Here is a 44,404-nt window from a genome sequence, read left to right on the forward strand (position 1 = left end):
TGCGCTGGAGTCGGTCTTGGGGCCGCCGGGCTGACTAAATCTTTTATCTCGAACTTAAACAGGTACCGAATTTTCGGGGAGAGTATTGCGGCATGGTCCATCAACATGAGTCTTTCCTTAAAAGCAGCGAAAACTTTACCGTCCTTGCTCAACCATTGTGCACTATGATTCCGACACCAAGATCGAAACATTGTTACAACATTATTTACATCTTAAACAAACAGACTTCGCATGATTTACAGTTTTCCGTAGGAAACATCTGAATACCGCGCGCGAAATGGACTACATCCTTATTCAAGCCAGACTTTCTTGAAAACTTCGAGTTCTGAGAAACAAGATTATAAAACATGAGTTACGACCTCGGAAAAGTGCCACCGATCAGCCAAACCCGAGAAATAGACACCGTATATTTACAGACACTCGCGCCCGCGGCAACAGACGGACTCAGGCCTCGTATTCGAGCCATCTTGCGCAGACTAATAAATTGATACTTCTCGACTTTGAACACGGTGCAACATCACCGGCGAGCTGCACTAGTTTTTCAGGTCGCTGCAACCAAGAACATTCGCATGCAAAAAATCAACTGGCAATTATTTAATTCTGATTCACCAGGATATATCTGTAGGCCGATTCCCAACAGCACTCTAAAACGCGCCTTGCGAGCAAGTTTGTGTCTTGCTGAGGATCTAAATCAATGCCAAGCCCACTAGCACAGCAACCTCCAGTAGTTCCAACAAAGCTCCGGCCGTATCGCCCGTGGTCCCGCCCAGACGTCGTAGCATGACCCTCCGTAGCCAGGCGAACACTACCAGCGCCAGCACCACCGACAACACACCACTCAGGCCGCCGAGCAAGACACACACCAACGCACCGAGGGCCAACACCTGCTTGCCCGCCCTTCGCGGAAGATGATCGGCCAGCGCCTGCCCCAGGCCACCGGCGCGCACGTACGGGGTGGTCAGGAACAAGCCGAGCAATGCGCTGCGCCCTATCAACGGCACGATGATCAAGGCGAGCGAATGCGGGTGCTCGATCAACGCCAGCAGCGCGCTGAATTTGAGCAACAACACCAGCACCAGCGTCACCACGGCGATCGGCCCGCTGCGCGGGTCTTTCATGATGCTCAGCGTACGCTCACGGTCGCCAAAACCACCAAGCCAGGCGTCGGCGCTGTCGGCCAGGCCGTCCAGATGCAACCCGCCACTGAGCAAGACCCAAACGCTCAGCAGCAACGCCGCGTGCAGCATCGCCGGCGTGCCGAGCAGCAGCCAGTTCACGGCCCACAGAATCGCGCCAAAGAGCAATCCCACCAGCGGATAAAACAGCAGCGACCGCCCCAGCTCCCGAGGTTCGGGCATGCCGGGAAGGCGAATCGGCAGGCTGCTGAGAAATTGCAGGGCGATCCAGAACGGCAGCATGGTCAGAGCACTTCCTTCAACACGCCAGCGGACTCCAGCGTCAGCGAAAACACCGCGCCGTGTCCGACCTCGACGTTAAGCAGTTGTTCTCGCGGCAACCCGCGGGCCTGCGCCAGCAACAGTCGCATCACACCACCGTGGCTGATCAGCAAAATGCGCTCACCGGGAAAGCTCGCGTACAAACGCCCGAGCGCTGCCAGCACCCGTGCCGAAAAGTCTGCAACCGGTTCACCTTGCGGTGGCGTGAACGAATAGGGATCGGCCCAGAACAAGCCCAGCGCCTGGGCGTCGGTTTCCATCAACGCCGCTGCGCTCTGCCCTTCCCAGGCGCCGAAATGCAACTCTTGCAGGTCACTGTCCAATTGCACCGGTACAGCCAATTGCGCACCGAGCTCTTCGGCAAACCGCGCACAACGCTGCAACGGCGAACTGACCAGCCGATCCCATGGGCCTCGACCGACCACGGCGGCTCGCATCTGCGCCCAGCCCGTGTCGGTCAATGCATCATCGATACTGCCGCGCAGCCCGCCGCCGAGTTCGGTTTCACCATGACGCAACAGATCCAGGCGCAAGGTCATGCCGGACGATCTGCGACGGCGGCCTCGGCGAAGGTCGCCATTTGCCCGTGCAGGTCGCAAGCCAGACGCAGCAGCGGCACGGCCAATGCCGCGCCACTGCCTTCGCCAAGCCGCAGGCCGAGATCGAGCAACGGTTGCGCATTCAGGGTTTCCAGCACATGACGATGGCCCGGCTCGGCGCCGCGATGACCGAACAACAGCCACTGACGGCATTCAGGGTTCAAGCGCACCGCAACCAGCGCCGCGACACTGCAGATGAAACCGTCCACCAGCGCCGCGACACCCTCCTGCGCACAGGCAAGATAGGCACCGACCAACGCGGCGATCTCGAAACCGCCGAGGTTGAACAGGGTCTGCAAGGCATCGTCACGCTGCGCGCCATGCAGTGTCAGGGCGCGCTCGATCACCTGGGCCTTGTGGCTGACACCTTCGGCGTTGAGCCCGGTACCTGGCCCGGTCAAATGGCCCACCGGGCAATCGAGCAAGGCACACGCCAGCGCACTGGCGGCAGTGGTGTTACCAATGCCCATTTCGCCACCGATAAACAACTGCGCACCGCTGGCCATTGCCCGTTGCACGCTGTCACGACCGGCCTGCAAGGCGAGTTGCCCTTGCGCCCCGGTCATGGCCGGTCCCTGTGCAAAATTCGCCGTGCCCGGGCCGACGTTCAGGTGACGCACACCCGGCAGGTTCAGCGACGGCATTACCGTGCCCAGGTCCACCACTTCAAGGGAAGCGCCCAGTTGCCGCGCCAGTACGCTGATCGCCGCACCGCCGTTGACGAAGTTGTGCAGCATCTGCCCGGTGACTTCCTGGGGAAACGCCGACACGCCCTCGGCGACGACGCCATGGTCGCCGGCAAAAATCGCGATCCACACCTGCTCCAGGCTCGGCTTGACCCGCCCCTGCAAACCCGCCAGTTGCACCGCCACCGATTCCAGCTGGCCAAGAGAGCCGGCCGGTTTGGTCAGTTGCTGTTGCCGCGCCTGTGCCTGTTCGACCACGTGGGTATCGACCGGCTTGCTCGGGTTCAGCCACCAGGATTGAGTCATAACGCAGTTCCTTTCAGAGTCAGGGGCAGGCCGGCGACGGTCAGGACGACACGCTGACAGCGCTCAGCCAGAGCTTGATGCAGCCAACCGGCCTCATCGACATAACGGCGAGTCAATTCGCCCAGTGGCACGACACCCATTCCGGTCTCGTTGCTGACAAAAATGACTTCACCCGGCAGCGACGCCAGGCAGTCCAGCAAGGCATCACGTTCGGCCGCCAGGCGCTCGGCATCGTCGAGCATCAGCAGGTTGGTCAGCCACAGAGTCAGGCAATCCACCAACAGGCAGCGGTCGATACGAGCAGATTCGCGCAGCACCCGGGCCAGCTCCACAGGCTCTTCGATCAATGCCCATTCGGCAGGACGGCGGGCACGGTGATGGGCCACCCGCTCGCTCATTTCTCCATCGAGTGGCTGGCTGGTGGCGATGTAGGTCACGGCCAGAGCGTTGTCGATGGCGAGTTTTTCAGCCAGGCGGCTCTTGCCGGAGCGGGCGCCGCCGAGGATCAGTTGCAGCATGGTTGTTTCCTTTAATTCTTCGGTGAGGCGACTTAAGTCATCGCGAGCAGGCTCGCTCCTACAGGGAAACGCGGACAACTGTGGGAGCGGGCTTGCCCGCGATGAGGCCATGGCAGACGCTTCAAATCCCGCAGAGCTGACACAACAGCCCGGTATCCAGATGCTTCTCCACCAGATCCGCCAGCCGCTCGATATCGCGCTCGCGCAAGGCGTGGTAATCCACGGCCTGCACCTCCTGCAAACCGGCCCAGCGCAGCAGCGCACTGCATGCCTCTGGCGATTCGAACAACCCATGCAGATAGGTGCCGAAAATCTGCCCATCCGCACTTTGCGCACCATCACAGCGGCCGTCATCCAGTTGCACGGCGGCATTTTCCAGCGCCGGCCCGGTGGTCACGCCAGCATGAATTTCATAACCCGCTACCGGCGCATCTTCCAGCGCCAGACGCCCACGCACATTGCGCAACTGCTTCTCTTGTTCAAGTTGAGTCTGCAACGCCAGCAGCCCCAAACCGGCACTGGAACCCGGCGCCCCTTCGAGCCCCAGCGGGTCGTGCACTTGCTCGCCAAGCATCTGCAGGCCGCCACAAATGCCCAGCAACTTTCCGCCGTAACGCAGGTGCCGGGCGATGGCGGTTTCCCAACCACTGGCCCGCAGATATGCCAGGTCACTGCGCACGCTTTTCGAGCCAGGAAGAATGATCAGGTCGGCCGGCGGAATCGCCTGGCCGGGGCCGATGAATTGCAGGTCCACTTGCGGATGCAGCCGCAGCGGATCGAAATCGGTGTGATTGCTGATGCGCGGCAACACCGGCACTATCACTTTCAGTACTTGCTCAGCCTTGTCGGTCTGGCGTTGATCGATGCCGTCCTCGGCTTCCAGATGCAAATCCATCACGTAGGGCAGCACGCCGATCACCGGTTTGCCGGTGCGTTCTTCAAGCCAGTCGAGACCGGGTTGCAGCAGTGCGATATCGCCGCGAAACCGGTTGATGATGAAGCCTTTGACCCGCGCCTGCTCGCTCGGCGACAGCAGTTCAAGCGTCCCCACCAGGTGGGCGAAAACCCCGCCGCGATTGATATCGGCGATCAGCACCACCGGGCAATCCACCGCTTCGGCAAAACCCATGTTGGCGATGTCGCCAGCCCGCAGATTGATTTCCGCCGGCGAGCCCGCGCCTTCGACCATCACCAGTGGATACGCCGCGCTCAAACGCTCGTGGGAGGCCAGTACCGCTTGCATGGCGATGGTTTTGTAGTCGTGATAGGCAACGGCGTTCATGGTCGTGACGGCGCAGCCATGGATGATCACCTGGGCACCGGTATCGCTGTTGGGCTTGAGCAGAACCGGGTTCATGTCGGTGTGCGGTTCAAGGTTGGCGGCTTGGGCCTGTACCGCCTGGGCGCGACCGATCTCACCACCGTCAGCGGTCACCGCACTGTTGAGCGCCATGTTCTGCGGCTTGAACGGCACCACCCTGGTGCCCTGGCGCGTGGCCCAACGGCACAGCGCGGTCACCAGCGTGCTTTTACCGGCATCCGATGTGGTGCCCTGCACCATTAGCGTGGTCATTGGTTTTCCTTGGCGAATTCTTCGAATGCCTGAGCCAGTCGCACCCAGGCGGCTTCGTCACCGGGCAAGCCGAATCGCAGGCTGCTGTTGTGCGTGAACAGGCGCAGGAGAATGCCGCGCCGGGCCATGAATTCATGCAGCTCTTCGGCGCGCTCGGTGATCAGCCACTGGAACAGCGCGCAACCGCCCTGCGGCGCAAACCCGTGATGCCCCAGCAAGGACACAAGGCGCTCGCTGGCGTCATCCGCGCGCACCCGCTGCCGCGTCTGCTCTTCGGTATTGCGTAGGCAGGCCTGGCCCACCACCCGGGTCGGCCCGCTGACGGCCCATGGCCCCACCTGTTCAGCCAGCAGTTTGAGCAACTTGCGCTCGGCCAGCACAAAGCCCAGGCGCACTCCGGCCAGACCGAAAAACTTGCCGAAAGAGCGCAAGACGATCAACCCGACCTGATGGGCAAACGGTGCCAGGCTCAGTTGCGGCGTGTTATCCATGAACGCTTCGTCCACCACCAGCCAGCCACCACGCTGGGCCAGGCGCGCGTGCCAATCGAGCAGGCGGCTGGGCGTCAGGCTCAAGCCGGTGGGGTTATTCGGATTGACCACCACCAGCACGTCGAGGCTGTCGATAAAGAAGTCGACTTCCTGCTCCAGCACTTCCCGCACGATGTAGCCGTTGCGACGCCACGCTTCGGCGTGCTCGGCATAACAGGGCGAGAGCACGCCGACCTTGCCCGCCCGACGCAATCGCGGCAGCAGTTGAATCGCCATTTGCGAGCCGGCCACCGGCAGCGCCTGCAGGGTGCCGTAGTAATCACAGGCGGCCTGCTCCAGCCCGTCGTCCGCTTCCGGCAATCGGGCCCAGGCGCGCAACGGAATGTCCGGCACCGGGAACGGCCAGGGTGCAAGGCCCGTGGACAGGTCCAGCCAGTCGGCTTCATCGATGCCGTACTCGAGCGCTGCCTTGCGCAATCGCCCACCGTGCTCAAGCATAAAACTCAGCCCCCATGCAGAGAATCAGCAGCCATAACCATACCCCGCGCTGGACCAGTTGCCAGCCCCGGTCAATGGAGTCGGCATCCGCCGGCACACCTTCGCCCAACTGAGGACGCTGATGCAATTCGCCGTGATAAATCGCCGCCCCACCCAATTCGACGCCCAGGGCACCCGCCCCCGCCGCCATCACCGGCCCGGCGTTCGGGCTGTCCCAGGTCGGGCCCTGGGTGCGCCAGCATTTCAACGCCAGCCGGGTTTTGCCCAACAGTGCGTAAGTCAGTGCCACCAGACGCGCCGGTATGTAATTGAGCACGTCGTCGATCTTCGCCGCCGCCCAGCCGAACCGTTCGAAGCGCTCGTTGCGATAGCCCCACATCGCATCCAGCGTATTGCTCAGGCGGTAGAGCACCACGCCCGGCGCACCCGCCACGGCAAACCAGAACAACGCCGCGAACACCGCATCACTGCCGTTTTCCAACACTGACTCGGTAGCGGCCCGGGCGACTTCGGTTTCATCCAGATCACTGGTTTTACGGCTGACCAGATAGCTCACACGTTTGCGGGCTTCATCAAGATCACCGCCGCGCAAGGCCTTGGCCACAGGCTCGACGTGCTCGCCGAGGCTGCGCATGCCGAGGGCGCAATAGAGCGCGAGAATCTCTACGATCCAGCCGACATAAGGCGCCCAGGAGAGTGCCGTGGCCAGCAACGTCAGCGGCAACACGGCGATCACCCACGCGGTGACGCCATGGCTGCGCCAGCCGCGACCGCCACCGTTGAAACGTTGCTCGATGCGCTCGGCAAAACGGCCGAACGCCACCAGCGGATGCCAGCGTTTGGGTTCACCCAGCAGCGCATCCAGCGCAACCGCGGCGACACTCAACAACGCCACACTCATTGACTCACTCCCCAATAATTTTCGTACAGCAATTCATGTAGCGGACGCGCCTGCGCCCAGCCTTCGAGCACCAGCATCGGCGCTGGGTAGAATTCCTTGACCGGTCCCAGGCACAGCACGGCCAGTGGTTTGGCGCCCGGCGGCAGCTGCAACAGGTCGGCCAGTGCCTGGGGTTCGAACAGCGACACCCAGCCCATGCCCAGCCCTTCGGCGCGTGACGCCAGCCACAGGTTCTGGATGGCACAGGACAATGAGGCCATGTCCATTTCCGGCAAGGTGCGGCGGCCGAAGATATGCGGCTCGCGGTCGTCCATCAGTGCGGCCACCAGTACCTCGGCGCAATCGATGATGCCTTCGACCTTGAGCTTCATGAACTCATCGCTGCGCTCGCCGAGGGCTTCGGCGGTGCGGATGCGTTCTTCTTCCACCAGCGCCTGGATTTGCCCGCGCAAGGCGCGATCGCTGATGCGGATGAAGCGCCAGGGCTGCATGAGGCCGACACTCGGTGCCTGGTGCGCGGCCTCGAGCAGGCGCCGGAGCAATTCAGGCTCGACGGTGCCGCCGCTGAAGTGGCGCATGTCACGGCGTTCGGCAATGGCGCGATAGACCGCTGCGCGCTCGGCTTCGGAAAATGCGTTATCCGTCATGGCCTCTTCGCGGGCAAGCCCGCTCCCACAGGGTTTTGGTCAGGCGCAAACAGCGCGGCAATCGCCGACGGATTGGATGGAAAATAGAAATGCACATAAGAGGCGGTCATCCGCCCCTCACGATAAACCGCTTCCGCCCCTCGTCCGCCATTAGGGCTCAAGCCACGGGCAATCGGTGTCAATTCAGTGGTGGTCAGCGAATGGTGATAGGTGTGCCCGCGCAGCGAACCTTCCGGCAGGTCCACCGCTTGCAACGCCAGCGCCGCCAGACGCTTTTGCATCACCGCATCACCGGCCAGCAAACCAACCAGTTCGGCGCGAGTGCCCTCGACATCGGTCAGGGAATCGAGCAGATAAAGCATGCCGCCGCACTCGGCGAGCAACGGTTTGCCTGCCTGGTGGTGGGCGCGGATCGCATCGAGCATCGCAGTGTTTTGCGCCAGCGCAACATGGTGCAGCTCCGGGTAACCACCCGGCAGATACAGGCTGTCGGCCTCTGGCAACGCTCGGTCGCGGATCGGTGAGAAGAACGATAACTCGGCGCCCATCGCCCGCAGCAAGTCCAGGCTCGCGCCGTAGGTGAATGCAAAGGCTTCATCCCGGGCGACGGCAATGCGCACACCGGCCAGCAGCGGTTCGGCGGCAATGGCATCCGGTGCGGCGAACTCGACTGCCGGTGGCAGCGCGACCTCGCAACTGCTGGCCAGGGCATCGGCGGCCGCATCGAGACGCAGGTCGAGATCGTTCAGCTCACTGGCTTGAACCAGCCCCAGATGCCGGCTCGGCAATTCGATTCCGGTTTCCCGGGACAGCGCGCCGTACCAGCGCAACCCCTCAGTCAGGCTGCCTTCGAGCAGCTGTGCATGGCGCAGCGTGCCGACGCGGTTGGCCAGCACGCCGGCGAACGGCAAGTCCGGCTGATAGCGCGCCAGCCCCAGGGCCAACGCGCCGAAGGTCTGGGCCATGGCGGTGCCATCGATCACACCGAGCACCGGCACACCAAAATGCCGCGCCAGATCGGCGCTCGACGGCGTACCGTCGAACAGCCCCATGACCCCTTCGATCAGAATCAGGTCGGCTTCGGCCGCGGCTTCCCAGAGTAACCGGCGACTCTCCTGTTCGCCGACCATCCACATGTCCAGTTGATACACCCGCGCACCACTGGCGCGCTCGAGGATCATCGGATCGAGAAAGTCGGGGCCGCACTTGAACACGCGGACCTTGCGCCCCTGATTGCGGTGCAATCGGGCCAGCGCCGCGGTGACGGTGGTCTTGCCCTGGCCGGAAGCTGGCGCGGCAATCAGTACCGCCGGGCATTGACGAGGGCTATTCATAAAGTGCGACTCACAGCTCGACGCCTTTCTGCGCTTTGATCCCGGCCTGGAAGGCATGCTTGATCACGCCCATTTCGGTGACGGTGTCAGCCATCTCGATCATTTCCGGTTTGGCGGCACGACCGGTGACCACCACGTGCTGCATCGGTGGCCGGGACTGCAAGTCACTGAGCACCTGATCGAGGTCGAGGTAGCCATGCTTGAGGGCGATGTTCAGCTCGTCCAGCACCACCAGCCCGATAGACGGGTCGCGCAGCAGTTGCTGCGACACCGCCCAGGCGGCTTCGGCAGCAGCGATGTCGCGCTGACGGTCCTGGGTTTCCCAGGTGAAACCTTCGCCCATCACATGAAAACGCACCTGCTCGGGAAAGCGTCGGAAAAACAACTCTTCGCCCGTGCTGTTGCGGCCCTTGATGAACTGCACCACGCCGCATTGCATGCCATGCCCCAGAGCGCGGGCGAGCATGCCAAAGGCCGAACTGCTCTTGCCTTTCCCGTTACCGGTCAGCACCAGCAACAGGCCGCACTCGTTCGGGGAATTGGCGATGCGCTCGTCGATCACGGCTTTCTTGCGCTGCATGCGCGCCAGGTGGCGTTCATCACGATCGGGGGTATCAGTCATGGGGGAGCTCTCCGTTGAGGCAGGAATAACGGCGGGCAGGCACAGCAAAAGAAGGCAACAAGCCTGGCATCGCCCACCGTGATGCCGCTGGATGAATCAGGCCGGTCTCCGGGCTCATGAGTGGCCGCGGGGCCGGACTGTGCGCCTTCCCGCATCGAATCGACACAGTGGCATCACACACAGTTTTCACTCATTTACCGTTGCGGGGGCAGCGCCGGAATTGCAGGCCTTCGACTAACGGAAGGACTCACTCACCGGCTTCCCTGTTTCACTCTGTCGACCCAAGCCACAGAGCACCTGAAACAAGCCGCGAAGGTTAGAGGGTTGGGGGTGGAGCGTCAATTAAAGCCGGGCGGCCACCTGCCGAATAACTGCCGACGATCAATAAACTGACGTCAATCTTGTGCCACGCTCGCAGCAGTGATATCAAAGAGCCACAACCCCACAACACAATAACAAGGGTGAGCCCATGCAAGGCATGATCATCAGCAATCCAAACCTGGAATTCCTGCGCCCGGTGCTCGAGCGCTGGTTCGAATGCATCGACCGCTATAACGCCATCCGCGGCGATGGCGACACACCGTACTGGCACGACGAAAAAGCCAACCTCGGACTGCTGTCTGCCGCGGCCTGGATGGCCGAGATGGTCACGCTGCAACAGACGACCACCCGCAAACAGACCGAAGAAGGCGACCGCAACGGCCGTGCCGACCTGTTCCTCGCCTCGCCCGAAACCCGCGCCTACATCCAGGTCAGCCAGCGCTGGCCCCGGGTCAACAGCCTGAACCTGACCCAGGCCTTGCTCGAGGTCGCCAGCGATGCGAAGCGAGTGAGCCATGCCAGCGACCTGAAACTCGGCTGCCTGTTCGTCGCCCCGCAAAAAGCCCAGCAAGGCGCAACGCCGGAAGAACTCCAGGACATGGTCGACGACCTGCAAAAGGAACACACCTGCGCGGTGGCCTGGTATTTCCCTTATGCCTACCGCAAGTTGCGCAACGAAGCCGGCAACTATCACCCCGGCATTGCGGTGCTGTTCAAGGAAGCACGCGGCTAAGGGTTGAACCATCGCAGCGCAATACTTCTCTATGAATAGAACAAGGCATTCATAGGGAAGACCAGCATGCGCACGCCCCCGCTCGTTCTCGTTATCGCGCTTTGCGGAGGGCTCGCCGCTTGTGGCGAGACCTCTCGCCTGCAAGTCTCCGACGGCACCGGTCCTTCGCCCCGCCTGCCGGAGCCGGACAAAACCCTGATCCCCACCGTGAACATCGCCCCGGCCATTGGCTGGCCACAGGGTGCGAAACCCGTCGCCGCCACGGGCACTCAAGTGAGCGCTTTTGCCGAAGACCTGGATCACCCGCGCTGGCTTTATGTGCTGCCCAATGGCGATGTGCTGGTGGCGGAAACCGCCGCACCACCCAAACCCGAAGACGGTAAAGGCATCCGCGGCTGGGTCATGAAGAAAGTCATGGGGCGTGCCGGGTCTACCGTGCCCAGCCCGAACCGCATCACGTTACTGCGGGACAAGGATCACGATGGCATCGCGGAAACCCGCACGGTGTTTGTGCAAAACCTCAATTCACCCTTCGGCATGACGCTGGTCGGCAATGACCTGTACGTGGCCGACACTGATCGCCTTCTGCGCTTTCACTATGAAAGTGGCGATACGCAGATCCAGTCACCGCCGATCAAGGTGATCGACCTGCCGGGCGGCCCGCTGAACCACCACTGGACCAAAAACGTCATCGCCAGCAAGGACGGCAGCAAGCTCTACGTCACCGTGGGTTCCAACAGCAATGTTGCGGAAAACGGCATGGACAAGGAAGAAGGCCGTGCGGCGATCTGGGAAGTGGATCGCGCCACCGGCCAGCACCGGATCTTCGCCTCCGGCCTGCGCAACCCCAACGGCATGGCCTGGGAACCGCGCAGTGGCGCGCTGTGGACAGCCGTCAACGAGCGAGATGAAATCGGCAGTGATCTGGTACCGGACTACATCACCTCGGTGAAGGACGGCGCGTTCTACGGCTGGCCGTTCAGTTACTACGGCCAGCATGTCGATATCCGCGTCGAGCCGCAAAACCCTGACCTGGTGGCCAGGGCTATTGCCCCGGACTATGCGGTCGGCCCGCATACGGCGTCACTGGGCCTGACGTTTGCCGAAGGCAACAAGTTGCCGGCGCAATTCAAGGAAGGCGCCTTCATCGGCCAGCACGGCTCCTGGAACCGCAAGCCGCACAGCGGCTACAAGGTGATTTTCGTGCCGTTCAGCGCCGGCAAGCCGGTCGGGAACCCGGTTGATGTGCTCAGCGGGTTTCTCAACGACAAGGAACAAGCCATGGGCCGGCCGGTAGGCGTGGTGATTGACCGGCAGGGCGATCTGTTGGTGGCCGATGATGTGGGGAACAAGGTGTGGCGGGTGTCGGCAGCAAAGTAAGTCACTGAACCTGTGGGAGCGGGCTTGCTCGCGAATGCGGTGTATCAGCCAACACATCAGTCGACTGACAGCCTGCATTCGCGAGCAAGCCCGCTCCCACGGGGTTCAGCGTTTGCGGCAGAGTGTGAGCCCGTCACCCAGCGGCAACAACGACAGGTCTACCCGCGCATCGTCTTTCAAGGCCCGGTTGAGCGCCTGGATCGCCCGGGTATCTTCACTCTCTGGATTGGCCTCAAGCACGCGCCCGCTCCACAGGGTGTTATCGAACACCGCCAGCCCACCGACCCGCAGCAATCGCAGGGCGTGTTCCAGATAACCCGGATAGTTGGCCTTGTCGGCATCGATGAAAATCAGATCGAACTGGCCTGGCTGGTCCAGCTTGCCGAGGGTTTCCAGCGCAGGCGCCAGACGCAGATCGATGCGTCCGGCCAGCCCGGCTTCCTGCCAGTAGCGCAGGGCCGTGGCGTTGTAGTCGCCAGGGATGTCACAGCAAATCAGCGAACCGTCAGCGGGCAATGCCGCCGCCATGCACAGGGCGCTGTAACCGGTAAAGGTGCCGACTTCGAGCAAGCGCCTGGCCCCCGTCAGCTTCACCAGCAAAGCGAGAAACTGCCCTTGCTCCGGCGCCACCTGCCAGCGAGCCATGGGCAGCGCCTGGGTTTCATCGCGCAAGCGCTTGAGTAGCGGGGTTTCCCGCAGGGAGACGTCGAGCAGGTACTGATACAGCGAATCGTCGAGATTGAGCGTGCGGGCAGTCATGACAACCAGCTCCGGAAGTTACGGGTTGCGCGCCAGATGTTCAGGCTGCAGAACACGCTTGGCGCTCAGATAAGCCTTTTGCCAATACGTCTTGGACAAGCTGTCGAGCTTCACGGTGCCGCCGGTGGCCGGCGCGTGGACGAAACGCCCTTCTCCCACATAGATACCGGCATGACTGACCTGGGAACCGCCATTGGTGGCGAAGAAGATCAGGTCACCGGTTTGCAGGCCTTCCTTGCCCACATTCGCCGCTTGCATGGAGATCATCTCGCGAGTGGTGCGCGGCAAGGAAATGCCGGCGACATCGCGGTACACGTAAGCGATCAGGCCGCTGCAATCAAATCCGGAATCCGGCGTATTGCCACCCCAGCGATAAGGCGTGCCCACCAGGCCGAGCGCGCGAAACAGCACGTCTTCCGCCTCGGGCGAGAAAGCCTGTGAGGAGCCGAATACGATGGGGGCGCGAACCACCGGCGCGGGTGGCGGTGTACGGCTGGCACAAGCGCTGAGCAGCGCTGCGAAGAACATGATTGCGAGGCGGGCCGACGTCGTCATAAGCAGAGCATCCTGATCTGGCTGCGGCGTTTTCTGCCGGGAGTGCAGAAAAGAAAACCGCCTGCGCAGGGCGCAGGCGGTTTGCCATCATTCATACATCAGGATTCTAGCGGTTATATGGCAAACTTCAAGTAAGACTTTAAGTTTGCCTTACAAACTGTGCGCTTATTTGCGGGCAGTGACGATGGGCGACGCGTTAGGTGCCATTGCCAGGGCGCGCTTGGCTTCGATGAAGGTCTTGCTCCAGTAGCTGTCACCCAGGCTATCGATCCGCACACCACCGCTGCGGCGGCTGCTGGAGTGGATGAACTGGTTGTCCCCCAGGTAGATCCCGGCGTGACTGACGCGACCGCGACGGCCGTTGGTGGCGAAGAACAGCAGGTCGCCTGGCTCAAGCTTGCTGCGCGAGACCAGCGGAGCGTCCACGTTGATCATTTCGCGGGTGGAACGCGGCAGGTTCATGCCCGCTTCTTCGCGGAACAGGTAACCGATGAAGCCACTGCAATCGAAACCGGCTTCAGAGGTACCGCCGAAACGGTAACGGGTACCGATCAGGGACATGCCACGTTCGAGGATGCTGTCGGCCAGGACCGGAAGCTGGTAGGACTTGCCACCGGCGAAGTCTGCGAGCTCTTTTTCGGTAGCCAGCTCTTCCTGGAAAAGAGAAGAAGACTGGGCAGTAACGGAGTTTTGAACCTGCTGTTGCGGCACTTGCTGGGACACCGGAGTGTGGGCAGCGCAACCGAACAACAGGGTAACGAGTGCGAGAGGCACGAGGGGTGCGAAGCGATTTAGCATGGGCACGACCGTGGCTGAAGTTGTAAAGAAGTCGAGACTATGCCCGCTATCAACCTCATTTGCAAATTCAATCGAAGTTTTTGTGACTTATCGGTTTCTCGTTTACATCTAAGCGCTTAAGCCCATTTTAAACGTACACGCAGCCTGCAACCGTGCAGGAAAGCGGGTTTTCTGGCGCCTGAAATATGCCGAAACCCGCTGAAAGCCCCGGTTTAAGCGGGTCTACCAGCCGAGAGTTTCTTTCAAAAACGGGATGGTCAGCTTGCGCTGAGCCTGGAGGGAGGCCTGATCGAGACGTTCGAGCAGCTCGAACAGCGCACTCATGCTGCGGGTACCGCGAGTCAGGATGAAATGCCCGACTTCATCGGTCAGATGCAGCCCGCGACGGGATGCGCGCAATTGCAGGGCACGCAATTTGTCCTCATCGGACAGCGGGCGCATCTGGAAGATCAAGGCCAGGGTCAGGCGGGACTTGAGATCCGCCAGCTTCACCGGCAACTCGCGCGGGGATGTCGATGCGGCAATCAGCAAGCGCCGGCCACTGTCGCGCAAGCGATTGAACAGATGGAACAGCGCCTCTTCCCAGTCGGCCTTGCCGGCAACCGCCTGCAGGTCATCGAGACAGACCAGTTCGTACTGTTCAAGGTTGTCGAGAATCTCGATGCCGCGATCGAGCAGTTCGGCCAGCGGCAGATACACCGCGGGCTCCCCCAATTGCTCGAAGCGCAGGCAGGCGGCCTGCAACAGGTGCGTACGCCCTACCCCATCCTTGCCCCAAAGGTAGATCAGGCTTTCGGTCCAGCCGGCGTCGGCTTCGCATAGCCGCTCGACATAGCCGAGTGCAGCGGCATTGGCGCCTGGGTAGTAGTTGATAAAGGTGGCGTCGTCACGCAGACGCACACCTAGGGGCAGCTGAATCGGTTTCATGCTGACTGAACAGTTCCAAAGGAACCGTTAGTGGCCTCTGTGTAAAGTTTGCGAAGTTTATACCCGTGAGGCGGGCCGCACAATGCGACAGACCACAAGCAAAATCAAAGGTTTGCGTTAATGCACCGGTTTTATGACAGATTCTTTGGCGCTGCATGCGACAGTCACCCGATACAAGCAGGCTGACCCGGCACGAACCCGGGCAGCCCGCCATCACCCATCGACGGCCGTTATAGCTCCGGCTCGTCGACGCCTGAGTAGATTTCAGAATCCTTATACAAATCATGCACATGCCGCAGCAGCACCATGATCACAGCAGCGACCGGCAATGCCAGTAGCACACCGGTAAAGCCAAACAGTTCACCACCGGCCAGGATCGAGAAAATCACCGCCACCGGGTGCAGGCCAATCCGGTCACCGACCAGCAACGGCGTCAGCACCATACCCTCCAGTGCCTGGCCGACCATGAACACCGCGACAATGCCGAGCATCGGGTAGAGGTCACCACCGAACTGGAACAGCCCCGCAATCAGCGCCGCGCCAATACCGATGATAAACCCCATGTACGGCACGATCGCCGCCAGACCGGCAATCAGGCCAATCAACAAGCCCAGCTCAAGCCCGACCAGCATCAGGCCTGCCGCGTAGATCACACCCAGGGCCACCATCACCAGCAACTGCCCGCGAACGAACGCTCCGAGCACTTCATGGCATTCACCGGCCAGCGACACCGCGCGCTCCTCACGCTCACGGGGCAGCAGGCTGCGGATCCTGGCCATCATCAGGTCCCAGTCGCGCAACAGGTAGAAGCTCACCACCGGAATCAACACCAGATTCGCCAGCCAGCCAATCAACGCCAGCCCCGAGGCCGTGGCATGACTGAGCACCACGCCAACAACATCGGTGGTCTGGCCCATATGCTCGCTGATGGCCGCCTTCAGCTTGTCGAATTTCCAGAAACCGTCCGACAGGCCGAACTTCGATTGCGCCCAAGGCAACGCGGTGTGCTGAACCCAGTCGAGCATCTGCGGGGCCAGCTCATACAGACGAAACAACTGCCTGGCGAGCAGCGGCACCAACACCAACAGCAACGCGGTGAGGATCAATGTAAACAGCGCAAACACCGCCACGACACCCCAGGTCCGGGACAGGCCCGCCCTCTCCAGTCGATCCACCAGCGGATCGAACAGGTAGGCCAACAGCAGCGCCACCAGGAACGGCGTGAGGATCGGGTGCAACAACCAGACAAAGGCGCAAAGCAGGACCACCCCACCGAGCCAGAACCAACGCCGCGTATCGGCCATGAACCACTCCATTGCTTCTATATAAAGAAAGAAAAACTACCAGCGAAAACGCAGTTGCGGTGTCGGCGCAGGCGCAGGCGCAGGCACTGCACCACCGGCGGTAGGCTGAACCGGCACTGCCGGAGTCGGGGCCGGACTCGCCGGCGCTTCCTGCAGCCGCGCCAGCGACAGTTGTGCACGCAACTGATCGGCGCTGCCATTGACCCGGTACACGATCCGGTCGCCTTCGACGCTTTGAACGCGCCCGCCAAATGGCTCCAGCAAGCGCCCAAGGGACGCGTAGTGCTCAAGGTTCATGCCCTGCACTTCCAGCAATTGCGCCCCCGAAGCGCCAGGTTTGGCGACAAACCGCGGCGCCAGGCGCTCATTGACTGCCAGCATTACCGCATCAGCCACGGCGGCCTGATCAGCGCCCTGCACGGTGCCAGCCTCTTTCTGATCGCCCAGCCACAGACGCCACTTGGCTTGCCACTGCCCACCCTCCTCCTGGGCGTGTACCGCGAGCAAGGCATCGGCGTTGTAGCGTTCCGATACCGCATGCAGAGGCGCGGGATCCGCAGCTTCCAGATTCGGCGCGGTCGCGACGATCTGCTCGTTCAAATCCGCCAATGGCAGGCGCAATGGCAAGCCTCGGTGCTGTGCGGCCCGACGCAGCGGCGCCGCGCTGGCCTGACCGTCGCCGACCAGGCTTGAGCCTTCGGCGGATTCATTCAGCCACCAGCCGAGGATCGACGGCCGACTGGCCCCCCACACGGCCAGCCCGGCGCGGCGCAAGGCCTGCTCGGTGGTGCCGGGATCGAAATCGACTTTCAGGACTTCCGGCGGCCCGGCATCAAAGCCGTATTGACTGATGATCTGTTGCGGGTCCTTGCGAACGGCTGCCAGCCCCGGACTTTGAGCGGCCTTGGGGTCGCCGGTCAGGCGTAGCACCAAGGTGTCCAACGCTCGTTGAGTGGCCTGCTCGCGCTCCTCGGGCGACTGGCCATTCACCGGCTCGCGCACCTGGTAAAGACCTTTGACGGTTTCGGCATGACTGACCAGGCTGACCAACGACAAACAGCCTGCAAACAAGAATTTACAAAAACGCATGGGAGATTCCTGGCGACAAGAGCGGCTGGAACAGACCGCGTGAAGACAATCGAGCAAGGCTGTGACCATCGCCCGATGCAAAACATTCACACGTCCGGGGTAAGTTTTCGCACTGTCATAACGATAGACGGTTAATCGCGCTACCTTATACAGCCATGCAGGATGCCACCGACACCGCGCTGCAACGGTTTTTTTTGAACGGATATGGCCCTGCTGTCGGCCTGAGGATGGCCGCTGCGGCTCAAGCCTGATAAAATCGCGCGCCTTCGCAGACCGGCAACAGCCGGGCACCCTGAAATTCGCGTTTGGCCCTCGCCTTCGCCTGTTTGAGCGGTCCCGATGGACTCGGTCGTTACCCAGAAATCCCCCCCCTAAAGGCCTGGATCATGAGCAAGCAACCCTCCCTGAGCTACAAGGACGCCGGTGTAGACATCGACGCCGGTGAAGCATTGGTCGAACGCATCAAGAGCGTCGCCAAGCGCACTGCGCGCCCGGAAGTCATGGGCGGCCTGGGCGGTTTTGGCGCCCTCTGCGAAATCCCGGCCGGCTACAAGCAGCCTGTGCTGGTTTCCGGTACTGACGGCGTCGGCACCAAGCTGCGCCTGGCTCTGAACCTGAACAAGCACGACAGCATCGGCATCGACCTGGTGGCCATGTGCGTCAACGACCTGGTGGTGTGTGGCGCCGAGCCGCTGTTCTTCCTCGACTACTACGCTACCGGCAAACTGAACGTCGATACCGCTGCCCAGGTCGTGACCGGCATCGGTGCTGGCTGCGAACTGTCGGGTTGCTCGCTGGTTGGCGGCGAAACCGCTGAAATGCCGGGCATGTACGAAGGCGAAGACTACGACCTGGCCGGCTTCTGCGTCGGCGTCGTGGAAAAATCCGAAATCATCGACGGCTCCAAGGTTGCCGCTGGCGATGCCCTGCTCGCCCTGCCGTCTTCCGGCCCGCACTCCAACGGCTACTCGCTGATCCGCAAGATCATCGAAGTGTCCGGCGCCGACATCGAGAACACCCAGCTCGACGGCAAGCCGCTGACCGACCTGCTGATGGCCCCGACCCGCATCTACGTGAAGCCGCTGCTCAAGCTGATCAAGGAAACCGGCGCCGTCAAAGCCATGGCCCACATCACCGGTGGCGGCCTGCTGGACAACATCCCGCGCGTACTGCCAAAAGGCGCACAAGCGGTGGTTGACGTAGCAAGCTGGAACCGCCCGGCCGTGTTCGACTGGCTGCAAGAGAAAGGCAACGTCGACGAGAACGAAATGCACCGCGTGCTGAACTGCGGCGTGGGCATGGTCATCTGCGTGGCTCAAGAGCACGTTGAAACCGCCCTGAACGTCCTGCGCGAAGCGGGCGAGCAGCCTTGGGTCATCGGCCAGATCTCCACCGCTGCCGAAGGCGCGGCTCAGGTTGAACTGAAGAACCTCAAGGCTCACTGATGCCTAAGACCTGTGATGTCGTGGTGCTGCTCTCCGGCACCGGCAGTAACTTGCAGGCCCTGATCGACAGCACGCGGACCGGCGACAGCCCGGTCCGCATCGCTGCGGTGATTTCCAACCGCGCCGACGCCTACGGCCTGCAACGCGCCAGGGACGCGGGTATCGACACCCGCACCCTGGATCACAAGGCTTTCGAAGGCCGCGAGGCCTTCGATGCCGCGCTGATCGAACTGATCGACGCCTTCAACCCAAAACTCGTGGTACTGGCCGGATTCATGCGCATTCTCAGCGCGGGTTTCGTGCGCCACTATCAGGGTCGCCTGCTCAATATCCATCCCTCGCTGCTACCCAAATACAAAGGGTTACACACGCATCAGCGCGCGCTGGAGGCTGGCGACGCCGAGCACGGCTGCTCCGTGCATTTCGTCACCGAGGAACTCGATGGCGGACCACTGGTCGTACAGGCTGTAATACCGGTAGAGTTACAGGATTCGCCGCAGAGTCTGGCGCAGCGGGTCCATGTTCAGGAACACCTGATCTACCCGATGGCCGTACGCTGGTTTGCCGAAGGCCGTCTGGCCCTCGGTGAGCAAGGTGCTTTACTGGATGGAACGTTACTCGCGGCCAGCGGCCACTTGATTCGAAACTAGGAGATTTTATGCGTCGCGCCCTGCTCTTCGCTTGCGCTCTGCTCGCCTTGCCCTTCGCCCAGGCGGCAGACCTTCAACCCTTCTCCGCCAGCTACACCGCCGACTGGAAACAGCTGCCCATGAGCGGCACTGCCGAGCGCAGCCTGACCAAGGAAGCCAACGGCGCCTGGAAGCTCAGCTTCAAGGCTTCGATGATGATCGCCAGCCTGACCGAAGAAAGCACCCTGACCCCGGACAAGGACACCCTGCTACCGCAGTCGTACCACTTCGAACGCGGCGGTTTGGGCAAGGCCAAGAAATCGGATCTGGATTTCGACTGGAACACCAAAGTGATCACCGGCACCGATCGCGGCGATGCGGTCAAGGTAACGCTGAACCGCGGCATGCTCGACAAATCCACCTACCAGCTGGCCTTGCAGCAAGACGTTGCCGCAGGCAAGAAAAGCATGAGCTATCAGGTGGTCGACGGTAATGAAGTCGATACCTATGACTTCCGCGTGCTGGGCGCTGAAAAGGTCGACACCAAGGCCGGCAAGATCGATGCGATCAAGGTTGAACGAGTACGCGACCCGACACAAAACAAACGCATCACCGTGATGTGGTTCGCCAAGGACTGGGATTACCTGCTGGTGCGCCTGCAACAGGTCGAGACCGACGGCAAGGAGTACAACATCATGCTCCTGGACGGCACGGTCAACGGCAAGGCTGTCAAAGGCAGCTGATCCGGACCGAAACGAAAAGCCCCGCAAACGCGGGGCTTTTTTTCGCCTGTCATTCAGACCGAAAACCGCGCCACCAGCGTATTCAGGTCTACCGCCAACCGCGACAACTCCTGACTCGCCGCGCTGGTCTGGTTCGCTCCAGCCGAACTCTGTTGCGCCAGGTCGCGGATATTCATCAAATTGCGGTCCACTTCCCGCGCCACCGCCGCCTGCTCTTCCGAGGCACTGGCAATCACGATGTTGCGCTCATTGATCACCGTGAATGCCGAGGCAATATCTTCCAGGGCAACGCCCGCCGCTTTCGCTGCCTCCAGCGTCGAGCGCGCCCGGGTGTTGCTCTGCTGCATGGAGCTGACAGCCAGATCGGTGCCCTGCTGGATACCGGTAATCATCTGCTCGATTTCCCGGGTCGATTGCTGGGTGCGATGCGCCAGGGCCCGCACCTCATCGGCCACTACCGCAAACCCGCGCCCGGCTTCCCCGGCTCGCGCGGCTTCGATCGCCGCATTCAAGGCCAGCAGATTGGTCTGCTCGGCAATCGCGCGAATCACGTCCAGCACTGTAGTGATGCCATACACCTTCTGCGCCAGGTCTTCGACCTGAGTGACGTTGGTGGTGACATCTTCAGCCAGCGACTCGATCGACAGCACTGTCTGGTGCACTTGTTCACGACCATGCTGCGCAATGCGGTCGGACTCGCGCGAGGCCTGCGACGTCGCGGCAGCATTGCTCGCCACCTCCTCCACGGCGGCGGTCATCTGGTTGACCGCCGTGGCCGCCTGCTCGATCTCCAGGCTCTGTTGATGCAGGCCGCGGGTGGCGTCTTCCGTAACGCTACTGAGCTCCTCCGAAGCCGAGGCCAATTGACTGGATGAATCGGATATACGCTGGATGGTTTCACGCAAACTCTGCTGCATGCTCTTGAGCGCGTGCAGCAACCGCGCAGGCTCATCCTTGCCGGTAATGCTGATTGCGGCAGTCAGATCGCCGCCGGCGACCACCTCGGCCACTTTCAACGACTGTGACAGCGGCAACACGATACTGCGTGTCAACAGCAATGCCATGCCAATGGTGATCAGCGCGGTCACACCAATCATCCCCCCGACCCAGACCCGCGACTGGTTGAACACCTGGCGTCCCGCTTCGGTCGCCAGATTGGCGTTGTGCTTGTTGAGTTCGACCAGCTCCCTGAGTGCGACCGTGATCTCATCGGCCAGCGGATTCATCTCGCCATTGAGAATGGCCGCCGCCTCTTCCACCCGTCCCTGGGTAGCGTCGGCCATTACCTGGCTCTGAAACTGCAGGTATTTGCCTTCGGCAGCCTTGAAGCGATCGAACAACACGCGCTCTTGCGGCAGCGTGATCAACTGGTCATAACGTTGCTTGGCCCCGTCGAGAACACTTTTGAGATCGTTGATTTTGCTGACGTTCTGCGCCTGCGCCTGCGGCTCGCGATTGATCAGCAAACGCATGGTCAGCGCCCGCAGCCGCAACATGTCCTGACTCATATCACCAACCGCCATCACACTGGGCAGCCAGTTGTCATCGACCTGATCGGACTGCGCCCGCATATTCGACATTTGCAGCAGAGCGAACGCCCCCAAGCCAAAAACCATCAACGCCAACAGGCCAAAACCGAGACTCGCGCGTGGCGCAATATTGAGACTTCTGATACTCATTCCCCTGGTTCCTTCCAAAAGCGCTGCATCGGGCAGCTGGTTCTTTAGACGGTATCGGACTGTTGAAAATTTGCGTAAGACGAAAAAGTGATATCAAAACACCATTACTGCTACGGTAACGATTCAGCGAAAAAGCCCCTCCTGTACAAGAAAACCGGAACGCACATCCGGCACCATGCTCTATACCTTCAAGGTCTTTTTGATCGAATAAATGTCCTGTCGCTTGCGAGGTTTCCCATGACTGTTACTGTCAACACCGTTTCTGCCGAAGGTTTTCGCCACAGTGTACAAATCGATGACCATGAACTCTTCGCCGACGTACCCGTCACGGCGGGAGGTGAAGGCTCGGCACCGGAACCGCACGATTATTTCGATGCCGCACTGGGCACCTGCAAAGCCCTGACCCTGAAGCTGTATGCGAAGAAGAAAGGCATTCCGTTGACCGGGGTCGGCGTCGAGGTCAAGCGCGACAACAGCCTGGAACAGAAAGGCAAGTACGCGCTGCACGTCAAACTGACCCTCAAGGGCGTGCTCACCGACGACCAGCGCGAAGAACTGCACCGCGTGGCCGATCGCTGCCCGATCCACAAACTGATGACCACGACTGAAGTCAGCATCGAAACGCATTTGTCCGAAGGTGCGTTCAGCCAATAGCGGCAAGGGCTGCGCAAGCGGGTTATGCTCGACCGCATCACCCGCCCAGCCTGGAAAGCACCATGAACACTCCGCTCGTGATTCGCCCCCGCACCGAAGATGTCGAAGGCCAGCCGATTCTCCGCCCGCTGCCATCCGCCAAGTGCCGCAGCGTCGGGCCATTCGTGTTTTTTGATCACATGCTGGAAACCCGTTATCCGCCGGGCAAAGGCATGAACATTCGCCAGCATCCGCACATTGGCCTGTCCACCCTCACCTACTTGTTCCAGGGGCAGATCCAGCACAAGGACAGCCTCGGTTCCGATCAGGTTGTCGATGCCGGCGATGTCAGCTGGATGACCGCCGGCAGCGCCATCGCCCACGTGGAACGCACGCCCGAGGCCTTGAAAGAAAGCGGCTTCACGATGCACGGCTTGCAGATCTGGCTGGCTTCGCCCAAAGACAAGGAACAGGGCCCCGGGCATTACAGCCACCATCCTGCGTCCACATTGCCGGTCAGCGAAAACCTGGGGGTGAAGATTCGCATGATCGCCGGGTCAGGCTTTTGCCTGGAATCACCGGTGCCGGTGCTTTCTCCTACGCTGTACGCGGAACTGCACCTGCAAACGGCGACAACGCTGCTGATCCCCACCGAGCATGAAGAACGTGCGCTGTATGTGTTGAGCGGCGAGGTGCAACTGGAGGGCGAACTGCTGGAGCCCTACACGCTAGTGGTGCTGCCGGCCGGGGAAGAGATGACCCTGTTCGCCGGGAGCGACTGTCATGCCGTACTGTTTGGTGGAGCGCCACTGGACGGACCGCGACGGATCAACTGGAATTTTGTCGCGAGCGATCCGGCGGCGATCGATGAAGCGCGCCGGCGCTGGGCGGCTGGGGACTGGCCGACGGTGCCTGGGGAAGTTGAGCGGATCGAACTGCCTTAGAGTTTTCGCTGCCCGTGATGCCGCTTTCGCGAGCAAGCCCGCTCCCACAGAGGAACCGCATTCCAATGTGGGAGCGGGCTTGCTCGCGAAGAGGCCGGCACTCACACCGACCAAATCATGATCAGCCCTTGAACACTTCATCCAGCAGGTTATGCATCGACGTGAACGCCCGCGCGGCGATCTTCGCGTCATACATCATCATGCCCGGCACCTTGGCGTGCGGGTCGGTGAATGAGTGGAACGCACCACCGTAGCTCAGCAATTGCCAGTCCACACCAGCCGCATTCATTTCATCTTCGAACGCAGGCAACTGCTCCTTCGGCACCAGTGGATCGGAGGCACCGTGCAGCACCAGGACCTTGCCCTTGATGTTTTTCGCATCGTTGACGTCCGGAGTATCGAGGGTGCCGTGGAACGACACAGCCGCCTTCACCGGCGCGCCAGTACGGGCGAACTCCAGGGCGCAGCAGCCGCCGAAGCAGAAACCATAGGTCGCCAGTTTCGACGTATCGACCGCCGCCTCGCCCTGCTTTTGCAGCTGCTCGAACGCCACCTGCATACGCTTGCGCAGCAATGCGCGGTCGTTCTTCAACGGCATCATCGCCGCGCCCGCCTCATCGTTGTTCGCTGGACGAACCGACTGGCCGTAAAGGTCCGCAATCAGCACCACGTAGCCCTTGGCGGCCACCGACTTGGCGATCTCTTCGGCACCGGCACTGACACCCATCCAGTTCGGCGCCATCAACAAGCCCGGGCGCGGGCCTTTGTGGTCGGCATCAAAGGCCAGGCGGCTTTCGTAGGATTGGCCATCGATCTGATAGGCAACGGAACGTACAGTGATTTGGCTCATTTCTGACTCCTAATGTTTTAGCACCGGAATGAAAAAACCCGCCGAAGCGGGTTTTTATACAACGCAGTTAAGCCGATAGCTCGACCAACAGCTTGTTCAGGCGACGCACATAAGCCGCCGGGTCTTTCAAGCTGTCACCGGCCGCCAGGGCCGCCTGATCGAAGAGGATGTGCGACAGGTCGCCGAAGCGCTCGTCGCTCTGCTCGTTGTCGAGCTTCTCGATCAGCGGGTGAGCCGGGTTGAATTCGAAAATAGGCTTCGAATCCGGAACCTTCTGGCCGCTGGCCTCGAGGATTTGACGCATCTGCAGGCCCAGGTCCTGCTCGCCGATGGCCAGGATCGCCGGGGAGTCGGTCAGGCGGTGGGAAACCCGCACTTCGGCAACGGACTCGCCCAATGCAGCCTTCAAACGCTCGACCAGACCTTCTTTGGACTTGGCGACTTCTTCCGCGGCCTTCTTGTCCTCTTCGGAGTCCAGGTTGCCCAGGTCCAGGTCACCGCGTGCCACGTCGACGAAGCTCTTGCCGTCGAAGTCGCTGAGGTAGCTCATCAGCCACTCGTCGATGCGGTCGGTCAACAGCAGCACTTCGATGCCTTTCTTGCGGAAGACTTCCAGGTGCGGGCTGTTCTTGACCTGCGCGTAGGTTTCGCCGGTCAGGTAGTAAATCTTGTCCTGACCTTCCTTGGCGCGCGCCAGGTACTCGGCCAGGCCGACAACCTGTTCGCCATCGTCGCCACTGGTCGATGCGAAACGCAGCAGACCGGCGATTTTTTCCTTGTTGGCGAAATCTTCTGCCGGGCCTTCTTTCATGACCTGACCGAAGTTTTTCCAGAAGCCCTTGTATTGCTCAGGCTCGTTCTTCGCCAGTTTTTCCAGCATGTCCAGAACACGCTTGGTCAGCGCCGACTTCATCGAATCGATGATCGGGTCTTTCTGCAGGATTTCCCGCGACACGTTCAGCGACAGGTCGTTGGAATCGACCACGCCTTTGATGAAGCGCAGGTACAGCGGCAGGAAGGACTCGGCCTGATCCATGACGAACACGCGCTGCACGTACAGTTTCAGGCCCTTCGGCGCTTCACGCTGGTACAGGTCAAACGGTGCACGGCTCGGCACGTACAGCAACGAGCTGTACTCCAGCTTGCCTTCGACCTTGTTGTGGCTCCAGCTCAGCGGGTTTTCGAAATCGTGGGCGATGTGCTTGTAGAACTCCTGGTATTCCTCGTCCTTGATCTCGGTACGCGGACGGGTCCACAGGGCGCTGGCACGGTTGACGGTTTCCCACTCGACGGCCGGTTTCTCTTCACCTTCGGCAGCGGCCACTTCTTTCGGCAGCTCGATCGGCAAGGCGATGTGGTCGGAGTACTTCTTGATGATGTTGCGCAGGCGCCAGCCATCGGCGAACTCGTCTTCACCGGACTTCAGGTGCAGGACGATGCGAGTGCCGCGCTCAGCCTTGTCGATGGTCGCGACTTCAAAGTCACCTTCGCCCTTGGACGACCAGTGCACGCCTTCGCTGGCGGCGCTGCCGGCACGACGGCTGAACACATCGACTTTGTCGGCGACGATGAATGCGGAGTAGAAACCGACACCGAACTGGCCGATCAGGTGCGAATCTTTCTTCTGGTCGCCGGTCAGGTGCTTCATGAAATCGGCGGTGCCGGACTTGGCGATGGTACCCAGGTGGGTGATCGCGTCTTCGCGGCTCATGCCAATGCCATTGTCTTCGAGGGTGACGGTTTTAGCGTCCTTGTCGAAGCTCACGCGGATTTTCAGTTCGGCGCCACCTTCCAGCAGCTCTGGCTTGGCCAGGGCTTCGAAACGTAATTTGTCGACAGCGTCAGAGGCGTTCGAGATCAATTCGCGAAGGAAAATTTCCTTGTTGGAATACAGCGAATGGATCATGAGGTGCAGCAGCTGCTTTACCTCGGTCTGGAAGCCCAGGGTTTCCTTTTGAGTTTCCACACTCATGGTCATCAAACTCCAATCAGATGGCATAAGCCGCGACCTTGAGGGTCGGCGGCGGGTTGTCCTCAGAGTTGGGGGCTGAGTTCAGGATTTCAAGGGCTCCTCGAGTTTGAAATGTGCGCGGGCCGTGGCAATGGGTTCAGCCTCGGTGCTTTGCCAGGCGGTAATCGCCACGTTGGCAACCCGGCGACCCTGGCGGCAAACCTGGCATCGGGCCCAGGTATCGCGAAATTGCCCGGCACGCAGGTAATCCAGGGAGAAGTCGATGATCTTCGGCACCCCGGGCGTGCCGGTAAACACCAGCAGGTGCAGCGCCGCGGCCAGCTCCATGAAACCGGCGATCACACCGCCATGAATTGCCGGCAACAAAGGGTTACCAATGTTGTCCTTGTTCGCTGGCAGCTTGAACAGCAACTCATCGCCCACCCTTGAGCATTCGACGCCAATCAGCCGCGCATAAGGAATCAGATCCAGCAGCGAGGCGTAATCGCCCTGCTCGTGGGCCTTTTGCAATCGGTCCTTCAGAGACTCGCTCATTGCGCACCTCCGGCAACCACGCCACCAAAGCCCTTGGTACCCTTGATGCCCTTGCCCATGCGCATGAAAGTGCCTACCACATGGGCAATGGGTTGCCCGGGGTCATCCTGATAGGCGAAACCACGGGCAAAAATCACGTCGGTGGTCACCCGATAACACTGGGCAAAGCCGTAGACATCCTTATGCGGCTCGGCGGCGTGCATGTAGTCGATGCGCAGGTCGAGGGTCGGGCAGACTTCGAACTCCGGGAGCACGCAGAGTGTCGCCATGCCACAGGCCGTGTCCATCAGCGAAGTCAGCGCCCCGCCATGAATCACGCCGGTTTCGGGATTGCCGACGATCTGCGGGCTATATGGCAGCACTATCGTCAGTCCTTCGCTGCTGGCGCTGTGCACGCTTAGTCCAAGTACCTGACAATGTCGCAGCGCCGACAGAAAGCGCGTCGCACGCTCAAAAACGGGGTTTTCAGCCATTTTATAAAAACTCTTGTTGATGTTCGTACTGAACGGTGGAGGTTCGGCTAAAAGTTCCGCACTAGAACAAACTTATATATCTGAAAGAATTAAGGAACTTAACCCTGATGCGTGGGTTCTTAAGGCCAGTAGATGCTTTTCATCAGGAGAAACACCCCATGCGTAAGACTTTAGCTATTGCCTTGATGTTGACCGCTTCCCTCGGTCTCGCTGCCTGCGATAAAAAATCCGAGGACAAAGCTCAAGATGCTAATCAACATGCTGAGCAAGCCCAGCAAAAAATGAACGAAGCTCAGGATAAAGTGAACGACGCGGCGAAAGAAAACGCCGAAGCCGCCAAAGATCAGGCTCAATCGAACGCCGAAGCGGCAAAAGAGGCTGCTCCAGCCACTCCGGCTGCTCCGGAAGCGCCTAAGAACTAATCCGGTTTTTAGCGCGATAAAAGAAAACCCGCCAAGTGCGGGTTTTCTTTTGTCTTCAAAAAAGCGGTTAGAGTAAAAGCGTTCGAAAAGTCGGACTAATCATCAACAACAGCGAACAGATTAATCCCACCAGCCAAACCATACTGCGCTGCCAGGCCAGGTCCTTCCAGTAACACACCAGGTAAATAACCCGCGAGGCCACAAAGATGATCGCCAGACAGTCGATCAGCCATCCCGCCGTCTGCGTGGTATGCGCCATCAACACACCCACCGCGAACAACATGAAGGCTTCGAAACTATTCTGATGCGCGGCTACTGCCCGGGCGCCCAGGCCTGTGAGTTGCATCTGTTGTTGGCGCGGCAAGTGGTTATCGTAGCCGCCCTGCTCTTTCATGGCGCTGGTAACGGGGATTCGCGCCAGGTAAATCAACACCGCACTGATAAACACGCACCACAATGGAATACTCATCAAGCAGCCTCTTTGATCACCTCCGGCAATGGCGCCTCTGTAGGGGTATAGACCATCACGTCAAGAACGTCGGAATGAAACTCGCGGCGGTACAACACAAACACGACGCCGGCACTCATCAACATGAATAACCATGGGCTGACAAACCAGGCCAGCATGGTCATGCCGAAGTAGTAGGAACGCAGCCCGAAGTTGAACTGGTTGGCGGCCATGGAGATGACGCGGGCCGAGCGGGAAGCGAATGCCTTGCGCTCTTGCTCCGACACATGGCGCTCGCCGACCATCGGCGCCGAACCCACCAGTACCGCCGCAAAGTTGTATTGGCGCATGCACCAGCTGAACGTGAAGAACGCATAGACAAACACCAGCGCCAGGCACAGCAACTTGATTTCCGACATGCCCTGGGACGCCTGTTGCACCATCGGGATATCCGCCAGCAAGGATACCGCGCGCTCCGAAGCCCCCAACACGGTGAGAATGCCGGCCAGGATAATCAGCGTACTGGAGGCGAAGAACGACGCATTGCGCTCCAGATTGCCGATCACGCTGGCATCGGCGATGCGGTTGTCACGCAACAGCATGCGGCGCATCCAGTCTTCACGGTACAGGTGCAGCACGCTGGCCAGGCACGCGGTGTCACGGCCTTTCCAGGTGGCATAGCGGGTGTACCCGCCCCAACAGGTAACGAACCAGACGGCGGCAAGAATGTGGATCAGGTTGGCTTGGATGAACGACATGCGGGTCCTTGTGATGTTATGGCCGGAACACCGAACCTTGTGGGAGCGAGCCGGCTCGCTTCCACATCAGGTCTTGGCAGTCTTTCGACGTTAACTCAATGAAAAAGGCACCGCATCCCCGGATAAAAAAATGCCCCGTATCGATTGATACGGGGCATTTCCGTTGCTGCTCAAGACCCGCTTGTGGCGGGCCGTGAAGCGACTTAAGCCAAGGCCTCGGCGCGCTTGCCCAGCAGGCGATCGCAAACCACGGCGACCACCAGAGTCATTACCGACGGCACCAGCCACGCCAGCCCCTGCTCGCTCAGCGGCAAGTGGGACATCTGGGTCGGCATCCAGTCCGCCAGACCGGCGCCCTTCAGGGCGTCGATCAGGCCAAAGATGAACGATACCAGCATGACCGGGCCGACAATGCGCCCCTGCTCGTGCCAGAAGTCCTTGCAGAAGCTCAGGGCCACCAGGGCGATGCACGGCGGGTAGATCGCGGTCAGCACCGGGATCGAGAACGCAATCAGCTTGGTCAGGCCCAGGTTGGACACCAGCAGGGAGAATGCCGCAAGGATGATGACCAGCGTCTTGTAGGACAGCGGCAACACGCGGCTGAAGTACTCGGCGCAGGCACAGGTCAGGCCGACCGCGGTCACCAGGCACGCCAGCGAAATTAACACGGCGAGGAAACCACTGCCCAGCGAACCGAAGGTGTGCTGCACGTAAGCATGCAATACCGCCGCGCCATTGGTCGCGCCTGCAGCCACTTCATGGCTGCCCGAACCGAGACGGAACAGGCTGACATACACCAGCGCCAGGCCCACACCGGCAATCAGGCCGGCAATGATCGCATAGCGGGTGATCAGTGCTGGCGACTCGACGCCGCGGGAGCGGATGGCGTTGACGATGACGATGCCGAACACCAGGGCGCCCAGGGTATCCATGGTCAGGTAACCATTGATGAAGCCTTGGGAAAACGGTGCGGCCACGTATTCCGGCGTCGCCTGGCCAATGTCACCGGCCGGCAGGGCGAATGCGGCAATGCCCAGCACCGCCAGGGCGATGATCTTCAGCGGAGCGAGGAAGCGCCCTACGGTATCCAGCAAACGGCCCGGATACAGCGAGATGAAGAACACCAGCAGGAAGTACACCGAGCTGTACAGGAACAACGCCAGCGGGCTCTCGCCGGTCAGCGGCGCCAGGCCCACTTCGAACGATACCGTCGCGGTACGTGGCGTGGCGAACAGCGGACCTACGGCCAGGTAGCACGCCGCCGCCAACAGGCCGCCGGCGACTTTACCGATCGGGCTGCTCAACGCATCCATTGCGCCACCGACCTTGGCCAGGGCCACAACGGTGATCACCGGCAGTCCGACCGCGGTGACCAGGAAGCCCAGCGCCGCCATCCAGACATTAGGCCCGGACTGCAAACCGACGATAGGCGGGAAGATGATGTTGCCAGCCCCGACGAACAGGGCAAACGTCATAAAACCAAGCGCCAGGATGTCCTGGCCTTTCAACACTTTCATTAAGGAAATACCACACTACTGAATCGGAATTTAGAGAGGGATTTCCCTATGGGTGAGGGAAATGCTGTCAGTCCGTATAAGACCAACCCTTTTAGCGCGTTGCCGCCTTGTGGGCCGCGGACGCAAAAATGGCGCGTAGCCTAACGAATTTGGCCGACAAACGCACTGTTAGAGGGCGAACATTCCGATCTACGACATTTTCGTGTCGCGTTTATGCATATAAATGGTTGGTGTCTGTAAGTCCGTCTTCGCGAGCAAGCCCGCTCCCACAAGGATTTGTTGCGTCCATAGATTTGGACTACCCCGCAAAACCTGTGGGAGCGGGCTTGCTCGCGAAGAGGCCGGTACCGCCAACACAAATCCCGGAAACGACAAAGGCCACCCGAAGGTGGCCTTTGTTTGGTAAAGCGTCAGTCAAGCACGAGGCTTACTTGACAGCCCAACCAGTCAGCTCGGCCAGGGCCTTGCCGATGTCTGCCAGCGAACGCACGGTTTTCACGCCTGCGTCTTGCAGAGCAGCGAATTTCTCGTCTGCAGTGCCTTTGCCGCCAGAGATGATTGCGCCAGCATGGCCCATGCGCTTGCCCGGAGGAGCAGTCACACCAGCGATGTAGGAAACAACCGGCTTGGTCACGTGTGCCTTGATGTAGGCAGCCGCTTCTTCTTCAGCCGAACCGCCGATCTCACCGATCATCACGATCGCTTCGGTCTTCGGGTCTTCCTGGAACAGCTTCAGGATGTCGATGAAGTTCGAACCCGGGATCGGGTCACCACCGATGCCGACGCAAGTCGACTGACCGAAACCGGCGTCAGTGGTCTGCTTCACAGCTTCGTAGGTCAGGGTGCCGGAACGGGAAACGATACCGACCTTGCCTGGCAAGTGAATGTGACCTGGCATGATGCCGATCTTGCATTCGCCTGGGGTGATCACGCCTGGGCAGTTAGGGCCGATCAGGGTAACACCCAGCTCGTCGCACTTAACTTTAGCGTCCAGCATGTCCAGGGTAGGAATGCCTTCGGTGATGCACACGATCAGCTTGATGCCGCCGAAGGCAGCTTCCAGGATCGAGTCCTTGCAGAAAGGAGCCGGAACGTAGATCACGCTGGCGGTGGCGCCAGTGGCAGCTACAGCGTCTTTCACGGTGTTGAACACTGGCAGGCCCAGGTGCTCGGTGCCGCCTTTGCCTGGAGTTACACCACCAACCATCTTGGTGCCGTACTCGATGGCTTGCTGGGTGTGGAAACTACCTTGCGAACCGGTAATACCCTGGCAGATAACTTTGGTGTCTTTATTGATCAGGACGCTCATTATTTGCCCTCCGCAGCTTTGACAACTTGTTGAGCAGCGTCGGTCAGGCTGGTAGCAGCGATGATGTTCAAACCGCTTTCTGCCAGTACTTTAGCGCCCAGCTCAGCGTTGTTGCCTTCAAGGCGAACAACAACCGGGATTTTCACGCCGACTTCTTTCACTGCACCGATGATGCCTTCGGCAATCATGTCGCAACGAACGATGCCGCCGAAGATGTTGACCAGTACTGCAGCGACGTTAGTGTCGGACAGGATGATCTTGAACGCTTCGGTAACGCGTTCTTTGGTAGCGCCGCCGCCCACGTCGAGGAAGTTGGCTGGCTTGCCGCCATGCAGGTTGACGATGTCCATGGTACCCATGGCCAGGCCAGCACCGTTGACCATGCAACCGATGTTGCCTTCCAGCGCTACGTAGTTCAGTTCGAACTTGGCAGCGTGCGCTTCGCGCGGATCGTCTTGCGACGGATCGTGGAAAGTCTTCAGCTTAGGCTGACGGTACATGGCGTTGGCGTCGATGTTGATCTTGGCGTCCAGGCAGTGCAGATCGCCGTCAGCCTTGATCACCAGCGGGTTCACTTCCAGCAGGGCCAGATCGTGATCCTGGAACAGTTTGGCCAGACCTACGAAGATCTTGGCGAACTGGGCAACTTGCTTGCCTTCCAGACCCAGCTGGAATGCCAGCTCGCGACCCTGGAATGGCTGAGCGCCAACCAGTGGGTCGATAGTGGCTTTCAGAATTTTTTCTGGAGTGTCGTGAGCGATTTTCTCGATGTCCACGCCACCTTCGGTGGAAGCCATGAACACGATACGACGGCTCGAACGGTCAACGACAGCGCCCAGGTACAGCTCTTTAGCGATATCAGTGCACGATTCAACCAGGATCTTGGTGACTGGCTGACCGTTGGCGTCAGTCTGGTAAGTCACCAGACGCTTGCCCAGCCACTGCTGTGCGAAGGCTTTGGCGTCTTCTTTGTTGCGAACCAGCTTGACGCCGCCCGCTTTACCGCGACCACCGGCGTGGACCTGGGCTTTGACAACCCACTCGCTGCCGCCGATTTTGTCGCAAGCTTCTGCTGCTGCTTCCGGGGTGTCTACCGCGTAACCGGTGGAAACTGGCAGGCCGTATTCAGCGAACAGCTGCTTACCCTGATACTCGTGAAGATTCATGCTTATTACCGTCTTCGTTAGGTACTGCGCATTCGGTGCTGCACTCATTCAAGTGCCGCACCACCTGTGACTGCTGCTTGCATAGCCTTTCCGGATACCCGGTGCAGCTATGCAAGACTGCGTCCAGCGGATATTCCGCGGTGAGTCTTGCATGCAAGGCTCACGACGGGCCATTCCGCCGTGGTTTCTTATTGTCTTAACGCTTCTTGCGGTTGGCGATGTGGATGGCGCCGCCATTCACTGCCAAAGCAGCTTCGTGCAAGGCTTCAGACAGGGTCGGATGGGAGAAAACCATCATGCCCAGGTCTTCAGCGCTGGTGCCGAATTCCATACCGATCGCGCCCTGCTGAACCAGTTCTGCGGCGCTTGGGCCAATCACGTGGACGCCCAGAACGCGGTCTGTCTTGGCATCTGCGATGACCTTGACGAAACCACCGGTATCGTTGGCAGCCATGGCACGGCCAGAGGCTGCGAACGGAAAGGTGCCGACGTTAACTTCAACGCCTTCAGCTTTCAAGGCCTGCTCGGTTTTACCGACCCATGCGATTTCCGGGTGAGTATAAATAACCGAAGGAATAAGATCATAGTTCATCTGGGCCTTGTGGCCCTTGATGCGCTCGACAACCATGATGCCCTCTTCCGAGGCCTTGTGCGCCAGCATCATGCCGCGAACCACGTCGCCGATGGCGTAGACGCCCGGTACGGTGGTAGCGCAGTGATCGTCAACGTGCACGAAACCGCGCTCGTCCAGGGTCACGCCGCAGTCGGCAGCCAGCAGATCAGTGGTCACCGGACGGCGACCAACGGCTACGATCAGCTTGTCGAAAGTGATGTTCTGTTCGCCCTTGGCATCGGTGTAGTTCACCACGACTTCGTCGCCGTTCACTTTGGAACCGGTTACGCGAGCGCCCAGCTTGATGTCCAGACCTTGCTTGGTCAGGGTTTTCAGCGCTTCCTTGGAAACAGCGGTGTCCGCTGCCATCAGGAAGGTGTCCAGGGCTTCCAGGACAGTCACTTCTGCACCCAGACGCGACCAGACCGAACCCAGTTCCAGACCGATCACGCCAGCGCCGATCACGCCCAGGCGCTTGGGTACCGATTGGAATTCCAGGGCGCCGGTGGAGTCGACGATCACATTCTGGTCAACCGGAGCTGGCGGAATGTCGATCGGACGCGAACCTGGAGCCAGGATGACGTTTTCGGCTTCGATGATTTCAACCGAGCCGTCTGGCTTGGTGACTTCGACTTTCTTGCCGGCCAGCAGCTTGCCGTGCCCCTGGATGGAGGTCACACCGTTGGCTTTGAACAGGGTCGCAACGCCGGAGGTCAGGCCTTTGACGATGTTGGCTTTACGGCCGACCATCGCTGGCACGTCCATGGTCACGCCAGCGTGATTGATACCGTGGATCGCGAAACCGTCCTGGGCTTCGTGGAATTTCCACGAGCTGTCCAGCAGGGCCTTGGATGGAATGCAGCCGACGTTCAGGCAGGTACCGCCCAGAGCCAGTTTGCCTTCCTTGTCGGTGTACTTCTCGATGCAGGCAGTGGAGAGACCCAACTGCGCGGCCTTGATGGCAGCGACGTAACCGCCAGGGCCCGCACCGATCACTACTACGTCAAATTTCTGCGACATTCAAAAAATCCTCTTTAGCGAAAAGCTTCAAGCCGCGAGCGGCAAGCCAGGCAGCGGGTTTTCCGACAGCCCGGGCTTGCAGCTCATGGCTGCTTCTATCAGATATCCAGCAACAGACGAGCCGGATCTTCCAGCAGGTTCTTGATGGTCACCAGGAAGGTCACAGCTTCTTTGCCATCGATCAGACGGTGATCGTAGGACAGTGCCAGGTACATCATCGGACGGATTACGACCTGACCGTTGATGGCCATAGGACGCTGGATGATGTTGTGCATGCCCAGGATGGCTGCTTGTGGCGGGTTGACGATCGGGGTCGACATCATCGAGCCGAAAGTACCGCCGTTGGTGATGGTGAAAGTACCACCGGTCATTTCGTCCATCGACAGTTTGCCGTCGCGGGCTTTCTTGCCGAAGGTGGCGATGCCGCCTTCGATTTCAGCCAGGCTCATCAGTTCGGCGTTACGCAGAACCGGTACAACCAGGCCGCGATCGCTGGAAACTGCAACGCCGACGTCAGCGTAGCCGTGGTAAACGATGTCGCCGCCGTCGATCGAAGCATTGACAGCCGGGAAGCGTTTCAGCGCTTCGGTGGCTGCTTTCACGAAGAACGACATGAAGCCCAGGCGTACGCCGTTGTGGGACTTCTCGAACAGGTCCTTGTACTTCGAACGCAGCGCCATGACTTCGGTCATGTCGACTTCGTTGAAAGTGGTCAGCATCGCCATGTTCGACTGGGCTTCAACCAGACGCTTGGCCACGGTGGCACGAACGCGGGTCATCGGAACGCGCTTCTCGATGCGGTCGCCAGCGGCGAACACAGGAGCAGCGGCAGCCGGGGCAGCAGCCTTCGGCGCAGCAGCCGGAGCGGCTTTCTTGGCTTCGACAGCGGCAACCACGTCTTCCTTGGTCACGCGGCCGTCTTTGCCAGTGCCTTTGACGGAAGCCAGGTTGATGCCGTTTTCTTCAGCCAGCTTGCGAGCGGCTGGAGCGGCGATAGCGTCTTCGTCAGCACCGGCAGCCGGAGCTGCGGCAGCAGCGGCCGGAGCAGCAGCGGCAGCCGGAGCGGCGGCAGCAGCGCCGCCTTCAACGATGGAGCCGAGGACTTCGTCGGACAGAACGGTGTCGCCTTCGTTCTTGACGATTGCGCCCAGCACGCCGTCAGCGGTAGCCAGCACTTCCAGCACGACTTTGTCGGTTTCGATGTCGACGATCAGTTCGTCGCGCTTGACCGCGTCGCCCGGTTGTTTGTGCCAGGTGGCAACGGTGCCATCGGCAACCGATTCCGGGAAAGTGGGGGCTTTGATCTCGATAGCCATTGTCTGTGGTTCCTTAAATTCGGTTTCAGGTGCGCGAAGGCGTTAAACAGTAAAGGCGTCTTGCAGCAGTTTTTCCTGCTGTTCGGCGTGCATCGATGCGTAACCACATGCAGGTGCAGCAGAAGCCTCACGGCCCGCGTACTCGAGTACGAGAGACTTGCTGAGGGTGCTGATGCTGCGACGCAAGTGGTGTTGGCTGCAGTACCACGCACCCTGGTTCATCGGCTCTTCCTGACACCAGACGGCATGCTTGGCGTTGGTGTAAGGAGCCAGGACTTCTTTCAAGTCGTCCTCAGGGAATGGGTACAGCTGCTCGATACGCACGATGGCGATGTCGTCACGACCTTCGGCACGGCGTTTTTCCAGCAGGTCGTAGTAGACCTTGCCGCTACACAGAACAACGCGCTCGACCTTTTTCGGGTCCTGGGCATCGATTTCCGGGATCACGGTCTGGAACGAACCTTCGGCCAGATCTTCCAGCGTCGAGATGGCCAGCTTGTGGCGCAGCAGCGACTTCGGAGTCAGGACTACCAATGGCTTGCGCAGCGGGCGGATCACCTGACGGCGCAGCAAGTGGTAGATCTGAGCCGGCGTCGTCGGCATGCACACCTGAATGTTGTGCTCGGCGCACAGCTGCAGGTAACGCTCCAGACGAGCCGAGGAGTGCTCCGGCCCCTGACCTTCATAACCGTGCGGCAGCAGCATGGTCAGACCGCACAGACGGCCCCACTTGTGCTCGCCACTGGTGATGAACTGGTCGATAACCACCTGGGCGCCGTTGGCGAAGTCGCCGAACTGGGCTTCCCAGATAACCAGGGCATTCGGCGTGGTGGTCGAGTAACCGTACTCGAACGCCAATACCGCTTCTTCGGACAGGAACGAGTCGTACAGGTCAAAACGCGGCTGACCGTCGTACAGGTTCTGCAGCGGGATGTAGGTGCCCGCGTCTTTCTGGTTGTGCAACACAGCATGACGGTGCGAGAACGTACCGCGGCCGATGTCCTGGCCGGTCATGCGGATCGGGTGACCTTCGAACGCCAGGGTCGCGTACGCCATGGTTTCGGCGTAACCCCAGTTGATCGGCAGGCCGCCGGCTTGCATCTTCTGACGATCTTCGTAGATCTTGGCAACCTGGCGCTGAACCACGAAGCCTTCCGGGATTTCCAGCAGCTTGGCGGACAGTTCCTGCAAGGTCTTGAGGTCAAAGCGAGTGTCGTGACGCGCAGTCCAGGCGTGGCCCAGATAAGGACGCCAATCCACGAACAACTCTTTGTTCGGTTCCTTGACCAGGCTTTTCACTACGTGCAGACCATTGTCCAGTGCGTTGCGATAGTCGTCGACTTTCGCCTGAACGCGCTCTGCATCCAGCACACCGGCCTGAGTCAGACGATCGGCGTACAGCTCACGGGTGGTGCGCTGCTTGGTGATCTGCTGATACATCAGAGGCTGGGTGCCGCTTGGCTCGTCGGCCTCGTTGTGGCCGCGACGACGGTAGCAGACCAGGTCGATCACCACGTCACGCTTGAACTGCATGCGGTAGTCGATGGCCAGCTGGGTCACGAACAACACGGCTTCCGGATCATCACCATTCACATGGAGGATCGGCGCCTGGATCATTTTCGCAACGTCGGTCGCGTACTCGGTGGAACGCGAGTCCAGCGGGTTGCTGATGGTGAAACCGACCTGGTTGTTGATCACGATGTGCACGGTACCGCCGGTCTTGAAACCGCGGGTCTGCGACATCTGGAAGGTTTCCATGACCACGCCCTGACCTGCGAATGCAGCGTCACCGTGGATGGAGATCGGCAGAACCTTCTCGCCGGTCGGGTCGTTACGACGGTCCTGACGGGCGCGAACCGAACCCTCGACCACCGGGGATACGATCTCCAGGTGGGACGGGTTGAACGCCATGGCCAGGTGAACTTCACCGCCGGTGGTCATCACGTTGGACGAGAAGCCCTGGTGGTATTTCACGTCACCGGAACCCAGCTCGACCTTCTTCTTGCCTTCGAACTCGTCGAACAGCTCGCGCGGGTTCTTGCCGAAGGTGTTGACCAGCACGTTCAGACGGCCACGGTGGGCCATGCCGATGACGATTTCCTTGGTGCCGTAGGAACCGGAACGCTGGATCAGCTCGTCGAGCATCGGAATCAGGCTCTCGCCGCCTTCCAGACCGAAACGCTTGGTGCCCGGGTATTTGGTGCCCAGGTATTTTTCCAGGCCTTCGCCGGCGGTCACGCGCTCGAGCAGGTGGCTCTTGATGTCGGCCGAGTACGTCGGACGGCCGCGCACGCTTTCCAGACGCTGCTGGAACCACTGGCGCTGCTCGGAATCGGTGATATGCGTGAATTCAGCGCCGATGGTGCGGCAATATGTCTGCTGCAACGCTTCGTGAATTTCGCGTAGGCTCGCTTCCTCTTTGCCGATGAACAGGTCGCCGGCACGGAAGGTCGTATCAAGATCGGCATTGGTCAAGCCGTAATGATTGATCGACAGGTCTGCAGGTGCAGGACGCTGCCACAGTCCCAGCGGGTCAAGCTGGGCTGCCTGGTGGCCACGCATACGGTAGGCCTGGATCAATCGCAGCACTTCAACTTGCTTCTTCTCGTGCTCACTGCTCACGCTGCCGGCGGAAACCGGTTGGGCGCGGCGCTGGTTCTTTGCCAGCAAGACGAAATGATCGCGAATTGTGGAGTGCGAAACATCGGTGGCAGAGTTGCCGTCGGCAGGCAACTTCTGGAAGTAGGTGCGCCACTCTTCTGGCACAGCGTTAGGGTCGTGCAGGTAGAGCTCGTAAAGCTCTTCCACATAGGCAGCGTTACTACCGGATAGGTAGGCACTGTTCCACATGCGCTGCATCACGCTTTCTTGCATGCTTGGTCACCCTCGGTTAGGGGAACACCATCGGTGTCGACACCGAGCAAACTTGCAGAAGTCCGAATGCAGCGACCAAAACAAGCCACTAGGATCACACTGATAGTCCGGGTACCAGCCCGGATGCCCCTGCTTGTCTCATTTCTTCAAAATAAGAGCCGCAGCCTTTTAAGCTGCTGCTCAGGTTAAAACTACGGCGCCGGTTGAAGCCTGCGCCGCAGCATCTACGGGTACAGCGGTTCTACGGGTACAGCAGCTGAATCACACGCCGCTCGAGAGCAACATGTTACGGATGTGACCGATGGCCTTAGTCGGGTTCAGGCCTTTCGGACATACGTTGACGCAGTTCATGATCCCGCGGCAGCGGAATACGCTGAACGGGTCATCCAGCGAAGCCAGACGCTCGGACGTCTTGGTGTCACGGCTGTCTGCCAGGAAGCGGTACGCTTGCAGCAGGGCAGCCGGGCCCAGGAACTTGTCCGGGTTCCACCAGAAGGACGGGCAGGAAGTCGAGCAGCAAGCGCACAGGATGCACTCGTACAGACCGTCCAGCTTTTCACGCTCTTCAGGGGACTGCAGACGCTCGATGGCCGGAGCCGGCGTGTCGTTCTGCAGGTATGGCTTAACCTTCTCGTATTGCTTGTAGAAGATGCTCATATCGACGACCAGGTCACGGATAACCGGCAAACCTGGCAGAGGACGAACGATCAACTTGTTACCTTTTACGACAGCGGACAGCGGCGTGATGCACGCCAGGCCGTTTTTGCCATTGATGTTCATGCCGTCGGAACCGCAAACACCTTCACGGCAAGAGCGACGATAGGAGAAACCTTCGTCCTGCTCTTTGATCAGGGCCAGTACATCCAGCACCATCAGGTCTTTACCACCGGTATCGACCTGGAATTCCTGCATGAACGGCGCAGCGTCCTGATCAGGGTTGTAGCGATAAACACTGACTTGCAACATGGCGGTCACCCTTAATAAGTCCGGACTTTAGGTTCGAAAGTCGGAACAGTCTTCGGCGAGAAGTTCACGGCACGCTTGGTGACGCGCTTGTCACCCGGGAAGTACAGGGTGTGGCACAGCCAGTTTTCGTCGTCACGGTCTTCGAAGTCTTCACGGGCGTGAGCACCACGGGACTCCTTGCGAACTTCAGCGGCGATAGCGGTAGCTTCGGCCACTTCCAGCAGGTTTTGCAGTTCCAGCGCTTCGATACGTGCAGTGTTGAACGCCTGCGACTTATCGTTGATCTTCACGTTGGCAATGCGCTTGCGCAGATCAGCCAGCTGGGCAATACCCTTCTGCATGTATTCGCCGGTACGGAATACACCGAAGTAGTTCTGCATGCAGCTTTGCAGCTCGCGACGCAGGGTAGCGACGTCTTCGCCGTCGGTACGGTTGTTCAGTGCGTTCAAGCGCGACAGTGCAGCTTCGATATCGGCTTCGGTAGCGTCATCGTATTCGATGCCGTCGGTCAGAGCCTTCTCCAGGTGCAGGCCGGCAGCGCGGCCGAATACCACCAGGTCGAGCAGCGAGTTGCCGCCCAGACGGTTGGCACCGTGAACCGATACGCAAGCCACTTCACCTACCGCGAACAGACCAGGAATGATCTGATCCACGCCTTCGGCGTCCTGGGTGATCGCCTGGCCATGAATGTTGGTGGCAACGCCGCCCATCATATAGTGGCAAGTCGGAACAACCGGAACCGGAGCGACAACCGGGTCAACGTGCGCGAAAGTCTTCGACAGTTCGCAGATGCCTGGCAGACGGCTGTGCAGCACTTCCTCGCCCAAGTGGTCGAGCTTGAGCATCACGTGGTCGCCGTTCGGACCGCAACCGTTACCGGCGATGATCTCTTTAACCATCGAACGGGCAACAACGTCACGACCGGCAAGGTCCTTGGCGTTCGGAGCATAACGCTCCATGAAACGCTCGCCGTGCTTGTTGATCAGGTAACCACCTTCACCACGGCAGCCTTCTGTAACCAGTACACCGGCGCCGGCGATGCCGGTCGGGTGGAACTGCCACATTTCGATGTCTTGCACCGGTACACCGGCACGCAAAGCCATGCCGACGCCGTCACCGGTGTTGATCAGGGCGTTGGTGGTCGAAGCGTAGATACGGCCAGCACCGCCAGTCGCCAGCACGGTAGCCTTGGCGCGGATGTAGGTGGTTTCGCCGGTTTCGATGCAGATCGCGATCACACCGACGAATTCGCCTTCCTGGTTCTTCACCAGATCGACAGCGTAGTACTCGTTCAGGAACACGGTACCGGCTTTCAGGTTGCCCTGATAAAGAGTGTGCAGCAGCGCGTGACCGGTACGGTCGGAAGCGGCGCAAGTACGGGCAGCCTGCCCGCCTTTACCGTAATCCTTCGACTGACCGCCGAATGGACGCTGGTAGATACGACCCTGCTCGGTACGCGAGAAAGGCATGCCCATGTGGTCCAGCTCGTAAACGGCAGCCGGGCCTTCCTGACACATGTATTCGATAGCGTCCTGGTCACCGATGTAGTCGGAACCCTTGACGGTATCGTACATGTGCCAGCGCCAGTCATCGTTCGGGTCGGCGGACGCGATTGCGCAGGTGATGCCGCCCTGGGCGGATACAGTGTGCGAACGGGTCGGGAAAACCTTGGTGATCACGGCAGTCTTGTGACCGCCCTGTGCCAGTTGCAGCGCTGCGCGCATGCCGGCACCGCCACCACCAATAATGATGGCGTCGAAAGAAATCGTTGGAATGTTAGCCATGACTCAGATACCCCAGAGAATCTGCACACCCCAGACGAAGTAAGCGAACATCGCAACGCCGCATACTGCCTGGAAAAGGAAACGCACAGCCGTCGCGGACTTGCCCAGCGCCATTGGCGTCAGGTAGTCGGTCGCGATGGTCCACATGCCGACCCAGGCGTGAGCGCCGAGGGCAACAAGCGCCAGGAGGCTGAAGATACGCATCCCGTTATGGGCGAACAGTTCATGCCACTGGGCGTACTCGAGGCCAGGATGGGCCACGATGTATCCGATCAGGAAAATGAAGTAAGCCGCGAGAACGACCGCAGATACGCGCTGCGCCATCCAGTCATAGAGGCCCGAACGCGACAGGTTCGTGACGTTAGTTACCATATCCAAACTCCTGCCAGAACGATTACCACCACGGAAACGGCGATAACGATTTTCGAGCCCAGCTTGCCGCCTTCCAGCGTCTCGCCGATGCCCATGTCCATGATCAAATGGCGCACACCGGCTACCAGGTGATACAGCAGAGCGGACAGGATGCCCCAAATCACTAGCTTGGCTAGCGGACTGGTCAGACACGCTTTCACCTGACCGAAGCCTTCCTCGGAGCTCAGCGACTTGTCCCATGCGTAAAGCATGATGGCAAGGCACACGAAGAGGATGACACCGGAAATACGGTGAAGAATGGACGTGTAAGCAGTGACTGGGAGTTTGATGGTCCTTAGGTCTAGGTTTACAGGTCGTTGGCTTTTCACGGCTTTTTTTTCACACTGAAGAGCCCCTAACAATCAGGGCAAAGTTGTTGGGGAGTGCACTGGTCAGGTAACCACCACCCAGGGATGCGACCCCCAATGAAAGCAAGCCCAAAAGCCCTTGGCGGTCGGTGGCCGAGTATAGACAGTTAGGCTACTAATGACAACGCAAACACCTAACCCAAACAGCGGATTGCGCAACTGACATAAAAGGCGTAAATGGCAGTCAATTTCGAGGAAAATGTCCGGTTAAAGCCTTCTGGAGCAAGACTTTAGGCAAATTGACATTCGAATTTATCTCACTATAGTGGTGCGGGCCCTGCGTGGGGGGTCTGTCTGATGATTTCAAGCATAAATAGGAGGCCACATGGCTGACAAAAAAGCGCAGTTGATCATCGAGGGCGCAGCCCCCGTCGAGCTGCCCATTTTAACCGGCACCGTTGGTCCCGATGTTATCGATGTTCGGGGCCTGACGGCCACGGGCCGTTTCACCTTTGACCCAGGCTTCATGTCGACCGCCTCGTGCGAGTCGAAGATCACCTATATCGACGGCGACAACGGCATTCTGCTGCACCGCGGCTACCCGATCGAACAGCTGGCTGAAAAGTCGGACTACCTGGAAACCTGCTATCTGCTGCTCAACGGCGAACTGCCGACCGCAGAACAGAAGGCCCAGTTCGTCAGCACCGTGAAGAACCACACCATGGTTCACGAGCAGCTGAAGACCTTCTTCAACGGCTTCCGTCGCGACGCCCACCCGATGGCCGTCATGTGCGGCGTAGTCGGCGCCCTTTCGGCGTTCTACCACGACTCCCTGGACATCAATAACCCGCAGCATCGCGAAATCTCCGCGATCCGCCTGGTTGCCAAGATGCCGACCCTGGCCGCGATGGTTTACAAGTACTCCATGGGCCAACCCATGATGTACCCGCGCAACGACCTGTCGTACGCGGAAAACTTCCTGCACATGATGTTCAACACCCCGTGCGAGATCAAACCGATCAGCCCGGTACTCGCCAAGGCCATGGACCGGATCTTCATCCTCCATGCCGACCACGAGCAGAACGCCTCGACGTCCACCGTGCGTCTGGCAGGCTCTTCGGGCGCCAACCCGTTCGCCTGTATCGCCGCCGGTATCGCTGCACTGTGGGGCCCTGCCCACGGCGGTGCAAACGAAGCCGTACTGACCATGCTCGATGAAATCGGCGATGTTTCGAACATCGACAAGTTCATCGCCAAGGCCAAGGACAAGAACGACCCGTTCAAACTGATGGGCTTCGGTCACCGCGTTTACAAAAACCGCGACCCGCGCGCCACAGTAATGAAGCAGACCTGCGACGAAGTGTTGAAGGAACTGGGCATCCAGAACGATCCGCAACTCGAACTGGCCATGCGCCTGGAAGAGATCGCCCTGACCGACCCGTACTTCATCGAGCGCTCGCTGTACCCGAACGTCGACTTCTACTCGGGGATCATCCTCAAGGCGATCGGCATTCCAACCAGCATGTTCACCGTGATCTTCGCCCTGGCGCGGACCGTCGGCTGGATCTCCCACTGGAAAGAAATGCTCTCCAGCCCGTACAAGATCGGCCGTCCACGCCAGTTGTACACCGGCTACGAGTCGCGTGACATCACCAAGCTGGAAGACCGCAAGTAAGAGTTTTCTTGCTGTAGCGTGTTGAGTTGTACCGGGAACGGCCTCTTATATAGAGGCCGTTTTTGTTTGTGCCTGGCGGTTTTTTGATCGTGGGCAAATCCGTTATTCAGGTAACGGCAACTTATGGTTCCGCCCTTACGGCGGGTTACTTGGAAGAGCCCCAAGTAACCAAGGGCTCTTGCCCCTGACGTTCGGTGCCTCGCCAAGGCTCGGCATTCCCTCGCTCCGGTCCTGCTCCGTGGGCCCGCCGCGATCGGCCATCCATGGCCGTACGCGGCTAACCCGGCATCCATGCCGGGTTGTCCACTGCGCAGAACCTGCGCTCGGCCTCTCGAGGGGGCAAGCAGATCAAAAACCAAAGCAAAAGCCAAAGCGAGGCGGCCTGCTGGCCGGCCTGATCGCGAGCAGGCTCGCGCC

The 44,404-nt window shown here is 60.1% G+C and carries 42 protein-coding genes and 1 riboswitch; of the genes, 9 read left to right on the forward strand and 33 right to left on the reverse strand.

Going from position 1 to position 44,404, the window contains the following annotated elements; translation table 11 throughout:
- Positions 1-686: 686 nt before the first annotated feature.
- The 10 genes from ACLD1X_RS27180 to cobO all read right to left on the reverse strand — a co-directional run bounded on the left by ACLD1X_RS27180 (position 687) and on the right by cobO (position 9,632).
- Positions 687-1,418, reverse strand: a complete 732-nt coding sequence (locus ACLD1X_RS27180) for an adenosylcobinamide-GDP ribazoletransferase (protein ID WP_429373084.1) — start codon at positions 1,416-1,418, stop codon at positions 687-689.
- Positions 1,419-1,420: 2 nt separating this feature from the next.
- Positions 1,421-1,996, reverse strand: coding sequence for an alpha-ribazole phosphatase family protein (gene cobC / locus ACLD1X_RS27185; protein ID WP_429373086.1), 576 nt, complete (start codon positions 1,994-1,996; stop codon positions 1,421-1,423).
- Positions 1,993-3,048, reverse strand: coding sequence for a nicotinate-nucleotide--dimethylbenzimidazole phosphoribosyltransferase (gene cobT, locus ACLD1X_RS27190; RefSeq protein WP_429373088.1), 1,056 nt, complete (start codon positions 3,046-3,048; stop codon positions 1,993-1,995). The genes cobC and cobT overlap by 4 nt, the downstream gene beginning before the upstream one ends.
- Positions 3,045-3,566, reverse strand: a complete 522-nt coding sequence (cobU, locus tag ACLD1X_RS27195) for a bifunctional adenosylcobinamide kinase/adenosylcobinamide-phosphate guanylyltransferase (RefSeq protein WP_429373090.1) — start codon at positions 3,564-3,566, stop codon at positions 3,045-3,047. Before cobU ends, cobT begins: the two co-directional genes overlap by 4 nt.
- Positions 3,567-3,687: 121 nt before the next feature.
- The gene (locus ACLD1X_RS27200; protein WP_429373092.1) at positions 3,688-5,139 is read right to left on the reverse strand and encodes a cobyric acid synthase; all 1,452 of its coding nucleotides are present in this window, start codon (positions 5,137-5,139) and stop codon (positions 3,688-3,690) included.
- Positions 5,136-6,128, reverse strand: coding sequence for a threonine-phosphate decarboxylase CobD (gene cobD / locus ACLD1X_RS27205; protein WP_429373094.1), 993 nt, complete (start codon positions 6,126-6,128; stop codon positions 5,136-5,138). The genes ACLD1X_RS27200 and cobD overlap by 4 nt, the downstream gene beginning before the upstream one ends.
- Positions 6,121-7,029: an adenosylcobinamide-phosphate synthase CbiB gene (gene cbiB, locus ACLD1X_RS27210; protein WP_429373096.1), complete on the reverse strand. Its 909-nt coding sequence runs from the start codon at positions 7,027-7,029 to the stop codon at positions 6,121-6,123. The genes cobD and cbiB overlap by 8 nt, the downstream gene beginning before the upstream one ends.
- Positions 7,026-7,676 (reverse strand): 5,6-dimethylbenzimidazole synthase, encoded by a 651-nt coding sequence (gene bluB, locus ACLD1X_RS27215; protein ID WP_429373098.1) that lies wholly within the window; start codon positions 7,674-7,676, stop codon positions 7,026-7,028. Before bluB ends, cbiB begins: the two co-directional genes overlap by 4 nt.
- Positions 7,673-9,010: a cobyrinate a,c-diamide synthase gene (locus tag ACLD1X_RS27220; protein WP_429373100.1), complete on the reverse strand. Its 1,338-nt coding sequence runs from the start codon at positions 9,008-9,010 to the stop codon at positions 7,673-7,675. The genes bluB and ACLD1X_RS27220 overlap by 4 nt, the downstream gene beginning before the upstream one ends.
- A gap of 10 nt (positions 9,011-9,020) precedes the next feature.
- Entirely contained in the window at positions 9,021-9,632 is a 612-nt protein-coding gene (gene cobO, locus ACLD1X_RS27225) for a cob(I)yrinic acid a,c-diamide adenosyltransferase (protein ID WP_429373102.1), read from the reverse strand.
- 82 nt (positions 9,633-9,714) lie between these two features.
- Positions 9,715-9,948: riboswitch (cobalamin riboswitch) on the reverse strand.
- 153 nt (positions 9,949-10,101) lie between these two features.
- Here cobO and ACLD1X_RS27230 point away from each other — a divergent pair.
- Both ACLD1X_RS27230 and ACLD1X_RS27235 read left to right on the forward strand, forming a co-directional pair.
- On the forward strand, positions 10,102-10,686 hold the full coding sequence (locus tag ACLD1X_RS27230) for a hypothetical protein (RefSeq protein WP_429373104.1): 585 nt from the start codon (positions 10,102-10,104) through the stop codon (positions 10,684-10,686).
- Between the two features lie 66 nt (positions 10,687-10,752).
- Positions 10,753-12,066 (forward strand): PQQ-dependent sugar dehydrogenase, encoded by a 1,314-nt coding sequence (locus tag ACLD1X_RS27235; RefSeq protein ID WP_429373106.1) that lies wholly within the window; start codon positions 10,753-10,755, stop codon positions 12,064-12,066.
- 105 nt (positions 12,067-12,171) lie between these two features.
- Here ACLD1X_RS27235 and ACLD1X_RS27240 read toward each other — a convergent pair whose 3' ends face one another.
- The 6 genes from ACLD1X_RS27240 to ACLD1X_RS27265 all read right to left on the reverse strand — a co-directional run bounded on the left by ACLD1X_RS27240 (position 12,172) and on the right by ACLD1X_RS27265 (position 17,498).
- Positions 12,172-12,825: an O-methyltransferase gene (locus ACLD1X_RS27240; protein WP_429373108.1), complete on the reverse strand. Its 654-nt coding sequence runs from the start codon at positions 12,823-12,825 to the stop codon at positions 12,172-12,174.
- An 18-nt stretch (positions 12,826-12,843) separates the two neighbouring features.
- A complete protein-coding gene (locus ACLD1X_RS27245; RefSeq protein ID WP_008017886.1) occupies positions 12,844-13,380 on the reverse strand; it encodes a C40 family peptidase in 537 nt (178 codons plus the stop codon).
- 165 nt (positions 13,381-13,545) lie between these two features.
- Positions 13,546-14,178, reverse strand: coding sequence for a C40 family peptidase (locus tag ACLD1X_RS27250; RefSeq protein ID WP_413425321.1), 633 nt, complete (start codon positions 14,176-14,178; stop codon positions 13,546-13,548).
- A gap of 222 nt (positions 14,179-14,400) precedes the next feature.
- Positions 14,401-15,105: a DnaA regulatory inactivator Hda gene (hda, locus tag ACLD1X_RS27255; RefSeq protein WP_007898944.1), complete on the reverse strand. Its 705-nt coding sequence runs from the start codon at positions 15,103-15,105 to the stop codon at positions 14,401-14,403.
- 230 nt (positions 15,106-15,335) lie between these two features.
- Entirely contained in the window at positions 15,336-16,409 is a 1,074-nt protein-coding gene (locus tag ACLD1X_RS27260) for an AI-2E family transporter (RefSeq protein WP_429373112.1), read from the reverse strand.
- A 36-nt stretch (positions 16,410-16,445) separates the two neighbouring features.
- Positions 16,446-17,498 carry a DUF2066 domain-containing protein gene (locus ACLD1X_RS27265; protein WP_429373114.1) on the reverse strand — a complete coding sequence of 351 codons (1,053 nt, stop codon included), beginning with the start codon at positions 17,496-17,498 and terminating at the stop codon, positions 16,446-16,448.
- Positions 17,499-17,884: 386 nt separating this feature from the next.
- Between ACLD1X_RS27265 and purM the strand changes: the two genes are divergently transcribed.
- The 3 genes from purM to ACLD1X_RS27280 are packed head-to-tail and all read left to right on the forward strand — an operon-like array spanning position 17,885 to position 20,315.
- Positions 17,885-18,943: a phosphoribosylformylglycinamidine cyclo-ligase gene (gene purM / locus ACLD1X_RS27270; RefSeq protein ID WP_007984558.1), complete on the forward strand. Its 1,059-nt coding sequence runs from the start codon at positions 17,885-17,887 to the stop codon at positions 18,941-18,943.
- Entirely contained in the window at positions 18,943-19,593 is a 651-nt protein-coding gene (purN, locus tag ACLD1X_RS27275; RefSeq protein ID WP_429373116.1) for a phosphoribosylglycinamide formyltransferase, read from the forward strand. The genes purM and purN overlap by 1 nt, the downstream gene beginning before the upstream one ends.
- Positions 19,594-19,601: 8 nt before the next feature.
- The gene (locus ACLD1X_RS27280; protein ID WP_429373118.1) at positions 19,602-20,315 is read left to right on the forward strand and encodes a DUF3108 domain-containing protein; all 714 of its coding nucleotides are present in this window, start codon (positions 19,602-19,604) and stop codon (positions 20,313-20,315) included.
- A gap of 53 nt (positions 20,316-20,368) precedes the next feature.
- On the opposite strand, the gene ACLD1X_RS27285 is transcribed toward ACLD1X_RS27280, so the two are convergent.
- A complete protein-coding gene (locus ACLD1X_RS27285; RefSeq protein WP_429373120.1) occupies positions 20,369-21,994 on the reverse strand; it encodes a methyl-accepting chemotaxis protein in 1,626 nt (541 codons plus the stop codon).
- Positions 21,995-22,231: 237 nt separating this feature from the next.
- On the opposite strand from ACLD1X_RS27285, the gene ACLD1X_RS27290 reads away from it, so the two are divergent.
- Positions 22,232-22,648, forward strand: coding sequence for an OsmC family protein (locus ACLD1X_RS27290; protein ID WP_429373122.1), 417 nt, complete (start codon positions 22,232-22,234; stop codon positions 22,646-22,648).
- A gap of 62 nt (positions 22,649-22,710) precedes the next feature.
- On the forward strand, positions 22,711-23,571 hold the full coding sequence (locus tag ACLD1X_RS27295; RefSeq protein WP_429373124.1) for a pirin family protein: 861 nt from the start codon (positions 22,711-22,713) through the stop codon (positions 23,569-23,571).
- A gap of 121 nt (positions 23,572-23,692) precedes the next feature.
- Here the strand turns inward: ACLD1X_RS27295 and ACLD1X_RS27300 are convergent, their stop codons facing one another.
- From ACLD1X_RS27300 to ACLD1X_RS27315, 4 genes are all read right to left on the reverse strand, one after another.
- Positions 23,693-24,421, reverse strand: coding sequence for a dienelactone hydrolase family protein (locus ACLD1X_RS27300; protein ID WP_429373126.1), 729 nt, complete (start codon positions 24,419-24,421; stop codon positions 23,693-23,695).
- A 67-nt stretch (positions 24,422-24,488) separates the two neighbouring features.
- The gene (htpG, locus tag ACLD1X_RS27305; RefSeq protein ID WP_429373128.1) at positions 24,489-26,393 is read right to left on the reverse strand and encodes a molecular chaperone HtpG; all 1,905 of its coding nucleotides are present in this window, start codon (positions 26,391-26,393) and stop codon (positions 24,489-24,491) included.
- An 81-nt stretch (positions 26,394-26,474) separates the two neighbouring features.
- Positions 26,475-26,927, reverse strand: a complete 453-nt coding sequence (locus ACLD1X_RS27310) for a PaaI family thioesterase (protein WP_429373130.1) — start codon at positions 26,925-26,927, stop codon at positions 26,475-26,477.
- Positions 26,924-27,400 carry a PaaI family thioesterase gene (locus tag ACLD1X_RS27315; protein ID WP_429373132.1) on the reverse strand — a complete coding sequence of 159 codons (477 nt, stop codon included), beginning with the start codon at positions 27,398-27,400 and terminating at the stop codon, positions 26,924-26,926. The genes ACLD1X_RS27310 and ACLD1X_RS27315 overlap by 4 nt, the downstream gene beginning before the upstream one ends.
- A gap of 158 nt (positions 27,401-27,558) precedes the next feature.
- On the opposite strand from ACLD1X_RS27315, the gene ACLD1X_RS27320 reads away from it, so the two are divergent.
- The gene (locus ACLD1X_RS27320; protein ID WP_429373134.1) at positions 27,559-27,822 is read left to right on the forward strand and encodes a hypothetical protein; all 264 of its coding nucleotides are present in this window, start codon (positions 27,559-27,561) and stop codon (positions 27,820-27,822) included.
- 67 nt (positions 27,823-27,889) lie between these two features.
- On the opposite strand, the gene ACLD1X_RS27325 is transcribed toward ACLD1X_RS27320, so the two are convergent.
- From ACLD1X_RS27325 to sdhC, 12 genes are all read right to left on the reverse strand, one after another.
- Positions 27,890-28,291 (reverse strand): MAPEG family protein, encoded by a 402-nt coding sequence (locus ACLD1X_RS27325; protein ID WP_429373136.1) that lies wholly within the window; start codon positions 28,289-28,291, stop codon positions 27,890-27,892.
- Positions 28,291-29,028: a DUF599 domain-containing protein gene (locus tag ACLD1X_RS27330; protein WP_429373138.1), complete on the reverse strand. Its 738-nt coding sequence runs from the start codon at positions 29,026-29,028 to the stop codon at positions 28,291-28,293. Before ACLD1X_RS27330 ends, ACLD1X_RS27325 begins: the two co-directional genes overlap by 1 nt.
- A gap of 203 nt (positions 29,029-29,231) precedes the next feature.
- Entirely contained in the window at positions 29,232-30,545 is a 1,314-nt protein-coding gene (gene brnQ, locus ACLD1X_RS27335) for a branched-chain amino acid transport system II carrier protein (protein WP_429373140.1), read from the reverse strand.
- Between the two features lie 427 nt (positions 30,546-30,972).
- Complete coding sequence (sucD, locus tag ACLD1X_RS27340) at positions 30,973-31,854, reverse strand: succinate--CoA ligase subunit alpha (protein ID WP_003223019.1); 882 nt, start codon at positions 31,852-31,854, stop codon at positions 30,973-30,975.
- Positions 31,854-33,020 carry an ADP-forming succinate--CoA ligase subunit beta gene (sucC, locus tag ACLD1X_RS27345; RefSeq protein ID WP_003223015.1) on the reverse strand — a complete coding sequence of 389 codons (1,167 nt, stop codon included), beginning with the start codon at positions 33,018-33,020 and terminating at the stop codon, positions 31,854-31,856. Before sucC ends, sucD begins: the two co-directional genes overlap by 1 nt.
- A gap of 196 nt (positions 33,021-33,216) precedes the next feature.
- On the reverse strand, positions 33,217-34,653 hold the full coding sequence (gene lpdA, locus ACLD1X_RS27350; protein ID WP_007998079.1) for a dihydrolipoyl dehydrogenase: 1,437 nt from the start codon (positions 34,651-34,653) through the stop codon (positions 33,217-33,219).
- Between the two features lie 98 nt (positions 34,654-34,751).
- Positions 34,752-35,969: a 2-oxoglutarate dehydrogenase complex dihydrolipoyllysine-residue succinyltransferase gene (odhB, locus tag ACLD1X_RS27355; protein ID WP_429373143.1), complete on the reverse strand. Its 1,218-nt coding sequence runs from the start codon at positions 35,967-35,969 to the stop codon at positions 34,752-34,754.
- A gap of 42 nt (positions 35,970-36,011) precedes the next feature.
- Complete coding sequence (locus tag ACLD1X_RS27360; RefSeq protein WP_429373145.1) at positions 36,012-38,843, reverse strand: 2-oxoglutarate dehydrogenase E1 component; 2,832 nt, start codon at positions 38,841-38,843, stop codon at positions 36,012-36,014.
- 261 nt (positions 38,844-39,104) lie between these two features.
- On the reverse strand, positions 39,105-39,809 hold the full coding sequence (locus ACLD1X_RS27365; protein ID WP_003223007.1) for a succinate dehydrogenase iron-sulfur subunit: 705 nt from the start codon (positions 39,807-39,809) through the stop codon (positions 39,105-39,107).
- An 11-nt stretch (positions 39,810-39,820) separates the two neighbouring features.
- Positions 39,821-41,593 carry a succinate dehydrogenase flavoprotein subunit gene (gene sdhA / locus ACLD1X_RS27370; protein ID WP_429373148.1) on the reverse strand — a complete coding sequence of 591 codons (1,773 nt, stop codon included), beginning with the start codon at positions 41,591-41,593 and terminating at the stop codon, positions 39,821-39,823.
- Between the two features lie 3 nt (positions 41,594-41,596).
- Entirely contained in the window at positions 41,597-41,965 is a 369-nt protein-coding gene (sdhD, locus tag ACLD1X_RS27375) for a succinate dehydrogenase, hydrophobic membrane anchor protein (protein WP_008017858.1), read from the reverse strand.
- The gene (sdhC, locus tag ACLD1X_RS27380) at positions 41,959-42,333 is read right to left on the reverse strand and encodes a succinate dehydrogenase, cytochrome b556 subunit (protein WP_043302324.1); all 375 of its coding nucleotides are present in this window, start codon (positions 42,331-42,333) and stop codon (positions 41,959-41,961) included. The genes sdhD and sdhC overlap by 7 nt, the downstream gene beginning before the upstream one ends.
- 364 nt (positions 42,334-42,697) lie before the next feature.
- On the opposite strand from sdhC, the gene gltA reads away from it, so the two are divergent.
- Positions 42,698-43,987, forward strand: coding sequence for a citrate synthase (gltA, locus tag ACLD1X_RS27385; RefSeq protein ID WP_007977501.1), 1,290 nt, complete (start codon positions 42,698-42,700; stop codon positions 43,985-43,987).
- Positions 43,988-44,404: the final 417 nt, after the last annotated feature.

Origin of the sequence: Pseudomonas sp. 18173 (assembly GCF_050432945.1) — a bacterium.
Classification (GTDB): Bacteria; Pseudomonadota; Gammaproteobacteria; order Pseudomonadales; family Pseudomonadaceae; genus Aquipseudomonas.

Bases quoted from the DNA above. Each gene is read 5' to 3' on its own strand.
- ACLD1X_RS27180 (WP_429373084.1), bottom strand. From the start codon at position 1,418: ATGCTGCCGTTCTGGATCGCCCTGCAATTTCTCAGCAGCCTGCCGATT.
- cobC (WP_429373086.1), bottom strand. From the start codon at position 1,996: ATGACCTTGCGCCTGGATCTGTTGCGTCATGGTGAAACCGAACTCGGC.
- cobT (WP_429373088.1), bottom strand. From the start codon at position 3,048: ATGACTCAATCCTGGTGGCTGAACCCGAGCAAGCCGGTCGATACCCAC.
- cobU (WP_429373090.1), bottom strand. From the start codon at position 3,566: ATGCTGCAACTGATCCTCGGCGGCGCCCGCTCCGGCAAGAGCCGCCTG.
- ACLD1X_RS27200 (WP_429373092.1), bottom strand. From the start codon at position 5,139: ATGACCACGCTAATGGTGCAGGGCACCACATCGGATGCCGGTAAAAGC.
- cobD (WP_429373094.1), bottom strand. From the start codon at position 6,128: ATGCTTGAGCACGGTGGGCGATTGCGCAAGGCAGCGCTCGAGTACGGC.
- cbiB (WP_429373096.1), bottom strand. From the start codon at position 7,029: ATGAGTGTGGCGTTGTTGAGTGTCGCCGCGGTTGCGCTGGATGCGCTG.
- bluB (WP_429373098.1), bottom strand. From the start codon at position 7,676: ATGACGGATAACGCATTTTCCGAAGCCGAGCGCGCAGCGGTCTATCGC.
- ACLD1X_RS27220 (WP_429373100.1), bottom strand. From the start codon at position 9,010: ATGAATAGCCCTCGTCAATGCCCGGCGGTACTGATTGCCGCGCCAGCT.
- cobO (WP_429373102.1), bottom strand. From the start codon at position 9,632: ATGACTGATACCCCCGATCGTGATGAACGCCACCTGGCGCGCATGCAG.
- ACLD1X_RS27230 (WP_429373104.1), top strand. From the start codon at position 10,102: ATGCAAGGCATGATCATCAGCAATCCAAACCTGGAATTCCTGCGCCCG.
- ACLD1X_RS27235 (WP_429373106.1), top strand. From the start codon at position 10,753: ATGCGCACGCCCCCGCTCGTTCTCGTTATCGCGCTTTGCGGAGGGCTC.
- ACLD1X_RS27240 (WP_429373108.1), bottom strand. From the start codon at position 12,825: ATGACTGCCCGCACGCTCAATCTCGACGATTCGCTGTATCAGTACCTG.
- ACLD1X_RS27245 (WP_008017886.1), bottom strand. From the start codon at position 13,380: ATGACGACGTCGGCCCGCCTCGCAATCATGTTCTTCGCAGCGCTGCTC.
- ACLD1X_RS27250 (WP_413425321.1), bottom strand. From the start codon at position 14,178: ATGCTAAATCGCTTCGCACCCCTCGTGCCTCTCGCACTCGTTACCCTG.
- hda (WP_007898944.1), bottom strand. From the start codon at position 15,105: ATGAAACCGATTCAGCTGCCCCTAGGTGTGCGTCTGCGTGACGACGCC.
- ACLD1X_RS27260 (WP_429373112.1), bottom strand. From the start codon at position 16,409: ATGGCCGATACGCGGCGTTGGTTCTGGCTCGGTGGGGTGGTCCTGCTT.
- ACLD1X_RS27265 (WP_429373114.1), bottom strand. From the start codon at position 17,498: ATGCGTTTTTGTAAATTCTTGTTTGCAGGCTGTTTGTCGTTGGTCAGC.
- purM (WP_007984558.1), top strand. From the start codon at position 17,885: ATGAGCAAGCAACCCTCCCTGAGCTACAAGGACGCCGGTGTAGACATC.
- purN (WP_429373116.1), top strand. From the start codon at position 18,943: ATGCCTAAGACCTGTGATGTCGTGGTGCTGCTCTCCGGCACCGGCAGT.
- ACLD1X_RS27280 (WP_429373118.1), top strand. From the start codon at position 19,602: ATGCGTCGCGCCCTGCTCTTCGCTTGCGCTCTGCTCGCCTTGCCCTTC.
- ACLD1X_RS27285 (WP_429373120.1), bottom strand. From the start codon at position 21,994: ATGAGTATCAGAAGTCTCAATATTGCGCCACGCGCGAGTCTCGGTTTT.
- ACLD1X_RS27290 (WP_429373122.1), top strand. From the start codon at position 22,232: ATGACTGTTACTGTCAACACCGTTTCTGCCGAAGGTTTTCGCCACAGT.
- ACLD1X_RS27295 (WP_429373124.1), top strand. From the start codon at position 22,711: ATGAACACTCCGCTCGTGATTCGCCCCCGCACCGAAGATGTCGAAGGC.
- ACLD1X_RS27300 (WP_429373126.1), bottom strand. From the start codon at position 24,421: ATGAGCCAAATCACTGTACGTTCCGTTGCCTATCAGATCGATGGCCAA.
- htpG (WP_429373128.1), bottom strand. From the start codon at position 26,393: ATGAGTGTGGAAACTCAAAAGGAAACCCTGGGCTTCCAGACCGAGGTA.
- ACLD1X_RS27310 (WP_429373130.1), bottom strand. From the start codon at position 26,927: ATGAGCGAGTCTCTGAAGGACCGATTGCAAAAGGCCCACGAGCAGGGC.
- ACLD1X_RS27315 (WP_429373132.1), bottom strand. From the start codon at position 27,400: ATGGCTGAAAACCCCGTTTTTGAGCGTGCGACGCGCTTTCTGTCGGCG.
- ACLD1X_RS27320 (WP_429373134.1), top strand. From the start codon at position 27,559: ATGCGTAAGACTTTAGCTATTGCCTTGATGTTGACCGCTTCCCTCGGT.
- ACLD1X_RS27325 (WP_429373136.1), bottom strand. From the start codon at position 28,291: ATGAGTATTCCATTGTGGTGCGTGTTTATCAGTGCGGTGTTGATTTAC.
- ACLD1X_RS27330 (WP_429373138.1), bottom strand. From the start codon at position 29,028: ATGTCGTTCATCCAAGCCAACCTGATCCACATTCTTGCCGCCGTCTGG.
- brnQ (WP_429373140.1), bottom strand. From the start codon at position 30,545: ATGAAAGTGTTGAAAGGCCAGGACATCCTGGCGCTTGGTTTTATGACG.
- sucD (WP_003223019.1), bottom strand. From the start codon at position 31,854: ATGAGCGTCCTGATCAATAAAGACACCAAAGTTATCTGCCAGGGTATT.
- sucC (WP_003223015.1), bottom strand. From the start codon at position 33,020: ATGAATCTTCACGAGTATCAGGGTAAGCAGCTGTTCGCTGAATACGGC.
- lpdA (WP_007998079.1), bottom strand. From the start codon at position 34,653: ATGTCGCAGAAATTTGACGTAGTAGTGATCGGTGCGGGCCCTGGCGGT.
- odhB (WP_429373143.1), bottom strand. From the start codon at position 35,969: ATGGCTATCGAGATCAAAGCCCCCACTTTCCCGGAATCGGTTGCCGAT.
- ACLD1X_RS27360 (WP_429373145.1), bottom strand. From the start codon at position 38,843: ATGCAAGAAAGCGTGATGCAGCGCATGTGGAACAGTGCCTACCTATCC.
- ACLD1X_RS27365 (WP_003223007.1), bottom strand. From the start codon at position 39,809: ATGTTGCAAGTCAGTGTTTATCGCTACAACCCTGATCAGGACGCTGCG.
- sdhA (WP_429373148.1), bottom strand. From the start codon at position 41,593: ATGGCTAACATTCCAACGATTTCTTTCGACGCCATCATTATTGGTGGT.
- sdhD (WP_008017858.1), bottom strand. From the start codon at position 41,965: ATGGTAACTAACGTCACGAACCTGTCGCGTTCGGGCCTCTATGACTGG.
- gltA (WP_007977501.1), top strand. From the start codon at position 42,698: ATGGCTGACAAAAAAGCGCAGTTGATCATCGAGGGCGCAGCCCCCGTC.